The organism is Bacillus sp. CPT56D-587-MTF, from assembly GCF_058792335.1.
Map to the genome: position 1 here is coordinate 240,344 of NZ_JBYTEF010000001.1, position 57,671 is coordinate 298,014.

45 protein-coding genes and 10 pseudogenes (2 of these 55 running past the window's edge) are annotated in these 57,671 nt (G+C 35.8%); 42 read left to right on the forward strand and 13 right to left on the reverse strand.

What is annotated here, in order from left to right:
* Positions 1 to 428 carry the 5' portion of a cardiolipin synthase gene (locus AC3WVZ_RS01185; RefSeq protein ID WP_233935899.1) on the reverse strand. It extends 1,102 nt beyond the left edge of the window, so the window shows 428 of its 1,530 coding nt (coding positions 1–428); the start codon lies at positions 426 to 428; its stop codon lies beyond the left edge, outside the window.
* Between the two features lie 214 nt (positions 429 to 642).
* Between AC3WVZ_RS01185 and AC3WVZ_RS01190 the strand changes: the two genes are divergently transcribed.
* Together AC3WVZ_RS01190 and AC3WVZ_RS01195 are read left to right on the forward strand one after the other, a co-directional pair.
* Positions 643 to 996 carry a hypothetical protein gene (locus tag AC3WVZ_RS01190; RefSeq protein WP_001106379.1) on the forward strand — a complete coding sequence of 118 codons (354 nt, stop codon included), beginning with the start codon at positions 643 to 645 and terminating at the stop codon, positions 994 to 996.
* 480 nt (positions 997 to 1,476) lie between these two features.
* Complete coding sequence (locus AC3WVZ_RS01195) at positions 1,477 to 3,180, forward strand: putative bifunctional diguanylate cyclase/phosphodiesterase (protein ID WP_000893345.1); 1,704 nt, start codon at positions 1,477 to 1,479, stop codon at positions 3,178 to 3,180.
* A gap of 31 nt (positions 3,181 to 3,211) precedes the next feature.
* Here AC3WVZ_RS01195 and AC3WVZ_RS01200 read toward each other — a convergent pair whose 3' ends face one another.
* Positions 3,212 to 4,609 (reverse strand): amino acid permease, encoded by a 1,398-nt coding sequence (locus AC3WVZ_RS01200; RefSeq protein WP_000448441.1) that lies wholly within the window; start codon positions 4,607 to 4,609, stop codon positions 3,212 to 3,214.
* A 452-nt stretch (positions 4,610 to 5,061) separates the two neighbouring features.
* On the opposite strand from AC3WVZ_RS01200, the gene treR reads away from it, so the two are divergent.
* The 4 genes and pseudogenes from treR to AC3WVZ_RS01220 form a co-directional block, all read left to right on the forward strand.
* Positions 5,062 to 5,772: a trehalose operon repressor gene (gene treR, locus AC3WVZ_RS01205; RefSeq protein WP_000987242.1), complete on the forward strand. Its 711-nt coding sequence runs from the start codon at positions 5,062 to 5,064 to the stop codon at positions 5,770 to 5,772.
* Between the two features lie 139 nt (positions 5,773 to 5,911).
* Positions 5,912 to 7,339, forward strand: coding sequence for a PTS system trehalose-specific EIIBC component (treP, locus tag AC3WVZ_RS01210; protein ID WP_139847079.1), 1,428 nt, complete (start codon positions 5,912 to 5,914; stop codon positions 7,337 to 7,339).
* Positions 7,340 to 7,352: 13 nt separating this feature from the next.
* The gene (treC, locus tag AC3WVZ_RS01215) at positions 7,353 to 9,014 is read left to right on the forward strand and encodes an alpha,alpha-phosphotrehalase (protein ID WP_047792195.1); all 1,662 of its coding nucleotides are present in this window, start codon (positions 7,353 to 7,355) and stop codon (positions 9,012 to 9,014) included.
* A 131-nt stretch (positions 9,015 to 9,145) separates the two neighbouring features.
* Positions 9,146 to 10,515, forward strand: a pseudogene (locus AC3WVZ_RS01220) (IS1182-like element ISBth7 family transposase); the annotation flags it as partial.
* Between the two features lie 125 nt (positions 10,516 to 10,640).
* On the opposite strand, the pseudogene AC3WVZ_RS01225 reads toward AC3WVZ_RS01220, so the two are convergent.
* The 5 genes and pseudogenes from AC3WVZ_RS01225 to gerKA all read right to left on the reverse strand — a co-directional run.
* Positions 10,641 to 10,865: pseudogene (locus AC3WVZ_RS01225) on the reverse strand (Ger(x)C family spore germination C-terminal domain-containing protein); the annotation flags it as partial.
* 116 nt (positions 10,866 to 10,981) lie between these two features.
* A pseudogene (gene tnpC / locus AC3WVZ_RS01230) lies at positions 10,982 to 12,384 on the reverse strand (IS66 family transposase).
* Positions 12,385 to 12,474: 90 nt separating this feature from the next.
* Positions 12,475 to 13,395, reverse strand: a pseudogene (locus AC3WVZ_RS01235) (Ger(x)C family spore germination protein); the annotation flags it as partial.
* Positions 13,376 to 14,482 carry a GerAB/ArcD/ProY family transporter gene (locus AC3WVZ_RS01240; RefSeq protein ID WP_000185789.1) on the reverse strand — a complete coding sequence of 369 codons (1,107 nt, stop codon included), beginning with the start codon at positions 14,480 to 14,482 and terminating at the stop codon, positions 13,376 to 13,378. The pseudogene AC3WVZ_RS01235 and the gene AC3WVZ_RS01240, both read right to left, overlap by 20 nt.
* The gene (gerKA, locus tag AC3WVZ_RS01245) at positions 14,463 to 15,965 is read right to left on the reverse strand and encodes a spore germination protein GerKA (protein ID WP_233935901.1); all 1,503 of its coding nucleotides are present in this window, start codon (positions 15,963 to 15,965) and stop codon (positions 14,463 to 14,465) included. The genes AC3WVZ_RS01240 and gerKA overlap by 20 nt, the downstream gene beginning before the upstream one ends.
* A gap of 149 nt (positions 15,966 to 16,114) precedes the next feature.
* On the opposite strand from gerKA, the gene AC3WVZ_RS01250 reads away from it, so the two are divergent.
* The 12 genes and pseudogenes from AC3WVZ_RS01250 (at position 16,115) to AC3WVZ_RS01305 (ending at position 27,134) form a co-directional block, all read left to right on the forward strand.
* Positions 16,115 to 16,801 carry a CPBP family intramembrane glutamic endopeptidase gene (locus tag AC3WVZ_RS01250; RefSeq protein WP_063220871.1) on the forward strand — a complete coding sequence of 229 codons (687 nt, stop codon included), beginning with the start codon at positions 16,115 to 16,117 and terminating at the stop codon, positions 16,799 to 16,801.
* Between the two features lie 23 nt (positions 16,802 to 16,824).
* The gene (locus AC3WVZ_RS01255; protein WP_233935902.1) at positions 16,825 to 17,796 is read left to right on the forward strand and encodes a phosphotransferase enzyme family protein; all 972 of its coding nucleotides are present in this window, start codon (positions 16,825 to 16,827) and stop codon (positions 17,794 to 17,796) included.
* 159 nt (positions 17,797 to 17,955) lie between these two features.
* Positions 17,956 to 19,416, forward strand: a complete 1,461-nt coding sequence (locus AC3WVZ_RS01260; protein WP_000387160.1) for an alanine/glycine:cation symporter family protein — start codon at positions 17,956 to 17,958, stop codon at positions 19,414 to 19,416.
* A gap of 134 nt (positions 19,417 to 19,550) precedes the next feature.
* Positions 19,551 to 20,279: an amino acid ABC transporter ATP-binding protein gene (locus AC3WVZ_RS01265; protein WP_016125464.1), complete on the forward strand. Its 729-nt coding sequence runs from the start codon at positions 19,551 to 19,553 to the stop codon at positions 20,277 to 20,279.
* 12 nt (positions 20,280 to 20,291) lie between these two features.
* On the forward strand, positions 20,292 to 21,122 hold the full coding sequence (gene glnH / locus AC3WVZ_RS01270; protein WP_000916485.1) for a glutamine ABC transporter substrate-binding protein GlnH: 831 nt from the start codon (positions 20,292 to 20,294) through the stop codon (positions 21,120 to 21,122).
* Between the two features lie 100 nt (positions 21,123 to 21,222).
* A complete protein-coding gene (locus AC3WVZ_RS01275) occupies positions 21,223 to 21,879 on the forward strand; it encodes an amino acid ABC transporter permease (RefSeq protein WP_233935903.1) in 657 nt (218 codons plus the stop codon).
* Positions 21,880 to 22,524, forward strand: a complete 645-nt coding sequence (locus AC3WVZ_RS01280) for an amino acid ABC transporter permease (RefSeq protein ID WP_000345960.1) — start codon at positions 21,880 to 21,882, stop codon at positions 22,522 to 22,524.
* A 203-nt stretch (positions 22,525 to 22,727) separates the two neighbouring features.
* Positions 22,728 to 24,155, forward strand: a complete 1,428-nt coding sequence (locus AC3WVZ_RS01285) for an amino acid permease (RefSeq protein WP_001187097.1) — start codon at positions 22,728 to 22,730, stop codon at positions 24,153 to 24,155.
* A complete protein-coding gene (locus AC3WVZ_RS01290) occupies positions 24,130 to 24,507 on the forward strand; it encodes an OsmC family protein (RefSeq protein ID WP_000778831.1) in 378 nt (125 codons plus the stop codon). The genes AC3WVZ_RS01285 and AC3WVZ_RS01290 overlap by 26 nt, the downstream gene beginning before the upstream one ends.
* Positions 24,508 to 24,570: 63 nt before the next feature.
* Positions 24,571 to 25,005: pseudogene (locus AC3WVZ_RS01295) on the forward strand (HIT family protein).
* A gap of 181 nt (positions 25,006 to 25,186) precedes the next feature.
* Entirely contained in the window at positions 25,187 to 25,744 is a 558-nt protein-coding gene (locus AC3WVZ_RS01300) for an RNA polymerase sigma factor (RefSeq protein ID WP_000869256.1), read from the forward strand.
* Positions 25,710 to 27,134, forward strand: a complete 1,425-nt coding sequence (locus tag AC3WVZ_RS01305; protein WP_233935904.1) for a DUF4367 domain-containing protein — start codon at positions 25,710 to 25,712, stop codon at positions 27,132 to 27,134. Before AC3WVZ_RS01300 ends, AC3WVZ_RS01305 begins: the two co-directional genes overlap by 35 nt.
* A gap of 29 nt (positions 27,135 to 27,163) precedes the next feature.
* Here the strand turns inward: AC3WVZ_RS01305 and AC3WVZ_RS01310 are convergent, their stop codons facing one another.
* Positions 27,164 to 28,126, reverse strand: a complete 963-nt coding sequence (locus tag AC3WVZ_RS01310) for a helix-turn-helix transcriptional regulator (RefSeq protein WP_233935905.1) — start codon at positions 28,124 to 28,126, stop codon at positions 27,164 to 27,166.
* Positions 28,127 to 28,221: 95 nt separating this feature from the next.
* Between AC3WVZ_RS01310 and AC3WVZ_RS01315 the strand changes: the two genes are divergently transcribed.
* Positions 28,222 to 28,743 (forward strand): dihydrofolate reductase family protein, encoded by a 522-nt coding sequence (locus AC3WVZ_RS01315; protein ID WP_000085780.1) that lies wholly within the window; start codon positions 28,222 to 28,224, stop codon positions 28,741 to 28,743.
* 13 nt (positions 28,744 to 28,756) lie between these two features.
* On the opposite strand, the gene AC3WVZ_RS01320 is transcribed toward AC3WVZ_RS01315, so the two are convergent.
* Both AC3WVZ_RS01320 and AC3WVZ_RS01325 read right to left on the reverse strand, forming a co-directional pair.
* Positions 28,757 to 30,148, reverse strand: a complete 1,392-nt coding sequence (locus AC3WVZ_RS01320; RefSeq protein ID WP_000822525.1) for a sensor histidine kinase — start codon at positions 30,146 to 30,148, stop codon at positions 28,757 to 28,759.
* Between the two features lie 11 nt (positions 30,149 to 30,159).
* Positions 30,160 to 30,837 (reverse strand): response regulator transcription factor, encoded by a 678-nt coding sequence (locus AC3WVZ_RS01325; RefSeq protein ID WP_006918011.1) that lies wholly within the window; start codon positions 30,835 to 30,837, stop codon positions 30,160 to 30,162.
* Between the two features lie 175 nt (positions 30,838 to 31,012).
* On the opposite strand from AC3WVZ_RS01325, the gene AC3WVZ_RS01330 reads away from it, so the two are divergent.
* From AC3WVZ_RS01330 to AC3WVZ_RS01355, 6 genes are all read left to right on the forward strand, one after another.
* Positions 31,013 to 32,260, forward strand: a complete 1,248-nt coding sequence (locus AC3WVZ_RS01330) for an ArsR family transcriptional regulator (protein WP_074048026.1) — start codon at positions 31,013 to 31,015, stop codon at positions 32,258 to 32,260.
* A gap of 133 nt (positions 32,261 to 32,393) precedes the next feature.
* On the forward strand, positions 32,394 to 32,924 hold the full coding sequence (locus AC3WVZ_RS01335) for a DUF4352 domain-containing protein (protein WP_000277062.1): 531 nt from the start codon (positions 32,394 to 32,396) through the stop codon (positions 32,922 to 32,924).
* A 12-nt stretch (positions 32,925 to 32,936) separates the two neighbouring features.
* Positions 32,937 to 33,281, forward strand: a complete 345-nt coding sequence (locus AC3WVZ_RS01340) for a DUF4064 domain-containing protein (RefSeq protein ID WP_000831286.1) — start codon at positions 32,937 to 32,939, stop codon at positions 33,279 to 33,281.
* Positions 33,282 to 33,669: 388 nt separating this feature from the next.
* Complete coding sequence (locus AC3WVZ_RS01345; protein ID WP_233935906.1) at positions 33,670 to 35,121, forward strand: SulP family inorganic anion transporter; 1,452 nt, start codon at positions 33,670 to 33,672, stop codon at positions 35,119 to 35,121.
* Positions 35,122 to 35,186: 65 nt separating this feature from the next.
* On the forward strand, positions 35,187 to 35,609 hold the full coding sequence (locus AC3WVZ_RS01350; protein ID WP_000277999.1) for a universal stress protein: 423 nt from the start codon (positions 35,187 to 35,189) through the stop codon (positions 35,607 to 35,609).
* A 203-nt stretch (positions 35,610 to 35,812) separates the two neighbouring features.
* Positions 35,813 to 35,929: a DUF4027 family protein gene (locus AC3WVZ_RS01355; protein ID WP_000834733.1), complete on the forward strand. Its 117-nt coding sequence runs from the start codon at positions 35,813 to 35,815 to the stop codon at positions 35,927 to 35,929.
* 118 nt (positions 35,930 to 36,047) lie between these two features.
* Here the strand turns inward: AC3WVZ_RS01355 and glpT are convergent, their stop codons facing one another.
* On the reverse strand, positions 36,048 to 37,397 hold the full coding sequence (gene glpT / locus AC3WVZ_RS01360) for a glycerol-3-phosphate transporter (protein WP_000466385.1): 1,350 nt from the start codon (positions 37,395 to 37,397) through the stop codon (positions 36,048 to 36,050).
* A gap of 269 nt (positions 37,398 to 37,666) precedes the next feature.
* On the opposite strand from glpT, the gene AC3WVZ_RS01365 reads away from it, so the two are divergent.
* The 10 genes and pseudogenes from AC3WVZ_RS01365 to inhA2 all read left to right on the forward strand — a co-directional run.
* Positions 37,667 to 38,125 carry a MarR family winged helix-turn-helix transcriptional regulator gene (locus tag AC3WVZ_RS01365; RefSeq protein WP_001132365.1) on the forward strand — a complete coding sequence of 153 codons (459 nt, stop codon included), beginning with the start codon at positions 37,667 to 37,669 and terminating at the stop codon, positions 38,123 to 38,125.
* Positions 38,126 to 38,144: 19 nt separating this feature from the next.
* The gene (locus AC3WVZ_RS01370; RefSeq protein ID WP_000437647.1) at positions 38,145 to 39,758 is read left to right on the forward strand and encodes an MDR family MFS transporter; all 1,614 of its coding nucleotides are present in this window, start codon (positions 38,145 to 38,147) and stop codon (positions 39,756 to 39,758) included.
* A 137-nt stretch (positions 39,759 to 39,895) separates the two neighbouring features.
* On the forward strand, positions 39,896 to 40,867 hold the full coding sequence (rbsR, locus tag AC3WVZ_RS01375; protein ID WP_000104051.1) for a ribose operon transcriptional repressor RbsR: 972 nt from the start codon (positions 39,896 to 39,898) through the stop codon (positions 40,865 to 40,867).
* Between the two features lie 13 nt (positions 40,868 to 40,880).
* Positions 40,881 to 41,778, forward strand: a pseudogene (gene rbsK / locus AC3WVZ_RS01380) (ribokinase).
* Positions 41,775 to 42,170, forward strand: coding sequence for a D-ribose pyranase (gene rbsD / locus AC3WVZ_RS01385; RefSeq protein WP_000716152.1), 396 nt, complete (start codon positions 41,775 to 41,777; stop codon positions 42,168 to 42,170). Before rbsK ends, rbsD begins: the two are co-directional and overlap by 4 nt.
* An 18-nt stretch (positions 42,171 to 42,188) precedes the next feature.
* Complete coding sequence (gene rbsA / locus AC3WVZ_RS01390) at positions 42,189 to 43,673, forward strand: ribose ABC transporter ATP-binding protein RbsA (protein ID WP_000546778.1); 1,485 nt, start codon at positions 42,189 to 42,191, stop codon at positions 43,671 to 43,673.
* Positions 43,674 to 43,675: 2 nt separating this feature from the next.
* Entirely contained in the window at positions 43,676 to 44,611 is a 936-nt protein-coding gene (locus AC3WVZ_RS01395) for an ABC transporter permease subunit (RefSeq protein WP_001074646.1), read from the forward strand.
* A 14-nt stretch (positions 44,612 to 44,625) separates the two neighbouring features.
* Positions 44,626 to 45,552: a ribose ABC transporter substrate-binding protein RbsB gene (gene rbsB, locus AC3WVZ_RS01400; RefSeq protein WP_000758976.1), complete on the forward strand. Its 927-nt coding sequence runs from the start codon at positions 44,626 to 44,628 to the stop codon at positions 45,550 to 45,552.
* Positions 45,553 to 45,586: 34 nt separating this feature from the next.
* Positions 45,587 to 46,234, forward strand: a complete 648-nt coding sequence (gene fsa / locus AC3WVZ_RS01405) for a fructose-6-phosphate aldolase (RefSeq protein WP_000667670.1) — start codon at positions 45,587 to 45,589, stop codon at positions 46,232 to 46,234.
* A gap of 381 nt (positions 46,235 to 46,615) precedes the next feature.
* Positions 46,616 to 48,901: pseudogene (inhA2, locus tag AC3WVZ_RS01410) on the forward strand (M6 family metalloprotease immune inhibitor InhA2); the annotation flags it as partial.
* Positions 48,902 to 48,969: 68 nt separating this feature from the next.
* Here the strand turns inward: inhA2 and AC3WVZ_RS01415 are convergent.
* Positions 48,970 to 49,742, reverse strand: a protein-coding gene (locus AC3WVZ_RS01415; protein WP_425594293.1) for an IS5 family transposase whose coding sequence is annotated in 2 segments (ribosomal slippage) — positions 48,970 to 49,412 and positions 49,412 to 49,742 — 774 coding nt in all. Because the reading frame shifts where the segments join, the coding sequence is not laid out codon by codon here.
* A 125-nt stretch (positions 49,743 to 49,867) separates the two neighbouring features.
* Between AC3WVZ_RS01415 and tnpC (AC3WVZ_RS01420) the strand changes: the two genes are divergently transcribed.
* The 3 genes and pseudogenes from tnpC (AC3WVZ_RS01420) to AC3WVZ_RS01430 form a co-directional block, all read left to right on the forward strand.
* Entirely contained in the window at positions 49,868 to 51,271 is a 1,404-nt protein-coding gene (tnpC, locus tag AC3WVZ_RS01420; RefSeq protein WP_100910632.1) for an IS66 family transposase, read from the forward strand.
* Between the two features lie 111 nt (positions 51,272 to 51,382).
* A pseudogene (locus AC3WVZ_RS01425) lies at positions 51,383 to 51,508 on the forward strand (hypothetical protein); the annotation flags it as partial.
* Between the two features lie 429 nt (positions 51,509 to 51,937).
* Positions 51,938 to 52,150, forward strand: a pseudogene (locus AC3WVZ_RS01430) (hypothetical protein); the annotation flags it as partial.
* A 16-nt stretch (positions 52,151 to 52,166) separates the two neighbouring features.
* Here AC3WVZ_RS01430 and AC3WVZ_RS01435 read toward each other — a convergent pair.
* Positions 52,167 to 53,321 carry an MFS transporter gene (locus tag AC3WVZ_RS01435; RefSeq protein ID WP_000873271.1) on the reverse strand — a complete coding sequence of 385 codons (1,155 nt, stop codon included), beginning with the start codon at positions 53,319 to 53,321 and terminating at the stop codon, positions 52,167 to 52,169.
* Between the two features lie 225 nt (positions 53,322 to 53,546).
* Here AC3WVZ_RS01435 and bdhA point away from each other — a divergent pair, with 225 nt between their 5' ends.
* The 4 genes and pseudogenes from bdhA to cerA form a co-directional block, all read left to right on the forward strand.
* The gene (gene bdhA, locus AC3WVZ_RS01440; protein ID WP_000645827.1) at positions 53,547 to 54,599 is read left to right on the forward strand and encodes a (R,R)-butanediol dehydrogenase; all 1,053 of its coding nucleotides are present in this window, start codon (positions 53,547 to 53,549) and stop codon (positions 54,597 to 54,599) included.
* Positions 54,600 to 54,718: 119 nt separating this feature from the next.
* Positions 54,719 to 55,063 (forward strand): potassium channel family protein, encoded by a 345-nt coding sequence (locus tag AC3WVZ_RS01445; RefSeq protein WP_000948210.1) that lies wholly within the window; start codon positions 54,719 to 54,721, stop codon positions 55,061 to 55,063.
* A gap of 114 nt (positions 55,064 to 55,177) precedes the next feature.
* Positions 55,178 to 56,547: pseudogene (locus AC3WVZ_RS01450) on the forward strand (IS1182-like element ISBth7 family transposase); the annotation flags it as partial.
* Positions 56,548 to 56,893: 346 nt separating this feature from the next.
* A protein-coding gene (cerA, locus tag AC3WVZ_RS01455) for a phospholipase CerA (protein WP_000730997.1) crosses the window boundary here: on the forward strand, positions 56,894 to 57,671 show its 5' portion. 74 nt of this gene lie beyond the right edge of the window; 778 of the gene's 852 nt are visible here — the first part of the coding sequence; its start codon is at positions 56,894 to 56,896; its stop codon lies beyond the right edge, outside the window.

Below are 57,671 nucleotides of genomic sequence, written 5' to 3' on the forward strand. Positions count from 1 at the left end.
TTTGTAGTTGTTTTATCTGCAGCAGGACCGCCTCCAAATTTTTGTATGACTTCTGTTAAATGTATGGAACGTTCATTTAGTGGGACTGTGAGTAATAACTCTAGTCTTCTTCCTTCTAATATTTCACGGAATAATTTTCTTTGTTCTTCTGAACGATGGAGATGTTTTTTTCTTCTCCAGCGGCTGCGCCCGAAAATAGCGTATAATAGCACACCTATAATAGGAAGAAGTGCTAATACTAAAAACCATGCTAATGTACTTTGTGGAGATCTATTTTCTATAAAAATAACGAATGAAATTCCTACGATTGTGATGGACCATAGAGCACCGACAAATGTATATAACGAGATATACGATGTATTTGATAGGAACAGAACGATAGATACAATTGTAAATATTAATAGTAATTGAACGATAGGCTTCTTCATTTCTATATAATTCCCCTAATCTTTTTTCAATATAGACTTCTTAAATAGAAGATGTAATATGACATCTTTATTATAAGGTGTTTTGCTTTTTTTACAAAATATAGACATTTCACCTATACTTTCCGCATTTGTCCTACATACAGTGTACTATCCCATTTTTTATCCCACTCTTAACGCATATGAAAATGAAAAAATCGAAAAGGAGCGGAGAAACATGAATTATATAGAAAATAATGGATTGTATTATCGAAATCATCATGGAGGACACAATCATGGTGGGCACAATCATAACGGTGGACATCATCACCATGGAGGACACAATCACTATGATCACCATCATCATCACGGAGGCGGATGGGGCTGGGGTGGTGGTAGTTCATGGGGAGGCGGATTTTTCCCTGGAAGCTTTGCAGGAGGAGTGTTAGGCGGACTAACAGCTGGTGCATTAACAGGTGCAACAAGTGGAGGGTATTATCCGGCTCCATATCCAGTAGCTTATCCGTCGCCATACCCTGTAACGTATCCAATGCCATACCCAGGTTATCAGCAAATACCATATTCGTATTAAACTAAAAAAGAGGCTATCCTCTTTTTTAGTTTAATACGGTATTTATTTATAAAATACTTCCAAAATTAAGGTGAAAATATGTTAATATTTTGTTATTGTAATTCAAAAACATATACATTGATGTAGAGTTTTATATTATTATTCGTGAATAGTTATGTAGTATGTTCTAATTTCTATTTCGTTATTAAAAACAAAGAGATCAGATGTGAGTGGTATTAGTTGGAAACAAGGCTTGCATAGAGCCACTTAAAGGGATTGCAGTATAATAAGGTACGAAATAATTAGGGAGATGAGAAGCTACTATTTATAATTAGAACGGTATAATATTGCTTTTTATTACAAATAATATTATGTTATTTTAATCGGTCTATTCAAAAAGATAATTTATGTAATGGGCTAGTATTAGAAAATGAAATATCTCTATTTCTATGAAGAGAAACAGGTTGTGTTTTAGTCAGATAGAAGCAAGGAGAGATGCGCATGCTAGAACAGAGAGGTCATGCATTATATGACTCTTCATTGCGAGATTTAAAGTTAGCATTAGATGAGTCTTCAATTGTTGCAATTACAGATCGAAAAGGTCTTATTACATATGTAAATGATAAATTTTGTGAAATCTCTAAATACAAAAGAGAAGAATTAATTGGAAAAGATCACCGTATTTTAAATTCAGGACATCATCCAAAAACCTTTTTTCAAGACTTATGGAAGCGTATTTTGAATGGGAAAGTATGGACAGGTGAGATTCGGAATCGAGCAAAAGATGGTACATATTATTGGGTCAAAACAACAATTGTTCCATTTTTAAATGAAAAAGGAGAGCCATACCAGTTTATCGCAATTCGAAATGATATTAGTAGTAGAAAAGAAGCGGAACATAGATTGCGGCTAAGTGAAAGTCGTTATAGGGAACTTGCCTATCATGATGCTTTAACGAGTTTGCCTAACCGTTTACAATTAATAACGACCGTTAACGAATTGATTGCAGATAAAAAAGAATTTGGTATGATTTACTTTGATTTGGACCGTTTTAAATTAGTAAATGATACATTAGGTCATATGATAGGGGATTTACTTTTAAGTGAAGTTGCTTCAAGGTTGCATTATGTACTAGGAGAGAAAGATGTTCTGGCTAGGCTAGGTGGCGACGAATTTGTGCTGTTAACAAAAAATCATAGACAAGATGATATGAGTCAGTTAGCGACATCTGTGTTGTCATGTTTTCAGGCACCATTTATGCTGGAAGGCCATGAAGTATACATTTCAGCTAGTCTAGGACTTTGTTCTTATCCACAAGACGGACAAGATGTGGAAACGTTATTGAAAAACTCTGACTTAGCTATGTATAGTGCAAAAGAACAGGGGAGAAACGCTGCGTGTTTCTTTACAGATGAGCTACGCGCGAAAATAAATCGTAGAATGAAAGTTGAGTTTGCTTTGCAAAAGGCAATTCGTGATGAAGAGTTAGATGTAGCATTGCAGCCTATTATTGATTTGAAAACGAAGAGATATTCTGGTATAGAAGCTCTAGTACGTTGTATGACAGAAGACGGACCTATTTCACCAAGCGAATTTATCCCTGTAGCTGAAGAGTCTGGACTTATTATAAAACTAGGAGACTGGGTATTAGAAAAATCATGTCGCTTGTTTAAAACATTGCCGAATTATCAAGAAGGACTAAAGTTATCTGTGAATTTATCTATACAACAATTAATGCAGAAACGTTTTATTTTATCAGTACGTAGCATTTTAAAGAGAACTGGTTTTCCTCCGAACCGTTTAATATTAGAAATAACGGAAAGTATTGCAGTTCGCCATTTTGATTATATTATTGCTACATTACAAGAATTAAGAAATATGGGTGTTTTAATTGCTTTGGATGATTTCGGAACTGGCTATTCTTCCTTATATTATTTAAAACAACTACCACTGGATATTGTAAAAATTGATCGTAATTTTATTCGTGAATTTCATTATGATCACGCACAACCAGAACGAACGATTGTAAAATCCGTTATTGAAATTGCTCATAGTTTAAATTTAGCAGTAGTTGCTGAAGGAGTAGAAACAGTAGAGCAAGAGAGTTTGTTACAATCAATGAGCTGTGATTATGTACAGGGATTTTATTATGCGAAACCTTTATCTGTAGGAGAGCTAAAAGAAAAGTTAATTACAGATTTTTAATAAAAAAGAGAAGCCAGCAGCTTCTCTTTATTTAATCCGTTTTTTGTGAGTCTTTCATTAGTACTGGATAAAGAATAAGACCTAATACGAACAATCCAATTCCTAAGAAGAACGTTTTTAAATCAGCAGTTCCCGTTTTGATAACCCAAATGGAGTATACCAACGCCAATGTAGTAATGATTCCATCTTTTACTCGAGATCCTGGCAGTATATCATACGTTTCTCCTGTAATAACTAATTTTAATTGGTACAAGGTAGAAACAAGGTATGGAATTAAATAGGCTAATGTTGCTACGACGATAGCGAAACTATACGCTTCTGAAACAGTACCAGAAATCGTTGAAAATAAGAAAATTTGCGTCATTACATTTGTAATCAATAATGATTTTGCAGGACTACCTTTTTTATTTGTTTTCCCGAAAAACTTAGGGAAAAGTCCATTTTTTGCTGCCTGGTAAGGTACCTCTGAACTAACAACAATCCAGCCAACTGTAGATCCAAATAAAGATATAAGAGCGAGTAAAGCCATTATATATGCACCTTTATTTCCAATTGCTAAATTTAATGCGTCTACTAATGGTTTTTGAGACTCTTTTAAAGCATCTTGCGGAAGAGCTCCCATTGTAAGTAAAGTAATTGACATGTAAATAAGAAGAGCGATAATTAATCCGAAAATCGTAGCTTTTTTTACATCGCGCTGTGATTTTGCACGATTAGAAAGCATAACTGCTGATTCAATACCGATAAATGCCCAGAGTGTTGCAATAGCAGCTGAATTGATTTGTCCACCTAATGAGATTGATTGTCCTGCTTCATTCATAAAGGTTTGACCGTCTCCGAAATTAGAGGCGTTGAAAATGAATAATGTAATTACAATAAACATTGTAAATCCAATAATTTTTGCAATGGTAGCAAGTAGATTCATGTTTCCAGCTCGATCAATATTTTGAGAAAGAATATATTGAATTCCCCAAAGCATAAGGCTACATACGAGGAAAGTTAATCCTTTTCCGAGTTCCAGTGAAAATCCATTTATTGAAAAAAGAATTTGCTTACTTTGTAAAACTGGAAAGAATGTTGATAAATATCCAGCAAAGGAAATAATAACAGATGCTGTTGCAGCCCAGTTAGCAGCCCAATATCCCCATGCCATACTATATCCTGCAACTTTACCAGCTTTTTTTGAAGGAAACATCGCTTGAGCATAGCTTTGTGGTCCAGCTTTTAATTCTGGTTTCCGAATCGCTAAATTTCCAAATACAAGTGCAATCATAAATACGCCAAGGCCTGTAATACTCCATGCGAGTGTAGAACCCATTGGCCCTGATACTTGTGCTAAATTTGCTGGAAGCATAAATACGCCACCGCCAACCATATTCCCGATAACAAATGCTGTTAAAACCCATAATCCCCATTTTTTCGTTTCCATTTTTGTTAACTCCTTTGTAGTAAGTTTTGCTTAAACATCATTTTTTACTAGCTTTTTGACAATAAAAAAAGAGCCATGTAGATAAAAAAATACCTACATGGCTCTTTCGCCAAAGCGTAGGTACAACGGGAATAACCCTTGTACCTACGCGTAATTTTTCCGCTAGGTTTCAAGGGTTACGTATGATGATGATGTTTTTGTGCAAATGTAACTACAGTTGTTGTATAAGTAAGCATAGTTCTTTGCTCCCTTTCTCCTCTGATTTTGAAGTTAGTATACTACATGTTTTTTTGAATGAAAAGAAAAATATAAAAATTTTTATAAAAATACGTTTTAAAGATTAAATATTTACCTATATTTTTCTTGTACTGGAAAATAAGTGAGAGATTGGCAGAAGAGTGAAGCATGTTATAATACATATAGAATTAGAAGGTGACAAGGGGCTATTGTAGATGATGAGTAAGTATGAACAAATTTATACAGAAATCAGTAAATCTATTGATAATAAACAATTAAAAGAGGGATGCAAAATCCCATCAGAAACAGAATTAATGAAGCAGTATGAGGCAAGCCGAGGCACGGTAAGAAAAGCTGTAGATTTACTGCAAGAGCGTGGATATGTGCAAAAAATTCATGGAAAAGGTGTTTTTGTTTTAAAGCGAAAAAATATTGAATTTAATTTTGGCGGTATTGTAAGTTTCCAAGAAGAAAATGAACGTTTAGGACGTCATTGTATTACGGAAGTTGTGGAAATGGACAAAGAAAAAGCCACAAAAGAAATTGCGAAATTATTAAATGTAAAAGAAAAAACAGAGATTGACCATATTAAACGTGTACGAAATATTGATGGAGAAAAAGTAATTTTAGATATAAATCATTTTGTATCTGAGTTTATTCCAGGATTAACGAAAGAAATTGCAACTGCATCGATTTATAAATACATCGAGAAAGAGCTTGGGCTACATATTAGTTATTCGCAGAGGGTAATAGAAGTACAGCCATGTACAGAGGATGACAGAAAGTATTTAGATTTAAATGGAACAGACTATGTTGTCGTTGTGAAAAACTTTACACATTTGTATGATGGAAGTCAGTTTGAATATACAGAATCACGCCACCGTTTAGATATTTTTCACTTTTCGGATGTGGCACGCAGGAAGTAAAGAGGTGGAACAAAATATTGTTTCATCTCTTTTTTTATAAAAAAACACAAACTCGTATATACGAGTGTTGACTAACTTATATATACGAGTTAATATGTAATTGTAAACGGTATCACAAAAAGAAAAGAGGGACGGGAATATGGGGAAAGACTATCGTAAAACAGCAGAGGAAGTGTTGCAGTATATTGGTGGGAAAGACAATATTGAACAAGCTGCACATTGTGTGACGAGGCTCCGTATCGCTTTAAAAGATGAAAGTAAAATAGATAATGATAAATTACAGTCTGTTTCATTAGTGAAAGGAGCGTTTCATAACGCTGGTATATTTCAAGTTGTAATTGGTCCAGGGGATGTAGATCGTGTTTACGCTGAATTGATAACGCTTGCAGATATGAAAGAATCGACTGTAGCGGACGTAAAAGACTCTGGAAATCAGAAGTTAAATCCAGCTCAAAAGTTTGTAAAAATATTTTCGGATGTATTTATGCCGATATTACCAGCGATCGTAACAGCTGGTTTACTAATGGGTATTAACAATCTATTAGGCGCAAAGGACTTATTTTTTGATGGGAAAAATTTATTAGATGTTTATCCGAACTTAGGCGGGCTTTGGGATTTAATTAATATGATGGCCAATACAGCATTCGTATTCTTACCAGCACTTGTCGGTTGGTCAGCAACGAAGCGTTTTGGTGGTAGTCCAATACTAGGGATTGTTATGGGATTAATGCTTGTGCACCCGGCCTTATTAAACGCTTGGGACTATGGAAAAGCAGCGACTGGTTTAGAGGGTCAAAAGATTGAGTACTTCAATATTTTAGGACTATTCCAAATTGAGAAGGTAGGATATCAAGGACAAATTTTACCTGTTTTAGTAGCAGCATTTGTATTAAGTAAAGTGGAAATTTTCTTAAAGAAACATGTACCAAATGCAATTCAATTATTAGTTGTACCAATTACAACAATCGTTGTGACAGGTGTGTTAGCACTAGGAATTATCGGTCCGGTTACACGTCATATTGGAGATTTATTAACAGTAGGATTAGTAGGTGTATATGAAACAGTACCAGTAGTTGGAGCAGTATTATTTGGAGCGTTATATGCACCGCTTGTAATTACAGGTATGCATCATATGTTTATTGCAATTGATTTACAATTGATTGCACAACATGGCGGGACATTTATTTGGCCGATGATCGCTCTTTCTAACATTGCGCAAGGTAGTGCGGCACTTGCGATGTTCTGGATTTCTAAAAATCAAAATGATAAAAGTATGGCATCAACATCAGCCATTTCAGCATACTTCGGTATTACAGAACCAGCGATGTTTGGGGTGAATTTACGAAATAAGTTCCCGTTCTATGCAGCGATTATAGGATCTGCTGTGGCAGCGATATTCATTACATTAAATGGTGTATTAGCGCCTGCTATCGGAATTGGCGGATTGCCAGCATTTATTTCTATCATTCCGAAATCGATTCCAATGTTTATTGTAGGAATGATTATTGCAGTTGTAATCCCGTTTACTTTAACATGGTTATTTGCAAAAAGAGTCAAACAGAAGTAGGAGGAAGTTAAACATGAAGGATTGGCATAAAAGTGTAGTCTATCAAATTTATCCGAAGAGCTTTAATAGTTATTACAATAGAGAAACCGGGGATATAAAAGGTGTTACAGAGAAACTAGATTATTTAAAAGAACTCGGAGTGGATTATATATGGTTAACACCGATATACCAATCACCACAAAATGATAATGGATATGATGTAAGTGATTACTACAGCATTGATCCATCTTACGGAACGATGGAAGAGTTTGAAGAACTTTTAGCAGAAGCGAAAGTACGTAACATTGAGATTATGCTTGATATTGTTGTAAATCATAGTTCGACTGAACATAAGTGGTTTAAAGAAGCGAAGGAAGATAAAAATAGTCCATATCGTAATTACTATATTTGGCGTGATGAAAAAAATAATTGGCAGTCTAAGTTTGGTGGATCTGCTTGGAAATATGATGAGAAGACGGAGCAATATTATTTACATTTATTTGATGAAACACAAGCTGATTTAAATTGGGAAAATGAAAAACTTCGTGAAGAAGTATATGATATGATGCGTTTTTGGCTGGATAAAGGAGTAACAGGATTCCGATTAGATGTCATTAACTTAATTTCAAAAGACCAATGTTTCTTAAACGATGAAGGTAGTACTGCGACAAGTGATGGACGCAAGTATTATACAGATGGTCCGCGTGTTCATGAATATTTACAAGAGATGAACCGAAATGTTTTTGCAGGAAAAGATGTAATTACAGTTGGAGAAATGTCATCTACGACAATTGATAATTGTATTAAATATTCAAACCCTGAGCGTAATGAATTAAGTATGACGTTTAGTTTCCATCATTTAAAAGTAGATTATCCGAATGGTGATAAGTGGACGAAGGCTGATTTTGATTTTATTAAATTAAAAGAGATTATGTCTAGCTGGCAAATTGAAATGCAAAAGGGCGGAGGATGGAATGCGTTATTTTGGTGTAATCATGACCAGCCTCGCATCGTGTCACGCTTTGGTGATGATGGAAAGTACCGAAACGAATCTGCAAAAATGTTAGCGACAGCCATGCACATGCTGCAAGGAACGCCTTATATTTATCAAGGGGAAGAAATCGGTATGACGAATCCTAAATTTGAGTCCATCGAGCAATATCGTGATGTGGAATCGTTAAATATATACGATATAAAGCTAAAAGAAGGGCTATCAAAAGAAGAGATTATCGGGATTTTAAAGCAAAAATCTCGTGACAACTCTCGCACTCCGATGCAGTGGAATGAAGAGATGAACAGTGGTTTTACAACAAGTACACCTTGGATTTCAGCGGCTGAAAACTTTAAAGAAATAAACGTAGAGAAGGCATTAGAAGATAAAGAGTCCGTATTTTATCATTATAAAAAGTTAATAGAACTTAGAAAAACATATGATGTAATTACAGAAGGAGAATATGCTATTTTGGATAAAAATGATCCTAAAATTTGGGCATATACTCGTACTACAGAAAGTGAAGTACTACTTGTTATAAATAACTTCTATGGAGAAGAAATAACGTACTCTGTACCAGCGCACGTTCAATTAGATGGAATGAAACAAGAAGTACTACTGTCGAATTATAAAGATGCTAGCAAGGATATTACAAAACTTAGCTTAAGACCATATGAATCAATTGTGTATCGATATACGAAATAAAAGGTTGTATGCCGCATGGGCATACAACCTTTTCAGGCTGTGGAGAAAGTCTTCTCCACAGCCTGTTTTTGTGTCTGAACCTCTTTTTATGTGTCAACACTGATAAAAAAGAGGAAAAGGAGAGATTTTTTATGATGGGTGCTTTAAAAAATCATCGTGATGAGCGTGTATCTGTTTCTGTAGAAGAGTTGGTTCCACAAGATCATTTCCTTCGTGCAATTGAAGCGACAATTAGTTTTGATTTTATTGAAGAGAAGTTACGCCCTTATTACTGTGAAAACAATGGACGCCCGTCCATTCATCCTATTGTTTTATTTAAGATGATGTTTATTGGATATTTTTACGGTATTCGTTCTGAGCGTCAATTGGAAAAGGAAATTAAAACGAATATTGCCTACCGTTGGTTTTTAGGGTTTTCTCTATCGGATACTATTCCGGATCACTCTACAATCAGTTGGAATCGTCGTACTCGTTTTATTCATACAAATATTTTCGAAGAAATTTTTGATGAGATTGTGAGACAAGCGACGGAGCACCGGATGGTAGGAGGACGTGCACTGATGACAGATTCTACACATATTAAGGCCAATGCCAATAAAAATAAATTTGTACATAAATATAAAAAAGAAAAAGCAAAGTTTTATATAGACGAGCTAGAAGCTGCGGTAATCGAAGATCGTGAGGTACATGGAAAAAAGAATTAAAACCTAGAAAGGAAAGTGATACCCCTACCAAAAAAACTCGTATAAGTACAACGGATCCAGATAGTGGATTTTTAATGAGAGATGGAAAACCAAATGGTTTTCATTTCTTGGATCATCGTACGACTGATGCGAAGTACAATATTATTACAGATACCTATGTAACGGCTGGAAATATGGCAGATTCCGAGCCGTATTTAGCACGCCTCCAAGCTCAGATTGATAAATTCGACTTCAAAGTAGAAGCTGTTGCCCTTGATGCTGGCTATTTTACAGGATATATCTGTAAGAAACTATCAGAACGGAATATATTTATGGTGATGGGGTATCGCCGATTTGGAAAACGGAATAAAGAAGTACCGAAAAGCCAATTTAAATATGTAGAAGAAATGAATGTTTTCGCTTGTCCGATGGGATGTATTCTAGAATATGTAACAACTGATCGTGAAGGATACCGTCAATACAAATCGAATCCAGAAGACTGCGCTGTTTGTCCGTTACGTGAGGTGTGCTTTTCAAAGAAACAAAAACAAAAAGTTATCACTCATCATGTGTGGGAGAAATATAAGGATATTGCTAGAAAAAACAAGCTAACAGCTACAGGGAAAAGGTTGTATAAAGTACGCTGTTCCACTATAGAGCGAAGCTTTGCAGACGCCAAAGAACTACATGGCTACCGCTATGCCCGGTTTCGAGGGCTGAAGTCTGTCCAAATGCAAGCTTATCTCACCGCAGCTTGTCAAAACATGAAAAAAATAGCCCTCCACCTGACCAAAAAGGGTCAGGTGGAGGGCTATTTTTTAAAATTCTATTATTTTATGTTGTTTTTATTCGCTAAAATCAAAAAAGATTCCAGAGTGTTGGGAACCCTAAAGGGTTTCCCAACACTCTGAAAAGGTTGTATGCCGCATGGGCATACAACCTTTTATTTTAGGACACCACTGTACAAAATGTTTACCTCTACCTCAGGTTTGAATTTTACTTTTGCATAATCTTTATTCCAATTTTTCTTCTTCCATAAGTCAGGGTGATAGGCGATAAGGTGTCTGCCGATACCGAAAGCATCACAGTTTGCTTTTTGTAACTTTTTCGTTATCTTTTTAGCTTCTTTCGTAAGTTGTGTAGACAATTCTTTATTTAGTTTTTTTCGTAACTACTCAGCTTCTTCAAATAAAAAAACAGGCCAAATACATGTTTCCGATTCGAAAACATGAAAAGAAAATACTCCAATCAGAGAAAGAATCTATGCCAAATAGAGAAATTCTCTTATGAAGTCGTGTTATTCCAAGGAACCGTTCTAGTTTCTATGACTTGGTTTATCGCTTGTAAGACCGATTGTTTTTGTTTTTTCATGGTACTCATAAAGCTTCGTATCTGACAAAAAGATTCTGCGCCTTTCTTACTTCGGAAAGTCCCAGACACTTTCTGTTTTACTTTCGTCATCCGAATATCCCGTTCTGCTTGATTGTTATCAAATGGAATGGCTGGATGTTCTAAAAACGCTAGAATTCTGTCAGAATACTTGACGAAGCGATTCCATAAATTTTGAGAAGGCGTCTGCTTTCCTTTCTTCTTTTGTTTCGTGGAAAGAATCTGTTGTTCTTTCAATATGGATTGATACATAATAAACAGATTCTTTTGCGTCGCTTTTGGCATGGTACCTTCGGATTGCTTTTTCATCGTCAACGCTTGCGTTAGAAATTTCTGCATCTGTTGTGCCCATTGTTCTCCAGTACTATCTATAATTCCTTGTAAATCTCGTAAGAGATGGGCATTACATAAAACGTGACGACAATCTGTATACGCATCATACGATTTCCAACCATCATGCATCGCAATTCCAGAAAAAGATGGCAAGATTTCTCCAGCATCCATTGCTTCTTTTCCACGTTTTTGATGAATATGTTGCAATGTCACCTCCGGTGTACTGGCAGTATGTAACCATTGTGTTTTGTTTTCTACACGCATACCAGTTTCATCAAAATGGACAACAGGAGACTGCAGAATCTTTTCCTTTACTTCTTTTATGAATGGCTGCAATTGAGAAGCGAAAGCCTGTGTATGATTTACCAGGGTTCCTTCGCTTATAGAATGTCCAAAACAATCCTGAAAGAATTCTTTTGTTCGCTTCAAAGAAATGCATTGATAATGCGTTAAATAGGGAATCAGTCTTTTTATATTTGGACCATATTGAACAGGACGAGATACTGTCGAAGGAAATTGGGCTTCTTGGATAGAATGGCAATGTGGGCATTCTTTCTGTTCTACTTTATGTTCTGTCACTTCGATCTGAATAGGTGGTAAGTCATACACTTGGCGAATGCGATACCCTTTTACAGGCTCGTGGTTCAAGGAAGTATGACAACAAGTACAATATGTAGGAGAATGTGTAATCGTATGATCTGGAGTCGCTGTCAAACCAAGAGTATGTCCCTTGTGGCCCAACTGGCCACCCGTTTGACGATGAGACGGTTTGCGCAAACTTTTTGTAACGGGCTTACCCAAACCATCTGTAGAAGGTGGCTTATGACTATTTTTGGAGTTTTTTTTGAAGCATTTTCTAGTTCTTGTATACGTTTTTCTAACTTAGAAAATGTTTCTTCAAATAAAGAAATAACAGCTTCAGGTCCTTTTTTATATGTATCTAAAATAATTTTTCGATCGACCATAAGATTCACCTCCCCTGTTTGATATACTCAGTATTTACAAATGGGAGGCATATGAAACTAGTAAAATTTAAAAAAGACACCGAAAGGTGGCTGAGTAGTTACTTTTTTTCTTTCATCCATTTTGTAAAGATTATCTCTCGGAGCTTCAAGCGCTATAACTTTTAGTTGGAGCTTAATGTGAGCATAAACATTTCCTTTTTTATCTGTTGTTATTTTTAAGTCGCGTTTTAACTTTCGATTGCTAATTTCCATTGTTAAATAATCAGATGTTTTCTCTGATTCATCGCTAGTAAGCTTTTGGGTTATACGGGCACTTGTTCCCATTTTTCCAGTTAATAATACGAATAAAACAGATTGTTTCAAAGGTAAATGCCCAGTTAATTTATCATTATTAAATAAAGCTAGACCGTTTGTAATCACTTCTTTTCCTTTTATTTTTATAGAAGGGAGGGTAAAGTCTTTACCGGGATCTAACATTTTTGTAGCAGCTGTTTCTAAAGTTTCTTTTGGAAACACACTCATATCTTCTAAACTTTTCACTTTTTTCTTTAGAAAATCTCCAATTAGTAAATTTCCTACTTTCTTTTTTTCTAGTATCTCGGATGTTTCACCATCTACTGCAATAAGTTTTACTAAAGCAGTTGGGTTTGTTGGGTCCCGAAAGCTGACATCTAAATAAGGTAATATACCTTTTTTTAGGATTTTGGTTCCGAGTAATTGAACGCCATATTTAAAATAGCGAATATTCCCAGTCACATTTTTTTTTAGGGCATCGCTTGTATCCCTTATGTTATGCCCGTTTGCTGAATGTATTTCATTTTCGAATGAAGATTGCTCGCCGCTTGAACTTTTTACGAGTTCAAGCGTTTGCTGAAGTTTATTCTCTTCCGTAATATCATAACCAATGCTATAAGCTAATCTGGCTTCTCTTAATGGCTCTTGATCCCAACAGCCAGAAAGGAGGGAACTAGTACATAATATAAAAAGTAATTTAACTCTTTTTTGGAACATACTGTTCTCCTTTCTTATTTCTTATTACTGAATAAAGTAGAAATAAAAGAGGGAGGACAACGATGAAAATATACGTGAACTTATCAGTGAAAGTTGAAATTACTTTTAATTCTTCAGGTGTATCTATAAATAAGGCTACACTAAAAGCAATAATACCGACGATTGGAACAGCTTTTTTATGATTAGCAAGATTGAATATATGCCCAACTCCGATTGAAGCAGCGCAATAATAACTAGCAATAGAAGCCACAACTGTTATCATCCATATTGGTATGAATAGTAAATCCGTCCGGTCTATAATCCCGATATGTAAGGAGCGTAATAAGTAAGCAACTGGTTCTGGAATAAGCTCGATTTGTTTTGGGCTAAATACGATATAGCAAATCCAAACAGTAAAAGTATAAAAAAGAGTTACAAATCCGTTAGCGATAGAAATTGCCTTCAGTTTTGCCACAGAACTCCCGTTTACTTTTGGGAAAGCGATAAGAATGATTTCAAAACCATACATGGCTGTAATTGTTTCCTTGGATGCTTGAATTATATTCCACCAGCCGGCTTCTGTAATGGGAAAAATGTAAGAGAAATCAGCTCGGGAAAGCCCTAGGGCAATTAAAAGAGCCATGGGCAAAATGAGAATAGAAGCCATGACATAAAATCGTACGATGACTTTAAATGTATTATAGGCTATATAGCAGCAAGCTATCGTAAATAGTAAGAGAATTGCGTACCAAGGGGTCGCTTGCAAAACCCACACTTTAATGACATTACAAGCATTTAACATAACTGTCATACCGATAAGAGTAAAATAAAAAACATAAGCAAAGCCTAATAGTTTTCCAAACTTATTACCAAATAGCATACAAACACTTTCATACATATCTGCATCAGGGAATCGTTTTAAGAAAAGCCACATTAGTAAAATAATAAGCTGAATCGCAAGCCCGGCGATGAGCGCGGAAATCCATCCACCACCTTTTGCTATTGGGTGAAGACGGTTAGGTAGAGAAAGGATACCAACTCCGATTTGGCATTGAATAACGAAAAAGGTAAATTGAACGAGCGAAATTTTACTTTGCGTGTTTGTCACCGTCCTCATCCTCTCTCGTTACATGTTGTCGTTGCATTTTTTTCGGTTTTGGATCATTTGGTCGTTCCAAAAACGACCAAATTGGAAGTCTTACAAAAGAATCTTTCATATCTTTTATCCGCATCGGGGCAACAGGAGAAAGATATGGCGTATGAAATGAATGTAATTGACATAAATGAACGAAAGTTATAATTAGACCGAATGATATTCCGACGTATCCGAATATAGCAGCAAGAATCATTAATGGAAAACGAAGAATTCGAACTGCTGAACTCATATCGTTTGATGGAACGAGAAAAGATGAGATGGCAGTTAAAGCTACAACAATGATCATCGTATAAGAAACAAGTCCAGCTTTTACAATTGCATCACCAATTACTAAACCACCTACAATACCGATTGTTTGTCCAACTCGGCTTGGTAAGCGAATACCAGCTTCCCGTAATAATTCAAAGATTAATTCCATTAAGAGAGCTTCAAAAATAGGAGGAAGTGGTACTTTCTCTAATGAAGCTTTAATTGTATACACAAGTTCGAGCGGCAATACATCAGGATGAAAGGCTACGGTTGCGATATATATAGCTGGTAAGAGAAAAGCAATCAAGAAACTCACTAAGCGAATCATTCGGACGAAAGAACCGACAATCCAGCGGTTATTATAATCGTCTGGTGATTGATAGAAAGCAAATAACGTAACAGGAACGATAAGCGCTGTGGGATCTCCATCAGATAAAATAGCAACTCGTCCTTCCATTAAATTTGCTGCGACTCTATCTGGACGCTCTGTATTTAATTGCTGCGGAAATGGTGAGAAAGATGTATCCTCTATAAATTCTTGTATATATCCTGGAGGCATAAGTGCATCTGTCTTAATCGTTTCTAACCTTCTTTTTACTTCTGTAACTAAATCGTCATTCGCTATGTTTTGCATATAAGCAATAGCTACTTTCGTGTGCATTTCTTCACCGAGTGTAAAATATTTAACAACTACATTTGGACTCTTAATGAGTTTACGAATAGAGGCTAAATTCGTTGCTAAATCTTCTACAAAACCAGTATGCGGTCCACGTACAATACCTTCATTATCAGGCTCTGTTATATCTCTTTTTAAAGATAGAGCCGTTTCAAAAGTGCAAAAGCTTTCGACATGTTCATGAAAATATAAAGATTTACCTTGTAATAAAAGCTGCACACCATAATTTAAATTCGTTTCTTTTTTCATATTTAATGTAGAAAAAGCTTTATCTAAAGATAAATCCGATCGCGTTAATAATGGCTCAAGAGCTAATTGATGAATTAGATTTGGGTCTGCTAAAGATTCGATATATATGATTATTCCTTTTCCGTTTTGAAAAGGGAGATCTAATTTTTTTATATCATCAGAATGAGAAAGTTTATTTTCAATGTAACTAATGTTCTCCGGAAGTGATGGAAACATATGCTTTTGGCCCGTACTCTCTTGTTGTTCTTTTTGCTCCGTCATAATTTCCACCTCTTTTAGATAAAGTTACTTCTGTTAATTTTTGCTTTTTGTGAGAAATTTATGCTTGGATTATTTTTAACAAAGTAGCTTGAAAGTTACGTTACGTCATCTTTTATACTATAGAAAATAGGGTATAGGGGATGATATAAATGACTTTGAGGGATATGTGGGGATGGAAAGAAATTTTATATTTATTTATGTTTGTATTTGTTATTGTTCCAGTAACTGTTGAATCTCTTTTTTATAAATATATTTTAGAAATAATAGGTAACTCACTATATGCTGGAGTATTAATGGGCTTTATAATGGCAGTGATATTTACTACTGTAGTTTATCTTTTTTGTATCAAAAGATATAAACTCTCGTGGAAAGATATTGGAATTCGGAAGCTTTCATGGAAAGATCTTTTATGGACAGTTGGAGCGGTTATTTTCTTAATTGTAGCTAGTATTGCTGTATTAGTGATAATGGAGAAAATGGGTATTTCCTTTGAGAATAGTAAGACGGAGACGGTCCAAAATGATAAATCAATCTATTCATTCTGTATCGCGGTAATTGGAGCAGCAATTATATCACCAATCTATGAAGAGATTTTATATCGAGGTGTTTTTTATACATTTTTTCGTGATAGATATGGCATGTGGGGCGGTATGTTTATTAGTTCCATAATATTTACCGTTGTCCATATCCCTACATATAACACATTACTGGTGAATTTTTTGAGTGGGGTAGTATTTGCATGGTTATATGAGAAAACAAATTCTATTTTATCAGCTATGATTGCCCACGCATTATTCAATTTCATAGCAGTACTTCTAACATTTGTGTCGAATTAAGAAGATATATAGGAGGGATACATATGGAAATAGCTGTAGAACGTGTTTTTACGAAAGAGATTTTAAAAAGAGCAGCGAGTTTGTTTCATGTAACAGTGGAAGACAAGCCGCTTGGAGATTTTGAGAATTATATTTTTAAGGCGAAGGGTGATAATGATGAAGACTATGTATTACGTTTAACGCATTCGTCGCATCGCTCTAAAAAAGAAGTCGAGGCTGAACTAGATTTTTTACGATATGTTGCAGAGAACGGAGCAAAGGTAGCAGGCCCCCTGTACTCAACGTTTCAAAATCTTGTAGAAGAAATCGGAGCAGAGGATGAAACTTTCTTTTTCGTTTCCTTATTTACATATGCAAAAGGTGAGCAAGTAAAAGGAGAGGAATCACCATATTGGGGAGAGGCTTACCTTGAAGCATGGGGAAAAGCGATTGGACAACTGCATCGTCTAACAATGAACTATCCTAAAACGGATCATCGTGATACGTGGGAAGAAGATGAGAGTGGGATTGTTAATGAATTAGAGGATAATCAAGTGAAAAAGATTGCTGCGGTATTAATGGATGAGATAAAGGCTCTTCCAATTGAAAGAGAAACATTCGGCCTTATGCATGGTGATATTCATCCAGGTAATTTTCATTATGATGGAAAAGAGCTAACAATCTTTGATTTTGATGATGCGGCTTATAATTACTTTATACACGATTTAGCAATGGTTCTTTATTACTCTGTTCTATTTACAACGTGGACAGCGGAAGAGAAGACAGATTTTGCTCGTAAACAGTTACAAGTGTTACGAAAAGGATATGAGTATGAGCACAGGCTGGCGGATAGTTGGTATGAATCGTTACCACTATTTTTACGTTTACGTGATATAGGTTTATATGGAACGCTTCAAAAGAAGTTTAAAGGGAAAGATATGCCTGATAACTTCTTGAAATTATCAGAAGAGCTATACGAAAGAATTATTAAAAGAGAAGCAATTGTGAATATATAATACATTTAGTTCAAAACAAAGTATATAAAACAAATATATACTTTGTTTTTTTATACAAAAATATGTTTACTTTATTAAAATAATATTGTCCTAGATTCGGTATACACTTATAATTTTATATATATTCTGAATATTCTTTATAAAAAAGGAGGGGGAATGTTGGAAGCTTTCGTAAATTGGTTAAATAATATTGTTTGGAGTCCAGCACTTGTTTATTTATGTTTAGGAGTAGGTTTATATTTTTCTATTCGAACGAAGTTTTTACAAGTAAGACATGTAGGAGAAATGGTGAAGCTGACATTTCAAGGGGAAAAATCAGAAGCTGGTGTTTCTTCATTCCAAGCGTTAGCACTTTCGTTATCAGGACGTGTTGGAACAGGGAATATCGCTGGGGTAGCAACAGCGGTTGCATTCGGTGGACCAGGAGCTGTATTTTGGATGTGGGCAGTAGCCTTTTTAGGGGCAGGATCAGCTTATGTAGAATCAACACTCGCGCAAATATATAAGACGAAACATCAAGGGCAGTTTCGTGGTGGACCTGCTTATTACATCGAAAAAGGTCTAGGTGTGAAATGGTATGCTTTAGTATTCGTTGCAGCGACAATTCTTGCAACTGGGCTTTTATTACCGGGCGTGCAAGCAAATAGTATTGCTGTAAGTTTAGAAACGGCTTTTGGTATTAATACTACCGTATCAGGGGCTATATTAGTTGTCGTATTAGCTCTTATCATTTTCGGTGGAGTAAAGCGAATTGTTAACGTAGCGCAAGTTGTCGTACCGTTTATGGCAATAGGCTATATTTTAGTAGCTTGCGTCATTGTTGCTATGAATATTGAAAAATTGCCAGAAGCATTTATGTTAATTATAAGAAGTGCATTTGCATTAGAAGCTGCTTTCGGTGGTATTATCGGTTTAGCAATCTCTTGGGGGGTAAAACGTGGTATTTATTCCAATGAAGCAGGACAAGGGACTGGACCACACGCAGCAGCTGCAGCCGAAGTATCACATCCAGCTAAGCAAGGGTTAGTACAAGCATTTTCCGTTTACATTGATACATTATTTGTTTGTTCAGCAACAGCATTTATGATGATTATTACAGGCATGTATAACGTATTTGATGCAAGCGGAAAAAACTTTATCGTTAATAAACTAAACGGCGCTCAGCCAGGACCAGGATATACACAGGCGGCGGTAGAATCTGTTTTCCCTGGATTTGGAAATGGTTTCGTTGCAATCTCGTTATTATTCTTCGCGTTTACAACAATTATGGCGTATTACTACATTGCAGAAACGAATATCGCGTACTTAAATCGTGATAAAGACCGTCCTTGGATGTCTATGGTATTAAAATTTGTATTTTTAGGAGCTGTATTCTACGGTTGTATAAAAACAGCAGCAACGGCTTGGGCTTTAGGCGACATTGGGGTAGGAATTATGGCATGGGTAAATATCATTGCGATTTTATTGTTACAAAAACCTGCATTAGTCGCATTAAAGGATTATGAAAAACAGAAAAAAGAAGGAAAAGATCCAGTATTCGATCCAGGGCCATTAGGAATTAAAAATGCTGATTTTTGGGAGCATGAATACGGGAAAGATAAGAAAGAAGAAGTATCTTAATCGAATAAAAATGAAGAAGCAAAGGGGAAACCCTTTGCTTTTTTTATGGACAAATTGAAGCTAAAAGTTATTTTTGGGACTATTTTTGAATATAAAAAGAATGTACATGCATTGTTAGGGGAAGGGGGAGTATGTTGATAGAATTTCGTAATGTAAATAAATATTATGGTAACTTTCAAGTTTTGAAAAATATTAATGTGCAAGTGAAAAAAGGTGAAGTAGTAGTTGTTGTCGGGCCTTCAGGATCAGGAAAAAGTACATTGCTTCGATGTATAAATCAATTAGAGGCAATTACAGATGGAGAATTAATTGTACAAAATACAGAGGTACACAATAAAAAAACGGACATGAATGACTTGCGGCGAAATATTGGAATGGTCTTTCAACATTTTTATTTATATCCACATAAAACTGTTCTTCAAAATATTACACTAGCACCTATTAAAGTAAATAAAATTTCAAAAGAGGAAGCTGAGAAAACGGCGATGTTTTATTTAGAGAAAGTAGGAATCCCTGAAAAGGCCAGTGTATATCCACATCAATTATCTGGTGGACAACAGCAACGGGTGGCAATTGCTAGAGGACTTGCGATGCAGCCGGAAATTATGCTATTCGATGAGCCTACGTCTGCTCTTGATCCAGAGATGATCGGGGAAGTACTTGATGTTATGAAAACGCTAGCTAAAGAAGGGATGACGATGGTCGTTGTCACGCATGAAATGGGATTTGCTAGAGAGGTAGCAGATAGGATCTTATTTATGGATGATGGCCAAATTATTGAAGATACAACACCGGCGAACTTTTTTGCAAACCCTGAACAAGAAAGAGCCCGTTTATTTTTAAGTCGGGTACTAAATCATTAGAGGAGGAATTTCATGCTTAAAATGAAAAAGTTATTTACTTTAATCGTATTTTCATGTTTATTCGTGCTTGTTGTTGCTGGATGCGGAAGTAAAAAAGATGAGGCGAAAGAAACGAATACGAAGCAAGGCGGGGCCGTTGAGCAAATTAAGAAGCGCGGGAAACTAGTAGTTGGGGTGAAGAATGATACGAACTTATTTGGATTGAAAAACCCTTCCACAGGGCAGGTAGAAGGATTTGATGTTGATGTTGCAAAGGCGCTTGCCAAAAAAATTCTCGGAGATGAAAAGAAACTAGAATTAAAAGAAGTAACGTCTAAAACGCGTATTCCATTACTGAAAAATGGTGACATTGATGCAATTATCGCAACAATGACAATTACGGAAGAACGTAAAAAAGAGGTCGATTTTTCAGATGTATATTTTAAAGCAGGGCAATCGTTACTCGTGAAAAAAGGGAGCGAAATTAAAAGTATTGATGATGTGAAAAAGGGTGTGAAGGTGTTAGCCGTAAAAGGTTCAACATCGACAAATAATATTCGTCAAAAGTCACCGGAAGCGACTGTATTAGAATTTGAAAATTACAGTGAGGCATTTACGGCGTTAAAAGCAGGAAAAGGTGATGTTTTAACGACAGATAATGCAATTCTTTACGGCATGGCAAAACAAGATTCAAATTATGAAGTTGTAGGGAAAATTTTTACGGATGAGCCGTACGGAATCGCAGTGCAAAAAGGTGCAGATGATTTAACGAAAGAGATTAATAGCTTGCTAAAAGATATGAAAGCGAATGGAGAATACGATAAATTGTATGAGAAATGGATTGGGCAAAAACAAGAGAAGTAAAGTGAAACTTTAATTAGTGGGGCTTTATTCCTATTGAAGAGTAAGAGTGAGAGGATGAGGGATGCTCATCCTCTTCTTGTAAAGAAAGAGGGGAGAATATGTGCCTGATTTTTCTATATTAACGAGTAACATTGATATGTATTTAGAAGGGTTTAAATATACAGTTATGTCTAGTGTAATTGCATTGATAGGTAGTTTTATTTTAGGAGTAATTTTGGCAGTAATGCGTATTGCACCTATTCGCATTTTAAATTGGATAGGATCAGCTTTTGTGGAGTTTGTAAGAAATATTCCACTTGTATTAATTGCATTTATATTCTATTTTGCTTTACCTGTAATAGGAATTACTTTAAATGGTTTTGTAGCAGGAACAGTTACGCTTACGGTATATACGGCAGCTTTTATTGCAGAAGTAATTCGCGCTGGTATTTTATCCGTTGCAAAAGGTCAAATGGAAGCAGCACGTTCCTCAGGATTAACGTATGTACAGGGAATGTATTATATTGTTTTACCCCAGGCGATGAAAATCGTAATCCCTCCTTTAGGAAATCAATTTCTCAATTTAGTAAAAAACTCTTCCATACTCGGAATTATCGCTGGTATGGATTTAATGTATCAAGGAGATTTAATTTCAACGAAGACATTTGTTACGTTCGATGTCTATATATTTGTCGGAATGTTTTATTTAATATTAACAATTCCGCTCAGTATGCTAGTGCGTTATTTAGAAAAACGCTTAGCAAAGGAGGCGGTGTAAATGGATTTCAAGGGAGCAATTACAGGAGATCATATTCTATTTTTATTAAAAGGATTACTTATAACATTAGAGGTAGCGCTCATAGCAATTGTACTTAGTTTTATTATTGGAAGTGTAATCGGTATATTGCGCTACACGAAAATACCTGTCGTCTCACAAGTATTAGGAGTTATAGTTGAAGTGATTCGAAACTTACCACTACTGTTAATTATATTTTTCACGTATTTTGCACTTCCAGAAGCAGGCTTGAAATTAGAAATTATAACAGCTGCAATTGTTGCTTTAACAATATTTGAGGCAGCAATGATATCTGAAATTGTTAGAAGTGGTCTATTGTCTATTGAAAAAGGGCAGGTTGAAGCTGCAAGATCTTCGGGATTAACGTATGTTCAAGCGCTTTGGCATATTATTTTGCCACAAGCATTAAGGAGAATGGTTCCGCCGCTTGTCAGTCAATTTATTTCATTGCTGAAGGATACGTCGCTAGCGGTTGTTATATCACTCCCTGAGCTTATGCATAATGCTCAAATTATTAGCGGGCAAAATGTGAATTACATGATTCCGACGTTTATAGTAGTAGCTTGTATGTACTTTATCGTAAATTATAGTTTATCAATTTTATCGAGAAGATTAGAACTCCGTTGACTCTTACAATATATGTAAGGGTTTTTCCCTTGTTTCTCCTTATTTTCCTCTAAATAGAATCTAAATCTTGCAATAATTCGATTTTTATATTGTTTTATCAGAAAAGTTTTAATTTTATATAGAAAATGTAATCGCTTTCGTGTATATTTTTATTATCAGAAAATTTTAACAGGATATAGGGGTATGGTAGGGGGAGGATTTAGATGCAGCAACCAACGAATGAGAAATTACATCGTACGATGAAGAGTAGACATTTATTTATGATCGCACTTGGTGGTGTAATCGGAACTGGTTTCTTCTTAGGTTCAGGTTACACCATTAATCAGGCTGGACCAGGGGGAGCCATCCTTTCATATTTAGTAGGCGGATTTATTATGTATTTAACAATGCTTTGTCTTGGAGAGTTAACGGTAGCGATGCCGGTTTCAGGATCTTTCCAAAAGTATGCGACGAAGTTTATTGGACCAGGAACGGGCTTTATGATTGGCTGGTTATACTGGCTCGGCTGGGCAGTAACAGTGGGTCTAGAATTAACGTCAATCGGTTTAATGATGAAAAGATGGTTTCCAAATGTTGATGTTTGGGTATGGTGCCTTGTATTCGGCGTTATTTTATATGCTTCAAACGCAATTTCGGCGAAAAGTTATGCTGAATTAGAATTTTGGTTCTCTAGTATTAAAGTAATTACAATTCTTGCATTTGTTGTGCTTGGTGGTAGTGCATTATTAGGATTTATATCATATGACGGAAAAGAAGCAGCACCTCTTTTCTCTAACTTTGTAAGCGATGGTGGACTTTTCCCGAATGGACTAGCTGCCGTATTACTTACAATGATTACAGTTAACTTCTCGTTCCAAGGAACAGAGTTAATCGGAATTGCAGCGGGAGAAAGTGAAAATCCAGAAAAAACAATTCCACGTGCGATTCGTAATACAGTATGGCGCATTATGTTATTCTTCATTTTAACAATGACGATTTTAGTAGGATTAATTTCTTGGAAAGAAGCAGGCGTAATTGAAAGTCCATTCGTAGTCGTATTTGATAAAATTGGTATTCCATACGCAGCTGATATTATGAACTTCGTTATTATTACTGCGTTATTATCTGTAGCGAACTCTGGATTATATGCAGCGACGCGTATACTATGGTCACTTGCAAATGAGGGAATGGCACCAACTTCCTTCCAGAAAGTAAATAAGCGTGGTATTCCAATTACAGCGCTAGTCGTAACGATTGCGGTAGCTGGATTATCTCTATTCACAAGTTTCCTTGCAGAAGATACAGTATACATGTATTTATTATCGATAGCTGGTTTATCGGCTGTTTCAAGTTGGATCATTATTGCTCTATCGCAACTTCGCTTTAGAAGTCAGTATATAAAAGGCGGAGGAAAGTTAGAGGACTTAAAGTATAGAACACCACTATACCCAATTGTCCCGATTTTAGCCTTAATTACAAATAGCATTGTTGTTATTAGTTTAGCGTTTATTCCTGAACAAAGAATGGCGTTATACTGTGGTATTCCATTTATCATTTTCTGCTATATATATTATTATATTAGTAAGAAACGGCAGAAACCGATGAAAGTGGAGATGGAAAAAACAAATGAAACTAACAATCAAACACGATGATATAGAAGCAGATTTATCGTATGGTCAATTAGCGATTGGAAAAGAAAACGGGTATTCACCGTTACAATTACTCATTTCTTCTATCGCAGGATGTAGTGCAATTGTCTTTCGAACAATTTTAGAAAAGAAACGTATTACATATGATACGTTTACAATCGAAACTGAAATTGGTAGAAGTGAAGCTTTATCGAAGCCAGTTGAAAGTGTTCATTTGCACTATAAAATTAAAGCAGAAAACATTACAGAAGAGCAGCTGGACAAGGCGCTGCAACTTGCAGTGAAAAATTGTACGATTGTTCAATCTGTAAAAGATAGTATAAAGGTTACGGAAACAATTGAACTAATAAAATGAAACATAAAAACGTGAGAATACGGCTCTCACGTTTTTATGTTTTTAATAAAGGGAGAAAGTATGATGGAATGTTTAGGTTGTAAATTAGCAAATGAAGAGGAAAAAATATATAAAATATATGAAGATGACTATGTAACATGTTTTTTAGATCATGAACCTTTCTATACAGGACATACTTTAATTGTGCCAAAGCAACATGTTGTAGAAGTAGACGAATTAGATGATGTTGTAGCAAAATCCATTATGGATGCTTCTAAGCTGATTGCAAAAGCGATTTAGGTATTATATAAACCTGACGGAATTACGATTTGTCAAAATGGTGGAATCTTTAATGAACTTACGCACTATCATATGCATGTTGTACCGAGATATAAAGAGCGTTCATTTGCTGAGTTTTATACGGTACAATCGGGAGAAAAGAAGAATCATAATTTGGAAGAAATAAAGACGTTGTTAAAAGAAGAGATAGAGCAAGTGTTGCTGACTGAAAAGGCATAAGAGGAATGTTCTTTATGAAACAGTCAGGAAAATTCGAATAAACAAAAGCCCGATTTCTTAGTTAAAATAGAGAAATTGGGCTTTTTGCTTATTCTATTATTAAATTTTATCTATAAAAAGATTTTGCAGTGTCACAAAGCTACAGTGCTCATTCGTTATATAGAGTGAGAGGAGGAATTATATGAAAGTTACAAACAAAGATTATGAAAAGATGGAAGAGCTATATGAGTTGTATGAACAAAAAATTTATTATGTAGCTTATTCTATTTTAAATAATATTCAACAGGCTGAAGATGCGGTTCAAGAGACGTTTATTACTCTTTATAAGAACTTGGAAAAGCTCCATAGCTTGAGCACTGAAGAGCTTAAACGCTATATTTTGAGGATCGCGAAAAACAAGGCGATTGATAGTTACCGGAAAAATAAACGACATGAAACATTTTTAGAAGAATATGAAAGAGAATCAATAGAAGCAGTAGATGAAAATATTGAAGAGTGGGAAAAACGTAAAATGTCTGAGGTTCAAATTGATACATTGCTAAAAGAGTTAAATGAATCTAACAGACAGGTGTTTAAGTACAAAGTCTTCTATAACTTAACGTATCAAGAAATTTCAAGTGTCATGGGGATAACGGAGGCCAATGTCCGCAAGCAGTTTGAGCGTGCTCGAAAACGAGTCCAAAATATGATAGGAGGTATACAACATGACGAATTCAAAGAACTCCAAAGAAATATATGAACTTGCTGAAAAAATTGCTTTAGATGATTTTGATAAACTCGAAGAACAACATGAATTTTCACATACATATACGCGCAAAAAGAAATTGTTTATGGAAGAAATGAAGCTGAGAGGCGAGCGACCACAGAAAAAGCGTAAAAGACATCGTATGTTAATCGCTGCTGCCTGTTTATTAATTGGTATGCCAACAACTGTTTTTGGTACAGTAAAAGTCTATAATATGATTGTTCAAAAACAAAATTACGAAGTAAATGTTTCCTTAACAAATAAGGATTCGAAAAAGAGTGATCAGTGGTATAAGTTGAAGATTGGTAAATTGCCAGAAAATATGGAAGCAATTGATGATAGTGCTATGAAATATTCATTTAAAGATAACGACGCAATGGGCGGGTTTTCATTTGTTCTTTCGAGAGTGGGAGAAAATGCGGATTTTCAAACTTTATATTCAAAAAGTTATGAAGAAAAAGAGATAAATGGCAGGAAAGCAGTAATTGTCCATAAAGAAACTGGAAACAACAACGTAATGTTTGACAGAAAGGTCTTTCTCTTTTTTGAGAAAGAAGGGATTATGTTAGAAAGTTATATTGGATCCGATGTAAACGAAGAACAAATGATAGATGTGTTAGGAAGTATTTCACTTGAGCCTACGTCAAAAGAAAAGGCATCATATATAGCAGATTATGATGAAAATCGCTTTACCAAAGCAGCTGAACCGAAAGAAAATAAGGTGATTCCATTGAAAAAAGATAGTAAACGACTATTTCATATAGGACAAAAGGTTCCAGTAACGATATCTATGGATAACAGCCAAATTGAATATGTGATAGAAAAAGTTGAAGTCTTTGATTCAATTAAAGATTTTAAACAAGAGAATTTTAATGAACTTGGCCTAGAGATATTAAGCAAGAATAAGGCTTTAGATCAGATGGGAAAATTACTATCGTACAGACGAGATGAATATAAATTAGGGAATGGTAAAGATTCAATTGATACATTAGTAGATTCGAAATTAGTTAATGTTAAATTTGTCTATTTAACAACAACAGTGAAAAATATTGGTAAAAAGTCGACAGAAGAAATCTATATGCATCCATCCATAAAACAGCTTAAATTTGAAGGGAATGCATGGAACTACGCTAAAGAAGAGGGAATGGACGCAACGCGTATTATGACGGGTGAAGTTGATTACTTGGAACCTCACGGAGAAGGGAAAAGCTTTTATAATATTGGCAGTATCACACCAGGACAAACGGTGAAGGTTAACTTAGGTTATTTTGTAGATGAGGATAAACTAGATTCAATCTTTTTGGATGCTTTCCATTACAGAGGGAATGGTGGCACTGAAAATATGAATGCGGAATATCGTTGGTGGATTGATATTCGTCAATAGTAACAAAGAGACTAAAAAGCTGCTTACATCTAGCAGCTTTTTTCGTCTTCATACATATGTAAAATTTCTTTCGCACGTATACGTAAACCATCTATCAATTCTTTCGGTTCTAAAACTTTTGCATCTTTTCCAAGTCTATAAAATAAAGGAGTAATAAAGTTAATCTCACCTTTATCAATTGTTGAGTGTATATATCCTGTCCCATCCTCGTTTACTATAACGAATTCCTCAAGATAAGGAACGCTTTTACATTGGCGTACGCCTTCTGTTGTCAGTAAAACATGTAACTGAGTAGGATTGTGTACTACGTTAGAGTTAGAGGCAAACCACTCTTCTAAATTCATGAATGTATCTGTATTTTCTTCCATCGATAATATTGAGAGAATACGATCAACGCGATACAGTAATACTTTTTTTCTACCGAAGTCATAGGACGGTAAGTACCATAACCCGTCGTGAGCATATACACCAATCGGATGAACATGTTTTGTTTTTATCCCTGATTTAGATTCGTATTGAAAGTGTAAATTTTTATTTTCAATAGCCGCTGTTAACACTTCGTTTAAAAGTGGGGTCTCAATTGTTCTCTTCGGATTCCAAAAGGCGATATAAGAACGTATTTTATCAACGTTCACTTTCGCATCATGTTGTAGGGAGCTATACAGTTTATGTGTAACGGAATTGATTTCTGTGTTAAAAGGTAAGTCGCGATAGTAACTTAAAGATTGAAAAGCAAAAAAGATAGAGACTGCTTCTTCTTCCGTAAATAAAATAGGCGGAATTACTCTATTCGTTAATACTTTATAGCCGCCGTTACGACCTTGTTCTGCGTAAATGGGCAACCCCATATCACTTAAATCTAAAATGTATCTATGGACAGTACGAACGGAGATATTAAATTCATCAGCTATTTCTTGCGCTGTAAATGTCTTTTTGGCAGAAGCAAATATAAGAATATCTAATAAGCGTTTAGCTTTTGACAAATGTATCACCTTTTCTTTTTAACGTGACATAAATTGTCATGTTTTATTGTTAGTATATTGTTTACATCATATGTTATCAAGATGAGATACAAGGAGGAAAAGATATGTCACGTGAAATAGTTTTATTTATTGCGGCGAGCTTAGATGGATATATTGCGAAAGAAAATGATGATTTAGAGTGGTTAATGGAAACGGAAGGAGAGGGAGATAACGGTTATACAGAAATGTACGAAACGATTGATACAATAATTATGGGAAAGAAAACGTACGATTATGTAGTAGAGCATACGGAAACATTCCCGTACTTAGATAAAGCATGTTATGTTTTTTCTCGTTCAGAAAAAGGTTCAGACGGAAACGTGGAATTTGTAAATGAAGATGTAGTGGAGTTTACAAAAAGGTTAAAAGCACAAGAAGGGTCTAAAATATGGATGGTTGGTGGAGGAGAGCTACTGAGAGAATTCTTTAAGAATAATCTAATTGATGAATATGTTGTTACGATTACACCGCATATATTAGGTTCTGGAGTTCCGTTATTTCAAGACAAGAACCCAGAAATTAATTTAACTTTGATGGATACGAAACGTTTTGGGCAATTTGTAAATTTATATTATAAAGTAAAGTGATAAAAAAACACGACTATTGATGATAGTCGTGTTTTTTTATGGATGGTAATGAAATTATAAAGCAAGACCCGTAATCGACTTCGCTCGTTACAGTAATATTTCCGCCGTGTAGTTCTACAATTTCTTTTACGATAGATAGCCCTAAACCAGTTCCGCCTGTAGATCGTGTTCTTGCTTTATCGACACGGTAAAAGCGGTCAAAAATGTGAGGGAGGTCTTCAAGCGGAATACCTTCGCCTTCATCTTCAATTGTAATGGAGATACGTTTATGTTCTTCTGTAATAGAAATGTTTATATGAGAATGCTCTTTTGAATGTCTATAAGCGTTATTTAAAATATTCACAACAACTTGTTCGAATCGTTGTTCATCTAAGTTTACTAGCAGTGTAGGAGGACAAGAGAAAGAAACTTTAATGTACCTTTCTTTATACATGGCGTTTACTTTTTCACATATACGCGTAAGGAAGGTGTGTAAATGCACTTCCTTTACTTGAATAGAAAAGTTATGTTGTTCCATTTGTGCAAGTGAAAATAAATCTTGAACTAAGTTTGTAATGTAATCAGACTCATCTTTTATAATTGATAAATATCGCAAACGTTGTTCAGAAGGGGTGCTTTCTTTTAAAGCAATGTCAGCATAACCTCTTACGTATGTTAACGGTGTTCGTAATTCGTGAGCAACACTTGCTAGAAATTCACTTCGCTCTGTTTTCATATAATGTAGATCATTTGCGAGCGTCTGAATAGATGATGCTAGTTCACCAATTTCATCATTTCGAGTAGTTGTTAATGAAACAGATAAATCACCTTTACTCATTTTTTCAGTGGCATGTTTCATGTGTAACAATGGTTTTGTTAATAAACGTGATAATAGGAAAATTGTGATGACTGTGAGTAGAAATGTGATGGCACCAGCAATAATGAATTGTTTTGTTAATCCATTAACTAACTTTTCAATTGATTCTGTTCCAAGAAACATGTACACATAGCCTTCATGTTTTCCATCTACTACAATGGGGCTAACTGTACATATATAATTAGATGTTTTCCAATGATTTTCTATAATCGCTCCATTATGGTCTGTTCGAGTTTGCATTTTACTAATATGATCGTTTATAGTCGTGTTTATTTCGTTAGATTTAGCTAGTATTTCTTTATTTGCATTTGTAATAACGACAGTTGTTTCAGCTTCAGATTCCATTAATGCTACGTGAGAGATGGTTTGCTCATCGTAATATTTTTCAAGTACATCTCGATGACTATTTCCTCGCTTTAATAAAGCTGTCATTTCTTCATTTACTCTAGTGTTTACAAGACTATAATAGAGCAAAATAAAGAGAACACTTTCAATTAAAAGTGTAACAATTAAAAAATAAAATCCGAATTGAATTGAAATTCGTTTCATCGTTTTGCCCCTTACTGTTCAGTATCAATCCATCGATAACCTATTCCATACACGGTTTTTAAATGATGATCAATAGGGAAATTTGCTTTTCGCAATTTATCACGTAAATTACGAATATGTGAATCGACTGTGCGATCTTCTGTATTTGTGTTTAACCCCCAAATTCGTTCGATGAGCTGATCACGGTTTAATACGTAGTTCACATGGCGTAAAAATAATCCGAGTAAAGAAAATTCAATTGGTGTGAGAAGGAGTTCTTCATTATGGACAGAAACGAAGTGTTTTGTTTCATCCCATACAATACCGTGATATTGGATTTGTTTATGTTCATTTGTACGTCTTAAAACGGCTTCAATTCTTGCGAAAAGTTCTTCTTCATGGAAAGGTTTCGTTACGTAATCATCGGCTCCAATTTTTAATCCTTGAACGACATCTACTGTTTGATCACGAGCTGTAACCATAATAATAGGAATGTTACTAAAAGATCGGATTTTTTTGCACGTTTCCCATCCGTCCATCTTTGGCATCATAATATCGAGTAAAACAAATTTAAAGTTTCGATTTTCTATATGTAAAATAGCTTCTTCTCCTGAAGTCGCACATACGCAGTTATATCCAATTGGTGTAAGATAAAGCGTTAATAATTCAAGCATTCTCGGTTCATCGTCTACGAGCAGTATATCAATCATAGAGAGCCCTCCATATTTATAATCGTTACTTAAAGTGTAATGCAAAATCATGAAGAAATGGTGCAGATTATGATGTGTCTGCATAATTTCTTCAGAATTGCTTGTTATTGTGGAGTTGAAATTACATTTTAGGTAATCATATTGGCTCAAAAATGATTAATACGGAGGCGGTATAGTGAAAAAAATGACCCGAATTTTTGGGATAACAATAATTACAGTAGTTGGTCTTGCTGCATGCGGACAAACGAATACAGACCATAAAAACCATGAATCTACAAAAGAGAAGAAAACAGAGCAAAAGGAAATGAAAATGAATCAGGAGGTAACGGCGCCAAAAGAAATGAACCAAGGTGCATCTAATGATTTATTAACGACAAGTTTAAAAAATGTAACGAGATTAAACACAAACGACCCTTTGCAAATGGCAGTATTAACTTCACAAACGATATGGCCAGCAACTCATAAGGAGAACCAGCCAGGTGCTGTTATTTTAGTACCAGCAAGCGAGTGGCAATTAGGTATTGCGAGTGCAGACCTTATTCATCATCCGAATAACGGGCCGATTTTATTTATAGAAAAAGAAAAGATACCGGAAATGACGTTAAAAGAAATAAAACGATTAAATCCAATCGGAACGAAAGATGGAACACAAATTATGGTGATGGGGGATGTAGGTACTAGCGCGCTTGAGCAATTAAAAGGTTATAAAGTAAAACAAATAAAAGAAACGGACCCAGCTATATTTGCGAAGGATGTTGATAAGGAGTATGCCGATATAACAGGAAGCTACCCAAATAGTGTTATTATCGGTTCGTCTGCAGAAGAAGGACGTTTATATACAACCCCCGCTGTAAATTGGATTTCTCATATGCCGGAACCACTACTCTATACAGAAAAGAATAAAGTGCCAGAAGCGACAATAGAGGCACTAAAAATGAGAAAAGATAAAGCAAATATATATGTATTAGGGCCAGAAAAAATTGTTTCAAAAGAAGTAGAAAAAGAGCTAAGCAAATACGGGAAAGTAACGCGTATTAGTGGAGAGACCCCTACAGAAAACTCGATTGCGTTCGCTAAATTTAAAGATGAAAAAACAAAATTTGGCTGGGGATTCACAAAACCTGGTCACGGTTTATCATTTGTTTCAAGTAAAACACCAGATTTAGCAGTTGCTGGGGCACCTTTTTCACATATGGGTAAACACGCACCTGCTGTATTATTAGAAGAAGGTAAAGCTTCACAACCAGTGTATGACTTCCTTGCAAGCATTCAGCCGAAGTTTAAAGATGATCCAACACTTGGACCATATAATCACGGTTTCTTATTAGGAAGTACGAGTGATATTTCATTTGAAACACAAGGAATACTAGATGAGAGGTTAGAAATTGTTCAGGAAAGTGGTCAAGGACACGGTGGACATTAATGAAATGAGAAAAGATGCTACTGATATAGCGTCTTTTTTTATTTTCCTCGACAAAATATGACAAAAAAGTTGTAACTGTTTCTGTTATGATAGTTTCGAAAATCTTACATTTTACATAATCGGAGGAAAAAGAATGTATAAAAAATTGGGTACTATTGCTTTAACAGGTGCACTTGCTTTTAGTTTATCTGCTTGTGGTGAAACTGAAGTTAAAGAAGTGAGTAAAAACGATGCTCCTAAACAGGCTGAAAAGAAAGATAAAAAGGAAAAAGCTGAAAGCAAGATTTATAAAATTGGAGATACTGTAGAAGTTAATGGTCTACAACTTACTTTCAGTTCAGCTAAATTCGTTGAGCCTAACGAATACGTAAAAGCTGAAAAAGGGAAAGTACTAGAAATCGCTTTTAACGCTAAAAATAATGGCAAAAAAGATATATATTTTGGAACTTCTGAATTAAAAATTGCTGATACTAACGGCAACCAATTCAAAGAGTACTTTGGTGGGGAAAATACGTTTATAAATGAAAATATTGCGCCAGGTAACCAAATTACAAACAAAATGTTATTTGATGTACCAGAAGGCGATAAGTTTGTTGGTACATTTAAACCTACATTTACATTTGACGAGAAATCAGTGAAATTTGAATTTGAAGTTGCTAAATAAGGAGAGATTGAAATGAAAAGAACAGCTGAATTTGTATTAGGTCTTATTGGAGGTATTTTTGGTATTATTTGTGCATTTGTTGCTTTATTGATCGGCGGTATGGGAGCTGCTTTTGAAGCTGATGGAGCAAATACTGTTATTGGTTTAGGTTGGGGAGCTGTGGCTCTATCAATCTTAGGAATTGTTGGATCTGTTATGGTAAGAAGTAAAGCGAAGGTTGGCGGTATTATGATGACTGTGGCTGCTATCGGTGGATTTATTTGTATTTCTATAATTTACTTATTACCAGGCGTATTACTATTAATCGGTGGGTTAATGGGTATATTCCGTAAGGATAAAGCAACTGTATCTGCATAAAATGAGCACTCGAAAGAGTGCTCTTACTATTTTCATTAAATTAGTATAAACTCCTCTAACCCTAAACTATCCAAACTAAACCTCATATATGAAGTGGAAATATCTATAGAACTTTAAATGAACTAAATTACATGTGCATTTTTCATCCATCCAAACAAAGTTTTCTTCATTTGACATACTGTAGAATCCGAAATCATTGTACGTTAAATCAACAATAGGTGATAGTATATTTAAAGTTTCCTAAAAAAGAAGCTACGAAGGTAATATCATTTTTAGGAAACTTTTACATAGCAAAAAATCTTCTACTCGTTATATAATAGCTTTCGTGCAGTCGGCTAGATTTTCTTATGGAGAAAATCAAATTATAAAGGAGTAGAGGAGTGATATTTTGTTTCAAACGATAAAAAATGACTGGTTTTCTAATGTGAAAGGGGACGTGTTATCAGGAATTGTCGTTGCTTTAGCGTTAATCCCTGAAGCGATAGCCTTCTCTGTTATTGCAGGCGTGGATCCGACAGTTGGACTATACGCAGCCTTTTGTATTGCAGTTACCATTTCATTTGTTGGCGGAAGAACTGGAATGATTTCAGCTGCAACAGGTGCAATGGCATTATTAATGGTAACGCTTGTTAAAGATCATGGTTTGCAATATTTATTTGCTACAACAATATTAACAGGTATTGTCCAGATTATTTTTGGCGTGTTCAAACTGAGCTCATTTATGAAGTTTGTTCCGAAATCTGTTATGAGTGGTTTTTTAAATTCACTTGGAATTTTAGTTTTTACAGCGCAATTGCCACATTTTAAAAATGCAACTTGGCAAATGTATGCACTCGTTGTATTAGGACTTGCAATTATATATTTATTTCCACGTATTACAACGGCTGTACCTTCTACGCTTATTTCAATTATTATTGTGACGAGTATTGCACTTATGAGCGGATTACAGTTGAAAACAGTAGGAGATATGGGAAGCCTGCCGAAAGAATTACCGTTCTTTAGTATTCCTGACGTGCCTTTTACACTTGAGACATTAGGGATTATTTTACCTTATGCAGTTATGCTTGCAATTATCGGTTTACTAGAATCATTATTAACAGCTTCAGTTTTAGATGATATGACGCATACGGAAAGTAATAAGCATAAAGAGGCACGTGGACAAGGGATCGCAAACATTGTTGCTGGTTTCTTCGGAGGAATGGCAGGTTGTGCAATGATCGGTCAATCTGTTATTAATATTAAATCAGGTGGACGAGGTCGCCTATCAACATTTGTAGCGGGCGGATTTTTAATCGTATTACTATTCGTTTTAGGAGATTATGTCGTTCATATTCCGATGGCAGCTTTAGTTGCAGTTATGATTATGGTTTCAATCGGAACGTTTGATTGGAACTCTGTAGCAACGATTCATAAAGTGCCAAAAGGGAACGCATTCGTCATGATCGTAACAGTCGTGGTCGTTCTTATCACTCATAATTTGGGATTAGGTGTAATTATCGGAACAGTAATTAGTGCGGTTTTATTTGTATTCAATATGGCAAAGATTCACGTGAAACATTTATATATTGAAAATAAGAAAATATACGAAATTCACGGTCAACTCTTCTTTGCATCTACAGCAGATTTTATAAATGCTTTTTCATTGGATGAATATATAAAAGAAATCGAAATGAACTTTACTCATGCGCACGTATGGGATGATTCGGCAGTGGCATCAATTGATAAAGTTATTATGAAATATGAACAAAGTGGCGTGAAAGTAAGTATAACAGGATTAAATGAACGTAGCTCAAAACTTGTTGCAAATTTAGCTACTTATAATAAAAGAATTGCTAGTTAAAAGCCTCCTTTTTAGGGGGCTTTATTATATAATACGAGTAGGATAACGAAAAGGGGATTCAGCATATGTACAAACAAATTATATTAGCATGTGACGGTTCTGAACATGCACTTCGAGCAGCGGAACATGCAACATATATTGCAAAATGTAGCGAAGAAACAAATGTTGAAGTTGTGTACGTAGTAGATAATAGAACGGCAAAATCAGATATTATACAAGGTCAAACAGATTTAGAAACAATATCAGCTAGTCGAAAAGATAAATTAAAAGAGATTGAAGGTTTATTAAAGAAAGAGAACATTTCTTATACAATTACGATATTACATGGTGATCCTGGAGATACAATTGTTCAATATGTGAATACAGGAGATATAGATCTTGTCATTGCTGGAAGTAGAGGGCTCAATACACTGCAAGAAATGGTGCTGGGAAGTGTAAGTCATAAAATAGCAAAGCGTGTGAAATGTCCAGTGATGATTGTAAAATGAAATAGAATGTAACGAAGACCTTAGTATAACTGAGGTCTTTTTTTATGTATAAATGACTCTTATTTGTGGAAATACTAGATATATAAGTTGAAAAGATGTTAACTTACAAATTTGTAAGTTAGTTGTTAGAGAAATCGATGTTATGAAATTTTTCCCATTGGTAAAATAAAAGTATCAAAGGGGAGATAGGGAGGATGGAAGTAATGAAATCATTTCAAAATTTGTCATATAGCCAAGGTGTCAGTCTTATTTGTTTAGGGGGATTTGCTGCATCTGTTACGTTAGCCGTTTTAATAAAGGTGTTTCATCAAATCTTTTAATCTTATAGTAGGGAAGGAATGGGTTGTTATCATTAGTAGGAACAGCAATGAAAATAAAAAATAGCTCTTAGCATGTATGTAAATGCTAAGAGCTATTTTTATGCTTGTTATATATTATTTAAGCTTGTTTTGATTTTACTGACCCTGTATTTAAAGTAAGAGCAAGGAAGAACATTGCAAGTACGCAAGATGCAAGTAATAAGATGAATCCGCCATCCCATCCGAATGCATCTACGATAAAGCCCATAGCTGCACTAGCGAAAGCTGCTCCGCCTAAGTAACCGAAGAATCCAGTTAAGCCTGCTGCAGTTCCAGCAGCTTTCTTTGGTGCTAAATCTAGAGCGTGTAGACCAATTAACATAACCGGTCCGTAAATTAAAAATCCAATTGCGACAAGTGCGATACTATCAACCATTGGATTACCAGGAGGGTTTAACCAGTAAACAAGAACTGCGATAAATACACCAACCATAAATAGAATACCAGCAGGTGCACGACGTCCTTTAAATAGTTTATCACTCATCCATCCGCAAAGAAGTGTACCTGGAATACCAGCCCATTCATATAGAGCGTAAGCAGTACGTGAGCTACTATGAGTAAAGCTTTTTTCTTCTACTAAATAAGTAGGAGCCCAGTCTACAACGCCGTAACGTACGAAATATACGAAAACGTTCGCAATAGCGATGTACCATAAAAACTTATTGTTTAATACGTATTTAAATAAAATTTCCTTTACTGAAAGTTCGCGTTCGCGATCTTTTACTTTTTCATCTGGTGGATATTCCCCAGTATGTTCTTCAATAGAAGGTAGTCCACAAGATTGAGGTGTATCTTTCATCGTAATTAATACATAAATACCAACTAAAATTGAAAGAATACCTGGGAAGTAAAAAATACTTTTCCAGTCATCTGCGAAGAAGTATAAGCCTAATGTTACAAGGGAAGGCATAAGCGCTCCGCCAACATTATGAGCGACGTTCCAAATAGACATTTTTGTACCACGTTCGCTAATAGAGAACCAGTGAACCATCGTACGACCACAAGGAGGCCATCCCATACCTTGTACCCATCCATTTAAAAACTGAAGTACAAACATAAGTATAATGCTCGTTGTAATGAAAGAAAATGAGCCGAAAATAATATTAATGATACCTGATAAAAATAGCCCAGCTGCTAAAAAGTAGCGAGGATTACAACGATCGGATACGATACCCATAAGAAATTTACTTAATCCGTAAGCAATAGAAACTGCTGAAAGGATAACCCCAAGTTCCCCTTTACTAAAGCCTTGCTCGATTAAGTATGGCATTGCTAGTGAAAAGTTTTTTCGAACAAAGTAGTAGCCTGCATAACCGATGAAGATACCTAAGAATACTTGTAAACGTAATTTACGGTATTCGCTATCAACGCGATCAGCTGGTAAGCGTTCCGCGTGGGGCGCAGGTTTAAATAATTGTGTGAAAAACATAAAATGAAAATCCTCCCCTAATTAATTCGAAGCGTTTTAAGACAGAGAATATAAAAAGGCCATGAAATATAAAAAAGTTTCCTTTTTTATGATTCATAGCCGTGTACTCCGTTTCTCCGTGACTGTCAATATTAACTTCGTCGAAAATTATACAACTTTGTGACAAAAATGTAAACGTTTTTATGAATAAAAGTATTGACGGATTTTGTTCGCGGGATTAATATTTAAATACGTTAAATATTTTATTGTTTAAATAAGAGGTGGATAACATGCCAAATGATATGACGCATATCGATAAAATTCAAGCTCTTGCCTTTTCGATTGGAAAGAAAATGCAGACGGAGTTATTAGAACAAATGCAAGCAACAGGACTTACACCACCGCAGTTTTATATTTTAAAGATTTTAGATCATTATGGGGCTTCAAGAGCGACAACATTAGCAAAAAAGATGTATGTGAAGCCTAGCGCAATTACAGTGATGATTGATCGTCTAATCGATCAAGAACTTGTAGAACGCTATCACGACAAAGATGACCGTCGTGTTGTCATCATCGAGTTAACGAAAAAGGGGAAAGCTAGAGTAGAAGAGGCAATGACAGCTCGCAACGAGCATATTGCAAAATACTTTTCACATTTAGAGTTGCAAGAAAGAGAAGATTTATTACGTCTCTTTGAGAAGTTAGAAACCATTATTTGCGGGACACAAGAGAAAAAAGAGAATAACTAAGAGGAATTGAGGAGATTACATGGAGCAACAAGAAAATCAAAATAGAAAGTTGTTGTTAATCGGTTTAGTAATCGCGATGCTATTTGCTGCATTAGATGGAACAATTGTTGGTACAGCAATGCCACGTATCGTCGGTGACCTAGGCGGATTAAGTTTAATGACATGGTTAACGACAGCTTATATGTTAACATCAACGACAGTTGTACCAATTGCAGGTAAATTAGCGGATTTACTTGGTCGTCGTAACGTATATATAACAGGGCTAGTTATTTTCATGATTGGTTCGGCGTTATGTGGTATGGCGAATGGTATGACAGAATTAATTATTTTCCGTGGTATTCAAGGTCTTGGTGGCGGTATTATGATGCCAATGGCTATGATTATTATTGGAGATATGTTCACGGGAAAAGAACGTGCGAAATGGCAAGGTATTTTTGGTGCGTTATACGGTCTTGCTTCTGTAATTGGACCGCAAGTTGGTGGTTGGATTGTAGATGCAGTGAACTGGAGATGGGTATTCTACATTAACTTACCGGTTGGTATTTTAGCAACAATCTTTATTGCAATGGGATTAAAATCACATAAACAAACAGGACCAATTAAAATTGATATCGCTGGAATCTTTACGATGATTCTAGGTGTTGTAAGTTTATTACTTGCGCTAACGTTTGGCGGAAAAGATTATGCATGGGATTCTTGGCAAATTATCGGTTTATTCGCACTAGCTGTAATTGGTATCGTTAGCTTTGTTATTGTTGAAACGAAAGCTGAAGAGCCGATTTTACCAATGCATTTCTTTAAAAATCGCACATTTACAATACTGAATGCGATTGGATTCTTTATGAGTATTGGAATGTTCGGCGCGATTATGTTCGTACCATTCTTCATGCAAGGTATTGTAGGAGTAAGTGCTGCTGAATCAGGAACAATTATGACTCCAATGATGATTACAATGATTGTAATGAGTATTATCGGTGGGCAACTTGTATTAAAAGTTGGTGTAAAACCACAAATTATCGCAGGTATGCTTATTATGGCCGGTGGTTTTTGGCTATTAACAACGATGGATATGCACACAACGAAGCTTACAGCTACTTCTTATATGATGGTTATCGGTTTAGGAATGGGTCTTGTAATGCCGACATTAACATTAGCGTTACAAGAAAGCTTCCCGAAAAAAGACCTTGGTGTCGTAACGTCATCAAGTCAGTTCTTCCGTCAAATTGGTGGAACATTTGGTATTACAATTTTAGGATCAATTATGAATAACACTTCAGGTACAACGTTAACAAATAAATTAGTACCTGTATTAGATACATTCCCGAAAGAAGCGGGACAAATGGTAACGAAATTTAAAGATATGATTCACACAGATCCACAAGGTTTATATTCGATGCTATTTAGCCCAGAGGCATTAAAACAAATGCCAGAAGCGTTTGCTAACAGCATTGTACCTATTTTGAAAAACTCTTTAGTAGACTCGCTTCATACTGTATTCTTAACAGGATTAGTATTTATCGTAGTAGGTGCCATCTTTACGATTTTCTTACAAAAAATTAAACTATCAGATCGTAAAAAAGATGCTGAAGAGCCTGCTGTTGAAGAAAAAGAAAAAACTGTATCATACTCGTAATGAAGAAGCATCGCCTTATGGCGGTGCTTTTTTGAGTATAACCTTAAAAGCTTTTTAGTGAGAAATGATTGACGTATTTTTAGAAATACGTTATATTATTTTCTGTAAACGGTTACATGAAATGAGGAGAAAAGAGAATGAGTACGATTAAAGACGTTGCGAAATTAGCGGGAGTATCTGTTGCGACCGTTTCCAGAGTTCTAAATAAAAATGGATATGTTCATGAAGATACATTAAAAAAGGTAGAGCGTGCAATAGAGATGTTAGATTATAAGCCTAGTACAGTAGCGCGTTCACTGTATAATAAAAAGTCTCGTTTAATTGGCTTAGTTGTTCCGAATATCGTGAATCCGTTCTTTCCAGAAGTTGCACGTGCCGTAGAAGATGTAGCACATAAACAAGGTTACACAGTTGTTCTTTGTAACTCTGATGAAAGTTTAGAAAAAGAGAAACAATACATTGATGTACTTAGACAAAATAATGTAGATGGATTTATTGTAGCAACGAATCCACAAAATAGTGTTAATTACATGAATTTATCTGTTCCGGTTGTTGCGATTGACCGTATGTTTAATGAGCGTATTCCTACTGTATATGCAGATAACTATGCAGGAAGTCAGGCTGCGACAAAGTTGTTACTAGATAAAGGATGTAAACATATTGCACATATTCGCGGACCACGTGATGTGAGTACTGCAAATGAACGTTTTGAAGGTTTTGTAGACGTTATTACGCAAAATAATCTTTCGTATATGATTGCGGAGAGTACGTTTGAGCCAGCAAATAGTGAGCGTGTAGCGATGGAATTATTAGAAGAATACCCGCATATTGATGGTATTGTTGCTGGGAATGATTTAATTGCGATTGGTATTGTAAAGGCTGCACTTCAAAAGGGGATTGCCATTCCAGATGATTTACAAATTATCGGATTTGATGGCATTTCTTTAACGGAAATGATGTATCCATCTATTACAACAGTTGCACAACCGATATATGAAATGGGGAAAATTGCAACAGAGTTGTTGTTAGAGCAAATGGAAGGAAATACATTAGAAGAGAAACACTATCGTTTGCCAATTGAAATTATAGAACGAAATACAACGAAGTAAGGAGATGAAACAGATGCCAAATATTGCAGTAGTAGGAAGCATTTCAATGGACTTAGTGGCTGTTTCAAAAAAAACGGCCGAAAGCAGGAGAAACAGTAATTGGTGAAGCGTTTCATACAATCCCAGGAGGGAAAGGGGCAAACCAAGCAGTTGCTGCAGCTAGGTTAGGAGCAAATGTAGCAATGGTTGGAGCGGTAGGAAATGATGATTATGGAACAGTAGTTAGAAAAAATTTAGAGAACGAACGCATTTTTATCGATTATGTGGTACCGGTTACAGATAGAACGACAGGAATTGCTCATATCGTTTTAGCAGAAGAAGATAACAGTATTGTTGTCGTACAAGGGGCAAATGCTCTTGTAAATAAGTCAGTTGTAGATCGCTCCAAAGACCTTCTTGTAAAAGCGGATATGGTTGTTCTTCAACTAGAAATTCCACTTGAAACAGTAAAATATGTATTGGCTATTTGTGAGGAACATAATATTCCTGTTATGTTGAATCCAGCGCCAGCACAAGTTTTATCAGAAGAAATTTTAGAAAAAGCAACTTATATTACGCCAAATGAACATGAGTGCCGCATCGTATTAGATGATTTTACATCACCAATTGAAGATTTATTGGCGAAGTATCCAAATAAATTATTGATGACAGAAGGTTCTAACGGTGTTCGTTTCCATAATGGAACAGAGATTGTACATGTTCCTAGCATTGCTGTTGATGTAGTGGATACAACTGGAGCTGGTGATACATTTAATGGTGCGTTAGCAGTTGCACTTTCTGAAGGGAAGACACTTCAAAAAGCAATTCGTTTCGCGAATATTGCCGGTGGTCTTTCTGTAACGAAACTTGGGGCACAGGGCGGTATGCCAACGAGAGATCGAGTGCGTGAAGTGCAGGTGATTGTTGGATGAAAAAGCATGGTGTATTAAACAGTGAAATCGCGGCAGTCCTTGCTTCACTTGGGCATACAGATACGGTTGTAATTGCTGATTGCGGTTTACCAATTCCTGACGGAGTAAAACGAATTGATTTAGCTGTTGAGATTGGAAAACCGAGTTTTTTAGAGGTGTTACAAGTTGTAGCTGATGATATGGCAATCGAAAAAGTGACGTTAGCAGAAGAAGTCATTATAAATAATGCGGAAGTAAATAAAGAGATCGAACGGAAATTAATAGAGCCAGCATTTGAGTATGTATCTCATGAACAATTTAAAGAGCATACAAAGAAAGCGAAGGCAATTATTCGTACAGGCGAGGCTACGCCTTATGCAAATGTAATTTTACATGCAGGCGTGATTTTTTAATAAAGGGAAGTGATGGGAATGCATATTGAAATGAAAAACATTTCAAAGGCGTTCAATGGCAATCCTGTTTTGAAGAATGCACAGTTTATGATTGAAACAGGAGAAGTCCATGCATTGATGGGGGAAAATGGAGCGGGTAAATCAACGCTCATGAAGATTTTAACAGGTGTATACAAAAAAGATGGTGGGACAATCAAGATTGATGGGCAAGAGCGCACCTTTAAAAATGCGAAAGAAGCTGAAGAGTACGGCATCGCATTTATACATCAAGAACTAAACATATTGCCGAATTTAACAGTAGCTGAAAATATGTTTCTCGGTAAAGAGTTAATGTATGGGAAAACAGGTATTTTACGCACTCGACAAATGAACGCGATTGCGCAGCAGCAACTAGCAGAGCTAGGGCTGCATGTAAGAGGCGCTATGTTAGCAGAGGAATTATCGGTTGGACAACAGCAAATTATCGAAATTGCGAAAGCATTAATGACAAACGCGAGCGTTATTATTATGGATGAACCTACTGCGGCACTGACGGATCGTGAAATCGAAACGCTCTTTACAGTAATCAATAAGTTACGTAAAGAAGGTGTTTCATTCGTGTACATTTCGCATCGTATGGAAGAGATTTTCTCAATATGTGATGCTATTACGATTTTGCGTGATGGAGAATACGTGGGAAAGAGATTAATTCCAGAAACATCATTTGATGAAGTAGTGAGTATGATGGTGGGGCGCAGCATTGGTGAACGTTACCCAGAGCGAAATAGTCAAATTGGTGATGTCATTTTTGAAATGCGTAATGGAACGAAGAAAGGGAAATTTGAAAATGTTTCGTTTCAAGTGAGGAAAGGTGAAATCCTTGGTGTAGCTGGTTTGATGGGGGCTGGTCGCACTGATATTATGAAAGCGATATTTGGTTATGAACCTTTAGACTCTGGACAAATTTTTATAAATGGACAAGAAGTAAAGATTGATAGTCCAATAGATGCAATTAGACAAAGAATTGCTTTCATTACAGAAGATAGAAAGTCTGAAGGATTAGTGTTAGATTTTTCAATTCGAGAAAATTTAGCTTTACCGAATTTAGAAAATCTTTCAAAGGGAAGTGTTCTAAGCAATGAGCTAGAACAACAGTTTACAGAGGATATGATGAAGCTTCTTAATGTGAAAGCATCTAGCGGAGAGCAGGCAGTGAAATCTCTTTCTGGTGGAAATCAGCAAAAGATTGTAATCGCAAAATGGCTAGGCATTCATCCGCAATTACTCATTTTAGATGAGCCAACAAGAGGTGTCGATGTTGGAGCGAAAAAAGAAATTTACTCTATTATGAATAAGCTTACAGAGCAAGGCGATGCCGTTATTATGGTATCATCTGAGCTTCCGGAAGTTTTAGGGATGAGTGATCGAGTTCTTGTTATTCATGAAGGAAAAGTCGGCGGAATTTTAGGGAAAGATGAGGCATCACAAGAGTCTATTATGGCACTAGCTACAGGGGGAGAGTAAGGATGGCTAAGAAGGGGAATGTATTACAACAACTCGGTTCTTTAATCGGTTTAGTATTAATTATCGTCGTAATTACAGCTTTAAATCCAGCGTTCATTGAAATTCCAAATTTATTTAATATACTGCGTCAAGTATCGATTAATGCGCTTATTGCATTTGGAATGACCTTCGTAATTTTAACAGGGGGTATTGACTTATCGGTAGGTTCTATTTTAGCATTATCAAGTGCACTTGTTGCTGGAATGATGGCAAGTGGCATGGATCCGTTCCTTGCAATGGTAGTTGGACTATTAGCAGGTCTTGTAATGGGAATTGTAAACGGTATCATCATTGCGAAAGGAAAAGTAGCTCCATTTATTGCAACTTTAGCAACAATGACTATTTTTCGTGGGTTGACGCTTGTTTATATGGACGGACGTCCGATCACTGGTCTTGGTGATCATTTAATGTTCCAAATGTTTGGCCGCGGTTATTTTCTTGGTATTCCGGTACCCGCTGTTACAATGATGATCGCTTTCGCAGTACTGTACTTCATTTTGAAGAAAACGACATTTGGTCGCCGTACATTTGCAATTGGTGGAAATGAAGAAGCAGCAGCACTATCAGGTATTAATGTTACGAGAATTAAAGTAATGATTTACGGTCTTTCCGGAATTTTGGCAGCGCTTGCAGGTATTGTCTTAACATCGCGATTAGATTCTGCACAGCCGACTGCAGGTACTTCTTATGAATTAGATGCAATTGCAGCAGTTGTATTAGGTGGAACAAGTCTTTCTGGGGGAAGAGGATGGATTGTTGGTACATTCATCGGTGTACTTATTATCGGTGTACTAAATAACGGTTTAAATTTATTAGGTGTATCTTCTTTCTTCCAACAAGTTGTAAAAGGACTTGTAATCTTATTAGCTGTATTAATTGATCGTAGAAAAGAAGCGTAATGGAGGGACAGTTCATGAAGAAATGGTTACTTATACTCGTTGCATGTATTATGGTCATTACTGCTGGTTGTTCAATGGAACCGCCAGAATGGGCAAAGGATTCTAGCGATAAAGGTCGAAATAAAACTATTAAAGTTGGATTCTCTGTTTCAACTTTAAATAATCCCTTCTTTGTAACTTTGAAAAAGGGGGCAGAAAAGAAAGCGAAAGATAGTGGCATCGAATTGATTGCTGTTGATGCGCAAAATGATGCAGCAAAGCAAACGAACGATGTTGAAGATTTAATTCAAAAGGGTGTCGATGTAGTTGTTATTAATCCGACCGATTCAGATGCTGTTGCTTCAGCAGTAAGTGCAGCAAACGCAGCAAATGTTCCTGTTATTACAGTAGACCGCGTTGCGAATTCAGGTAAGGTTGTTTCTCACATTGCATCTAATAATATCGAAGGTGGTCAAATGGCTAGTGATTACATTCGTGAATTAGTCGGCGAAGGAGCAAACGTTGCTGAGTTAGAAGGAATCCCTGGATCGTCTGCTGCTCGTGAACGTGGGAAAGGATTCCATAACGTAGCCGATAAGTCTTTAAAAGTAGTTGCCAAACAAGCGGCTGATTTTGATAGAGCGAAAGGATTATCTGTTATGGAAAACATTTTGCAAGCAAATAGCGATATTAAAGCCGTGTTTGCTCATAACGACGAGATGGCATTAGGTGCACTTGAAGCATTGAAGTCTGCTGGAAAAACAGATGTAGTAGTTGTTGGATTTGATGCAACAGAAGATGCTGTGAAAGCGGTTAACGATGGGCGTATGGCTGCAACAGTCGCTCAAAAACCAGAATTAATCGGAGAGAAGGCGATGCAAACAGCAAAAGAGATAACACAAGGTAAAAAAGTGGACAAATCTATTCCGATTGAATTAGAGCTTATTAAGAAAAATAAATAAATATAAAATGAAAATTAGGAAGGAAGAACAACAAATGAAATTCTTTATTGATACAGCAAACATTAACGAAATTAAAGAGGCAAATGAATTAGGCGTATTAGCTGGAGTAACGACAAATCCATCACTTGTAGCAAAAGAAGGCGTAGATTTCCACGAGCGCATTCGTGAAATTTGCAACGTTGTAGAAGGACCTGTAAGTGCAGAAGTAATTAGCTTAGAAGCTGATAAAATGATTGAAGAAGGAAAAGAATTAGCGAAGATTGCTCCAAACGTTGTTGTAAAAGTTCCAATGACAACAGAAGGTTTAAAAGCAGTAAAAGCGTTCTCTGATTTAGGAATTCGTACAAACGTTACATTAGTATTCTCAGCAGTTCAAGCATTACTTGCTGCTCGTGCTGGTGCAACGTACGTTTCACCATTCTTAGGTCGTTTAGATGATATCGGTCATAACGGTATGGATTTAATTCGTCAAATCGCAGAAATCTTTGCAATTCATGGTATCGAAACAGAAATCATCGCAGCATCTGTACGTCACAGCGTTCACGTAACTGACGCAGCATTAAACGGTGCACATATTGCAACAATCCCAGCAAACGTAATTGCTTCATTAGTGAAGCACCCATTAACAGATCAAGGAATTGAGAAATTCTTAGCTGATTGGGAAAAAACACAAGAGAAATAATAGAAAAGCAAGAATCCTAGTTTAATTGACTAGGATTCTTTTTTATTTAAAAGAATTTTCATGCAATTTTGCATATTGTCTTTTAAATTTGTTATATAAGATATTTAATATATGTCACATAACTCTTTATTTTTAATATTTCGACATAAAGTGAAACTTTAATCAGTGGGGGCTTTGTTCATCCCCCCACTGATTATTAATTGAACCAAGAGATAAAAAGATAGAGGGTCTGACCAGAAAACTGGAGGGCATGATTCTATAACAAAAAGCTTAATGTTTATAGAATTATGTCTTTTTATATAGGGAGGGTAGTAAACAGAGATTTGGACAAAAATGCACCGATTTATCTGAATTTTAAGTTTTATAAAGGGGAGAAATGGAATGAGAAGAAAAGCACCATTTAAAGTGTTGTCATCATTAGCAATTGCGGCAATTATCGGATGTACATCTGTAATGAGTGCTCCGTTAGCATATGCAGAAACGGTAGCAAAAGAGAAAGATAGTGTATCTACAACACCAATTGATTACAATTTAATTCAAGAAGATCGTTTAGCGGAAGCTCTGAAAGAAAGAGGAACAATTAATCCAGCATCTTCTAAAGAAGAGACGAAAAAAGCTGTTGAGCAATATATTGAAAAGAAACAAGGAGATCAGGCGAATAAAGAAATTCTTCCAGATGCTCACTCACAAGAAACATCTGATTTCACAAAAAAAGTAAAAGAGAAAAAGATGGAAGAAAAGGAAAATGTAAAAAAGGCTGAAAAAAATGTTAGCCTTGAGCAAAAGCCAGAACCAAATAAAAAGCAATTGAATGGGCAAGTTCCAACTTCAAAAGCAAAGCAAGCTCCATATAAGGGATCTGTTCGATCGGATAAAGTATTAGTGTTACTCGTTGAATTTAGTGATTATAAACATAATAATATTGATCAAACACCAGGTTATATGTATTCGGAAGACTTTAGTAGAGAACATTATCAAAAGATGTTGTTCGGTAATGAGCCGTATACTTTATTTGATGGTTCAAAAGTAAAAACGTTTAAACAATACTATGAAGAGCAGTCTGGTGGTAGTTATACGACAGATGGATATGTAACGGAGTGGCTAACTGTTCCAGGAAAAGCATCTGATTATGGAGCTGATGGTAGCAGTGGTCACGATAATAAAGGTCCAAAGGGTGCACGTGATTTAGTGAAAGAAGCTTTGCATGCAGCTGCTGAGAAAGGACTAGATTTATCTCAGTTTGATCAATTTGATAGATATGATACAAACGGGGACGGGAATCAAAATGAACCTGACGGTGTAATTGATCATTTAATGGTAATCCATGCTGGTGTTGGGCAAGAAGCTGGTGGCGGTAAATTAGGTGATGATGCGATCTGGTCACATCGTTCAAAATTAGCAGTAGATCCAGTAGCGATTGAAGGTACGAAATCAAAGGTAGATTACTTTGGTGGTAAAGTAGCAGCACATGATTACACAATTGAACCAGAAGATGGAGCTGTAGGTGTGTTTGCACATGAATTTGGACATGATCTTGGATTACCAGATGAATATGACACGAAATATACTGGAAATGGTTCACCAGTCGAAGCTTGGTCATTAATGAGTGGAGGTAGTTGGACAGGGAAAATCGCAGGAACAGAGCCGACTAGTTTTTCACCACAAAATAAAGACTTCTTACAAAAGAATATGGGTGGTAACTGGGCAAAAATATTAGAAGTAGATTACGATAAAATTAAGAGTGGTGTGGGAGTTCCTACCTATATTGATCAAAGTGTTACGAAATCAAATCGTCCAGGCGTTGTACGTGTTAACTTACCAGGTAAAAGTGTTGAAACGATTAAACCGGAGTTTGGAAAGCATGCATATTATAGTACAAGAGGCGATGATATGCATACAACGTTAGAGACACCATTCTTTGATTTAACAAAGGGAACAAATGCAAAATTCGATTATAAAGCAAATTATGAGTTAGAAGCAGAGTGCGATTTCGTCGAAGTACATGTAGTAACAGAAGATGGAACGAAAACATTAATTGATAGACTTGGGGAAAAAGTAGTCCAAGGAGATAAAGATACAACAGATGGGAAATGGATTGATAAATCATATGATTTAAGTCAATTTAAAGGCAAAAAAGTGAAACTACAATTCGACTATATTACAGATCCGGCTGTAACATATAAAGGTTTTGCGATAGACAATGTAAATGTAACTGTTGATGGACAAGTTGTATTTTTTGATGATGCAGAAGGACAGTCTAAAATGAATTTAAATGGTTTTGTTGTTTCTGATGGGACAGAGAAGAAAGCTCATTATTACTACTTAGAGTGGAGAAATTATGCGGGATCAGATAATGGTTTAAAAGCAGGAAAAGGTCCAGTGTATAATACAGGTCTTGTCGTTTGGTATGCAGATGATAGTTTCAAAGATAACTGGGTTGGGGTGCATCCAGGTGAAGGATTCCTTGGTGTTGTAGATTCTCATCCAGAAGCGCTAGTTGGTAATTTAAACGGAAAACCAGCATACGGTAATACAGGCATGCAAATTGCAGATGCAGCATTTTCATTTGATAAAACACCAGCATGGAGTGTAAATTCATTAACACGTGGTCAGTTTAACTATTCTGGATTACAAGGTGTTACAACTTTTGATGATTCAAAAGTATATAGGTAACTACTCAGCCACCTTTCGGTGTCTTTTTTAAATTTTACTAGGGTGTGTCTAAAAACTGTTGTTCATTGTGTTAATCGAAAAATGGCAGCGATATACACAAAGGCTAAAAAAGAAGATGCCAGCTTATCATACCGTGTTGCGATTCTACGGAAATGCTTGATTTTATTGAAAAAACACTCCACTAAATGGCGTTCTTTATATAAATACCAATCCACATTCCAAGGAGCTTTCGCATTTGATCTGGGTGGAATGGTATAGGTTGCTTCATGATTGGTAATATAGTTACGAATCGTATGAGAACCATAGGCTTTGTCACCAAGAATATTGCTGCCCTTAATTGGTATTTCATCCAAAAGCTCGCAAACTGGAGTGCTATCAAAAATATTTCCGCCAGTCAAATGAAATAAAATGGGGTTGCCTAAACCATCAACAATTGTATGGATTTTGGTAGTTTTTCCACCGCGACTCATGCCAATATGCTGATGAAACTCATGATTTATGGCCTTTTTTTTGCACCAGCACTATGTTGATGCGCTTTGATACTGGTTGAATCTATGCTGAGATTTTCAAAATCCGGTTCAGCATTTAATTCTTGAAAAATGGTCAGTAGGACACCTTCATCACGCCATTTGCAGAAGCGAGCATACACGGTTTTCCATAAGCCGTAATGGTCCGGCAAATCACGCCAGGGAGCGCCGCTCCTAGCTATCCATAAAATAGCATTGAACATTTCACGATTACTTCTTTTAGGCGGACGACCAGTAGAATACGGTGGGAAAAAGTCTTTGATTTGTTCCCATTGTTCATTTGTAAGTTCGTAGCGGCGTGGCGTCATAGAAAATACCTCTCTCTAAATGGTTTGAGGTAATCCTACCATAGAAATAGTTTTTAGACACACCCTAGTTTCATATGCCTCCCATTTGTAAATACTGAGTATATCAAACAGGGGAGGTGAATCTTATGGTCGATCGAAAAATTATTTTAGATACATATAAAAAAGGACCTGAAGCTGTTATTTCTTTATTTGAAGAAACATTTTCTAAGTTAGAAAAACGTATACAAGAACTAGAAAATGCTTCAAAAAAAAACTCCAAAAATAGTCATAAGCCACCTTCTACAGATGGTTTGGGTAAGCCCGTTACAAAAAGTTTGCGCAAACCGTCTCATCGTCAAACGGGTGGCCAGTTGGGCCACAAGGGACATACTCTTGGTTTGACAGCGACTCCAGATCATACGATTACACATTCTCCTACATATTGTACTTGTTGTCATACTTCCTTGAACCACGAGCCTGTAAAAGGGTATCGCATTCGCCAAGTGTATGACTTACCACCTATTCAGATCGAAGTGACAGAACATAAAGTAGAACAGAAAGAATGCCCACATTGCCATTCTATCCAAGAAGCCCAATTTCCTTCGACAGTATCTCGTCCTGTTCAATATGGTCCAAATATAAAAAGACTGATTCCCTATTTAACGCATTATCAATGCATTTCTTTGAAGCGAACAAAAGAATTCTTTCAGGATTGTTTTGGACATTCTATAAGCGAAGGAACCCTGGTAAATCATACACAGGCTTTCGCTTCTCAATTGCAGCCATTCATAAAAGAAGTAAAGGAAAAGATTCTGCAGTCTCCTGTTGTCCATTTTGATGAAACTGGTATGCGTGTAGAAAACAAAACACAATGGTTACATACTGCCAGTACACCGGAGGTGACATTGCAACATATTCATCAAAAACGTGGAAAAGAAGCAATGGATGCTGGAGAAATCTTGCCATCTTTTTCTGGAATTGCGATGCATGATGGTTGGAAATCGTATGATGCGTATACAGATTGTCGTCACGTTTTATGTAATGCCCATCTCTTACGAGATTTACAAGGAATTATAGATAGTACTGGAGAACAATGGGCACAACAGATGCAGAAATTTCTAACGCAAGCGTTGACGATGAAAAAGCAATCCGAAGGTACCATGCCAAAAGCGACGCAAAAGAATCTGTTTATTATGTATCAATCCATATTGAAAGAACAACAGATTCTTTCCACGAAACAAAAGAAGAAAGGAAAGCAGACGCCTTCTCAAAATTTATGGAATCGCTTCGTCAAGTATTCTGACAGAATTCTAGCGTTTTTAGAACATCCAGCCATTCCATTTGATAACAATCAAGCAGAACGGGATATTCGGATGACGAAAGTAAAACAGAAAGTGTCTGGGACTTTCCGAAGTAAGAAAGGCGCAGAATCTTTTTGTCAGATACGAAGCTTTATGAGTACCATGAAAAAACAAAAACAATCGGTCTTACAAGCGATAAACCAAGTCATAGAAACTAGAACGGTTCCTTGGAATAACACGACTTCATAAGAGAATTTCTCTATTTGGCATAGATTCTTTCTCTGATTGGAGTATTTTCTTTTCATGTTTTCGAATCGGAAACATGTATTTGGCCTGTTTTTTTATTTGAAGAAGCTGAGTAGTTACGTATATAGTAACAAGCAAATTGCAGACGCAGGAAGAAAAGTTCCAAACCTTGGACTTAAATTCCAAGTTGTTGGACAGGCAGAAGATAAATCGGCAGGCGCTGTTTGGATTAAACGTTAATAACATAAAAGCACATTCTTCATATGAAGAGTGTGCTTTTTAATTTGTACAGTAAGTTATTATTTTAGTTTATCCCGCATTAACGGTCAGTAAGATCCCCACCTCAAAATTCAGTGGAAGTAAAGAAGTTAGTTGGGAGATCAACTGCCCGTAAAAGCCCGATTGGTTCAACTAATAATCAGTGGGGAGGAACAAAACCCCCACTGATTAAAGTTTCACTTTATGTAATACAAGTGTTTATTCATGTGTACTGTATCAAATTATGTGGGGAAAGGAAATATTTCCGAGGAAATTGTCGAAGTATCGTCAGTATTTATAAACTTTCTGTTTAAAAGAAGAGATGTATTATTGCCTTTACGGCTCAATTTATTTACATTGTTATTTGGTTATACACAAAAGTAATATATTGGGCAAAAAGAGTTCTATTCGATAGGGCTCTTTGGTTTTGTATTTGATATACAAATATTAACCTCGATTGTTTGGAAATGTATCTTCTTGTTTAGCGTCAGTTGGACTTTAACTGCAGTTTTTGTTTTTCGTTTATATGAAGAGCGAGATGAGCCATTACCTTTTATATTTAAATTAATTGGCATTATTCCAACGCTTCCATTGTATTATGGATTATATAAATATGCAAAGTAAAAAAGACAACGATGGATTATCCCATCATTGTCTTTTTTACTTTGCTTCTTACATAAATCATCCCAGCAAATGTTAATAAAAATGCTGTCCCGATAATGAAGCTGATGCTAGGTGATGCTCCGATTGCGCCGACTGTAAAGGAGCCAGCAACAACTCCTAATGAGAAGAAGGCATAAAATAATCCGAATGCCTTTCCGCGATTATCGTCTGTAGTATTTTCAACAAGTAAAGCGTTAATAGACGGAAAGAGGATTGCGAATCCAATTCCATAAATCATCATTACGATAAAGAGCATACCTTTTGTAGCAAATAATCCGAGTAAAGATAATGCGAATGCCATAACTGCAATTCCGATTAGCATTAGTTTCGAACGATTAAATCGATCATAAATACGATTTGTTGGAAGCAAGAAGAAGAGGATAGCAGTTATACCAAATACACTTAACATCATGCCTGTTGTAGATGCTTTAAGCGCTAATGCCTCAACTTTTACTGGTAACATATAAGTGACAATTCCTTGTGAAAACATTAATGTGAAAGCACCAATATATGCTTGTAATAACGGTTCTGATTTTAAAAGTTCAACCATATCTTCTTTGTTCATCATTTGTGTTCTTGATGTATCTTTTCTTGATACGTTATTTGGTAAGAAGAATAGAGATACGATCGTACCAAGAGCCATTAAAATAGAAATAGTAATGAAGACCCACTCTACGCCAGCTGTTGCTTTCATAATACCGCTGAAAGCAGGTCCTACGATTGCGGCTGTTCCAACAGCAGCACCAGATAGAGCCATTGCTTTTCCTTGTCTTTTTGCATTTGTTTGTTTTGATAAAAATGTAAAGGCAGCAGGAATTAAAAAGCCATCACTAAATCCATGCATAAAGCGCACAACTAATAGTTGTTCACCACTTTGAACAACGGTGTATAACAAGACTATGAAACTCGTAATTCCCATGCTTATATAAAGGATTTTTTTTGCACCAAATTTATCGACAGCGGCTCCAGCAATAATATTACCGATCATATTAGCGAATGAGTACATACCGACAACTAGCCCGATAATAAGAGGAGTTCCTCCAAGGCTTTGAGCGAAAGTACTCATAATAGGTAATTGTGAAAATGTATCTAAAAATGCCACGATAACGATAAAGTAAATAAAATATTTCAAGCGATATTCACCTCTCCTATGCTATTATGGCACAATGCTAATTTCACCTGCAATGAAATTGAATTAACAGATGTGGAAAAAAGTACAAAGTGACAAAATATTGAACGTTATTTGTAAAAAATTAGTGGGGATGTGATTGTTTTTTTGAAATATATGGATAGAAGTATTATAATAGAATTGTAAACTTCACCAGGTTAAGTATATACATAGAGAGGGATGTATAAAATGAAAGCACTACTTTGGCATAATCAACGTGATGTACGAGTAGAAGAAGTACCAGAACCAACAGTAAAACCAGGAACAGTGAAAATCAAAGTTAAATGGTGTGGTATTTGTGGGACAGACTTGCATGAATATTTAGCAGGGCCTATTTTTATTCCAACAGAAGAACATCCATTAACACATGTGAAAGCACCTGTTATTTTAGGTCATGAGTTTAGTGGTGAGGTAATAGAGATTGGTGAAGGAGTTACATCTCATAAAGTGGGAGACCGCGTTGTTGTAGAGCCAATTTATTCTTGTGGTAAATGTGAAGCTTGTAAACATGGACATTACAATGTTTGTGAACAACTTGTTTTCCACGGTCTTGGCGGAGAAGGCGGCGGTTTCTCTGAATATACAGTAGTACCAGAAGATATGGTTCATCACATTCCAGATGAAATGACGTATGAACAAGGTGCGCTTGTAGAACCAGCAGCAGTAGCAGTTCATGCAGTACGTCAAAGTAAATTAAAAGAAGGGGAAGCTGTAGCTGTATTTGGTTGCGGTCCAATTGGACTTCTTGTTATCCAAGCAGCTAAAGCAGCAGGAGCAACTCCTGTTATTGCAGTTGAACTTTCTAAAGAACGTCAAGAGTTAGCGAAATTAGCAGGTGCGGATTATGTATTAAATCCAGCAACTCAAGATGTGTTAGCTGAAATTCGTAACTTAACAAATGGTTTAGGTGTAAATGTTAGCTTTGAAGTAACAGGTGTTGAAGTTGTACTACGCCAAGCGATTGAAAGTACAAGCTTCGAAGGACAAACTGTAATTGTTAGTGTATGGGAAAAAGACGCAACAATTACTCCAAATAATTTAGTATTAAAAGAAAAAGAAGTTATTGGTATTTTAGGATACCGTCACATCTTCCCAGCCGTTATTAAATTAATTAGCTCTGGTCAAATTCAAGCAGAGAAATTAATTACGAAAAAAATTACAGTCGATCAAGTTGTTGAAGAAGGATTTGAAGCACTTGTAAAAGATAAAACACAAGTGAAAATTCTTGTTTCACCTAAATAAGATAGAATCGAATAGAGTAGCCCTTTTCTAGAAATAGAAGAGGGCTACTTTTTTTCTATACTGAAAGGTGATAGACTTTCCTTTGACTCAATGTATTTTTGTTTGGAAGGGAGAATCTAATGCTTTCATTTTTGTTAACTTTAAAGCGAATGTTAAGAGCCTGTTTACGAGCGTGGAAAGATAAAGAATTTCAAGTATTATTTGTATTAACAATTTTGACTTTAATATCGGGTACGATTTTTTATAGTACAGTTGAAGGATTACGTCCTATTGACGCTTTATATTTTAGTGTGGTCACGTTGACGACTGTCGGTGATGGGAATTTTAGTCCGCAAACTGATTTCGGAAAGATATTTACAATCTTATACATATTTATTGGGATTGGACTAGTGTTTGGATTTATTCATAAGTTAGCAGTTAATGTACAATTGCCAAGTATATTATCGAATAGAAAAAAAGAGTAAAGCATTCAGATGCTTTCAGGCTGTGGAGAAAGTCTTCTCCACAGCCTGTTTTTGTGTCTGAACCTCTTTTTATGTGTCAACACTGATAAAAAAGAGGAAAAGGAGAGATTTTTTATGATGGGTGCTTTAAAAAATCATCGTGATGAGCGTGTATCTGTTTCTGTAGAAGAGTTGGTTCCACAAGATCATTTCCTTCGTGCAATTGAAGCGACAATTAGTTTTGATTTTATTGAAGAGAAGTTACGCCCTTATTACTGTGAAAACAATGGACGCCCGTCCATTCATCCTATTGTTTTATTTAAGATGATGTTTATTGGATATTTTTACGGTATTCGTTCTGAGCGTCAATTGGAAAAGGAAATTAAAACGAATATTGCCTACCGTTGGTTTTTAGGGTTTTCTCTATCGGATACTATTCCGGATCACTCTACAATCAGTTGGAATCGTCGTACTCGTTTTATTCATACAAATATTTTCGAAGAAATTTTTGATGAGATTGTGAGACAAGCGACGGAGCACCGGATGGTAGGAGGACGTGCACTGATGACAGATTCTACACATATTAAGGCCAATGCCAATAAAAATAAATTTGTACATAAATATAAAAAAGAAAAAGCAAAGTTTTATATAGACGAGCTAGAAGCTGCGGTAATCGAAGATCGTGAGGTACATGGAAAAAAGAATTAAAACCTAGAAAGGAAAGTGATACCCCTACCAAAAAAACTCGTATAAGTACAACGGATCCAGATAGTGGATTTTTAATGAGAGATGGAAAACCAAATGGTTTTCATTTCTTGGATCATCGTACGACTGATGCGAAGTACAATATTATTACAGATACCTATGTAACGGCTGGAAATATGGCAGATTCCGAGCCGTATTTAGCACGCCTCCAAGCTCAGATTGATAAATTCGACTTCAAAGTAGAAGCTGTTGCCCTTGATGCTGGCTATTTTACAGGATATATCTGTAAGAAACTATCAGAACGGAATATATTTATGGTGATGGGGTATCGCCGATTTGGAAAACGGAATAAAGAAGTACCGAAAAGCCAATTTAAATATGTAGAAGAAATGAATGTTTTCGCTTGTCCGATGGGATGTATTCTAGAATATGTAACAACTGATCGTGAAGGATACCGTCAATACAAATCGAATCCAGAAGACTGCGCTGTTTGTCCGTTACGTGAGGTGTGCTTTTCAAAGAAACAAAAACAAAAAGTTATCACTCATCATGTGTGGGAGAAATATAAGGATATTGCTAGAAAAAACAAGCTAACAGCTACAGGGAAAAGGTTGTATAAAGTACGCTGTTCCACTATAGAGCGAAGCTTTGCAGACGCCAAAGAACTACATGGCTACCGCTATGCCCGGTTTCGAGGGCTGAAGTCTGTCCAAATGCAAGCTTATCTCACCGCAGCTTGTCAAAACATGAAAAAAATAGCCCTCCACCTGACCAAAAAGGGTCAGGTGGAGGGCTATTTTTTAAAATTCTATTATTTTATGTTGTTTTTATTCGCTAAAATCAAAAAAGATTCCAGAGTGTTGGGAACCCTAAAGGGTTTCCCAACACTCTGAAAGCATTCAGATGCTTTACTTTTTTTTACATTAGTTTAGACAAGCCTTAATAATAGTTTATTAAAATGAAAGTGTATTCATTCATTATATTCACTGTGTATAAAGTTATAATGATATGAACATTTGTATATTTTAATTTATTGATAGAAATTTCATGAAAGGTGGGATATTCTAGTCATAGGTTAACCGGACGACATCATAGGATCCTAACAAAATGTTTACAATAATTCAATTATAAAATGGAGGATTTTATATGAAAAAGAAAGTACTTGCTTTAGCGGCAGCTATTACATTAGTTGCTCCATTACAAAGTGTTGCATTTGCTCATGAAAATGATGGGGGACAGAGATTTGGAGTTATTCCGCGCTGGTCTGCTGAAGATAAACATAAAGAAGGCGTGAATTCTCATTTATGGATTGTAAACCGTGCAATTGATATTATGTCTCGTAATACAACACTTGTAAAACAAGATCGAGTTGCACTATTAAATGAATGGCGTACTGAGTTAGAGAACGGTATTTATGCTGCTGACTATGAAAATCCTTATTATGATAATAGCACATTTGCTTCACATTTCTATGACCCTGACAATGGGAAAACTTATATTCCGTATGCAAAGCAAGCAAAGGAAACAGGAGCTAAATATTTTAAATTAGCTGGTGAGTCTTATAAAAATAAAGATATGAAACAAGCGTTCTTCTATTTAGGATTATCTCTTCATTATTTAGGGGATGTAAACCAACCGATGCATGCGGCAAACTTTACGAATCTATCGTATCCACAAGGATTCCATTCTAAATATGAAAACTTTGTAGATACGATAAAAGATAATTATAAAGTAACGGATGGAAATGGATATTGGAACTGGAAAGGTACGAATCCAGAAGATTGGATTCATGGAGCGGCAGTAGTTGCGAAACAAGATTACGCTGGCATTGTAAATGATAATACGAAAGATTGGTTCGTGAGAGCTGCTGTATCACAAGAATATGCAGATAAATGGCGCGCTGAAGTTACACCAATGACAGGTA

Coding starts and splice junctions, on each gene's coding strand:
- AC3WVZ_RS01190 (WP_001106379.1), top strand. CDS start 643: ATGAATTATATAGAAAATAATGGATTGTATTATCGAAATCATCATGGA.
- AC3WVZ_RS01195 (WP_000893345.1), top strand. CDS start 1,477: ATGCTAGAACAGAGAGGTCATGCATTATATGACTCTTCATTGCGAGAT.
- AC3WVZ_RS01200 (WP_000448441.1), bottom strand. CDS start 4,609: ATGGAAACGAAAAAATGGGGATTATGGGTTTTAACAGCATTTGTTATC.
- treR (WP_000987242.1), top strand. CDS start 5,062: ATGATGAGTAAGTATGAACAAATTTATACAGAAATCAGTAAATCTATT.
- treP (WP_139847079.1), top strand. CDS start 5,912: ATGGGGAAAGACTATCGTAAAACAGCAGAGGAAGTGTTGCAGTATATT.
- treC (WP_047792195.1), top strand. CDS start 7,353: ATGAAGGATTGGCATAAAAGTGTAGTCTATCAAATTTATCCGAAGAGC.
- gerKA (WP_233935901.1), bottom strand. CDS start 15,965: ATGACGGAGCAAAAAGAACAACAAGAGAGTACGGGCCAAAAGCATATG.
- AC3WVZ_RS01250 (WP_063220871.1), top strand. CDS start 16,115: ATGACTTTGAGGGATATGTGGGGATGGAAAGAAATTTTATATTTATTT.
- AC3WVZ_RS01255 (WP_233935902.1), top strand. CDS start 16,825: ATGGAAATAGCTGTAGAACGTGTTTTTACGAAAGAGATTTTAAAAAGA.
- glnH (WP_000916485.1), top strand. CDS start 20,292: ATGCTTAAAATGAAAAAGTTATTTACTTTAATCGTATTTTCATGTTTA.
- AC3WVZ_RS01280 (WP_000345960.1), top strand. CDS start 21,880: ATGGATTTCAAGGGAGCAATTACAGGAGATCATATTCTATTTTTATTA.
- AC3WVZ_RS01285 (WP_001187097.1), top strand. CDS start 22,728: ATGCAGCAACCAACGAATGAGAAATTACATCGTACGATGAAGAGTAGA.
- AC3WVZ_RS01290 (WP_000778831.1), top strand. CDS start 24,130: ATGAAACTAACAATCAAACACGATGATATAGAAGCAGATTTATCGTAT.
- AC3WVZ_RS01300 (WP_000869256.1), top strand. CDS start 25,187: ATGAAAGTTACAAACAAAGATTATGAAAAGATGGAAGAGCTATATGAG.
- AC3WVZ_RS01305 (WP_233935904.1), top strand. CDS start 25,710: ATGACGAATTCAAAGAACTCCAAAGAAATATATGAACTTGCTGAAAAA.
- AC3WVZ_RS01315 (WP_000085780.1), top strand. CDS start 28,222: ATGTCACGTGAAATAGTTTTATTTATTGCGGCGAGCTTAGATGGATAT.
- AC3WVZ_RS01320 (WP_000822525.1), bottom strand. CDS start 30,148: ATGAAACGAATTTCAATTCAATTCGGATTTTATTTTTTAATTGTTACA.
- AC3WVZ_RS01325 (WP_006918011.1), bottom strand. CDS start 30,837: ATGATTGATATACTGCTCGTAGACGATGAACCGAGAATGCTTGAATTA.
- AC3WVZ_RS01335 (WP_000277062.1), top strand. CDS start 32,394: ATGTATAAAAAATTGGGTACTATTGCTTTAACAGGTGCACTTGCTTTT.
- AC3WVZ_RS01340 (WP_000831286.1), top strand. CDS start 32,937: ATGAAAAGAACAGCTGAATTTGTATTAGGTCTTATTGGAGGTATTTTT.
- AC3WVZ_RS01350 (WP_000277999.1), top strand. CDS start 35,187: ATGTACAAACAAATTATATTAGCATGTGACGGTTCTGAACATGCACTT.
- AC3WVZ_RS01355 (WP_000834733.1), top strand. CDS start 35,813: ATGAAATCATTTCAAAATTTGTCATATAGCCAAGGTGTCAGTCTTATT.
- glpT (WP_000466385.1), bottom strand. CDS start 37,397: ATGTTTTTCACACAATTATTTAAACCTGCGCCCCACGCGGAACGCTTA.
- AC3WVZ_RS01365 (WP_001132365.1), top strand. CDS start 37,667: ATGCCAAATGATATGACGCATATCGATAAAATTCAAGCTCTTGCCTTT.
- AC3WVZ_RS01370 (WP_000437647.1), top strand. CDS start 38,145: ATGGAGCAACAAGAAAATCAAAATAGAAAGTTGTTGTTAATCGGTTTA.
- rbsR (WP_000104051.1), top strand. CDS start 39,896: ATGAGTACGATTAAAGACGTTGCGAAATTAGCGGGAGTATCTGTTGCG.
- rbsD (WP_000716152.1), top strand. CDS start 41,775: ATGAAAAAGCATGGTGTATTAAACAGTGAAATCGCGGCAGTCCTTGCT.
- rbsA (WP_000546778.1), top strand. CDS start 42,189: ATGCATATTGAAATGAAAAACATTTCAAAGGCGTTCAATGGCAATCCT.
- AC3WVZ_RS01395 (WP_001074646.1), top strand. CDS start 43,676: ATGGCTAAGAAGGGGAATGTATTACAACAACTCGGTTCTTTAATCGGT.
- rbsB (WP_000758976.1), top strand. CDS start 44,626: ATGAAGAAATGGTTACTTATACTCGTTGCATGTATTATGGTCATTACT.
- fsa (WP_000667670.1), top strand. CDS start 45,587: ATGAAATTCTTTATTGATACAGCAAACATTAACGAAATTAAAGAGGCA.
- tnpC (WP_100910632.1), top strand. CDS start 49,868: ATGGTCGATCGAAAAATTATTTTAGATACATATAAAAAAGGACCTGAA.
- bdhA (WP_000645827.1), top strand. CDS start 53,547: ATGAAAGCACTACTTTGGCATAATCAACGTGATGTACGAGTAGAAGAA.
- AC3WVZ_RS01445 (WP_000948210.1), top strand. CDS start 54,719: ATGCTTTCATTTTTGTTAACTTTAAAGCGAATGTTAAGAGCCTGTTTA.